The 57,671-nt window shown below is 60.0% G+C and carries 47 protein-coding genes, 1 pseudogene and 1 riboswitch (2 of these 49 only partly in view); of the genes and pseudogenes, 20 read left to right on the top strand and 28 right to left on the bottom strand.

From position 1 onward, the window contains the following. Both AKG12_RS12430 and AKG12_RS12435 read left to right on the top strand, forming a co-directional pair. A protein-coding gene (locus tag AKG12_RS12430; RefSeq protein ID WP_046800763.1) for an SDR family NAD(P)-dependent oxidoreductase crosses the window boundary here: on the top strand, window positions 1-629 show its 3' portion. It extends 106 nt beyond the left edge of the window; the window shows 629 of its 735 coding nt (coding positions 107-735); its start codon lies beyond the left edge, outside the window; its stop codon occupies window positions 627-629. A 37-nt stretch (window positions 630-666) separates the two neighbouring features. Continuing rightward, on the top strand, window positions 667-2,019 hold the full coding sequence (locus AKG12_RS12435; RefSeq protein WP_052819023.1) for an aspartate aminotransferase family protein: 1,353 nt from the start codon (window positions 667-669) through the stop codon (window positions 2,017-2,019). Window positions 2,020-2,063: 44 nt separating this feature from the next. Here AKG12_RS12435 and AKG12_RS12440 read toward each other — a convergent pair whose 3' ends face one another. Beyond that, window positions 2,064-2,501: an EamA family transporter gene (locus AKG12_RS12440; RefSeq protein ID WP_052819024.1), complete on the bottom strand. Its 438-nt coding sequence runs from the start codon at window positions 2,499-2,501 to the stop codon at window positions 2,064-2,066. A gap of 183 nt (window positions 2,502-2,684) precedes the next feature. Further along, the gene (locus AKG12_RS12445) at window positions 2,685-4,034 is read right to left on the bottom strand and encodes a dicarboxylate/amino acid:cation symporter (RefSeq protein ID WP_052819025.1); all 1,350 of its coding nucleotides are present in this window, start codon (window positions 4,032-4,034) and stop codon (window positions 2,685-2,687) included. Between the two features lie 236 nt (window positions 4,035-4,270). On the opposite strand from AKG12_RS12445, the gene AKG12_RS12450 reads away from it, so the two are divergent. Then, on the top strand, window positions 4,271-6,112 hold the full coding sequence (locus AKG12_RS12450; protein ID WP_052819026.1) for a sensor histidine kinase: 1,842 nt from the start codon (window positions 4,271-4,273) through the stop codon (window positions 6,110-6,112). A gap of 1 nt (window position 6,113) precedes the next feature. Further along, window positions 6,114-7,469 carry a sigma-54-dependent transcriptional regulator gene (locus AKG12_RS12455; protein WP_046800768.1) on the top strand — a complete coding sequence of 452 codons (1,356 nt, stop codon included), beginning with the start codon at window positions 6,114-6,116 and terminating at the stop codon, window positions 7,467-7,469. Between the two features lie 203 nt (window positions 7,470-7,672). On the opposite strand, the gene AKG12_RS12460 is transcribed toward AKG12_RS12455, so the two are convergent. The 3 genes from AKG12_RS12460 to alr form a co-directional block, all read right to left on the bottom strand. Further along, window positions 7,673-8,176: a BA14K family protein gene (locus tag AKG12_RS12460; protein WP_052819027.1), complete on the bottom strand. Its 504-nt coding sequence runs from the start codon at window positions 8,174-8,176 to the stop codon at window positions 7,673-7,675. Between the two features lie 177 nt (window positions 8,177-8,353). After that, window positions 8,354-9,610, bottom strand: a complete 1,257-nt coding sequence (locus AKG12_RS12465) for a D-amino acid dehydrogenase (protein ID WP_052819028.1) — start codon at window positions 9,608-9,610, stop codon at window positions 8,354-8,356. Window positions 9,611-9,617: 7 nt separating this feature from the next. Continuing rightward, window positions 9,618-10,784 (bottom strand): alanine racemase, encoded by a 1,167-nt coding sequence (alr, locus tag AKG12_RS12470; RefSeq protein ID WP_052819029.1) that lies wholly within the window; start codon window positions 10,782-10,784, stop codon window positions 9,618-9,620. A gap of 127 nt (window positions 10,785-10,911) precedes the next feature. Here alr and AKG12_RS12475 point away from each other — a divergent pair, with 127 nt between their 5' ends. Beyond that, window positions 10,912-11,370, top strand: a complete 459-nt coding sequence (locus AKG12_RS12475) for an Lrp/AsnC family transcriptional regulator (protein WP_046800773.1) — start codon at window positions 10,912-10,914, stop codon at window positions 11,368-11,370. 215 nt (window positions 11,371-11,585) lie between these two features. On the opposite strand, the gene thiD is transcribed toward AKG12_RS12475, so the two are convergent. From thiD to AKG12_RS12530, 11 genes and pseudogenes are all read right to left on the bottom strand, one after another. Beyond that, complete coding sequence (gene thiD, locus AKG12_RS12480) at window positions 11,586-12,380, bottom strand: bifunctional hydroxymethylpyrimidine kinase/phosphomethylpyrimidine kinase (RefSeq protein WP_052819030.1); 795 nt, start codon at window positions 12,378-12,380, stop codon at window positions 11,586-11,588. Beyond that, window positions 12,377-13,039 (bottom strand): thiamine phosphate synthase, encoded by a 663-nt coding sequence (gene thiE / locus AKG12_RS12485; protein ID WP_052819031.1) that lies wholly within the window; start codon window positions 13,037-13,039, stop codon window positions 12,377-12,379. The genes thiD and thiE overlap by 4 nt, the downstream gene beginning before the upstream one ends. Continuing rightward, window positions 13,026-13,766, bottom strand: coding sequence for a hydroxyethylthiazole kinase (locus AKG12_RS12490; RefSeq protein ID WP_052819032.1), 741 nt, complete (start codon window positions 13,764-13,766; stop codon window positions 13,026-13,028). The genes thiE and AKG12_RS12490 overlap by 14 nt, the downstream gene beginning before the upstream one ends. Next, window positions 13,763-14,713 (bottom strand): ABC transporter substrate-binding protein, encoded by a 951-nt coding sequence (locus AKG12_RS12495; protein ID WP_052819033.1) that lies wholly within the window; start codon window positions 14,711-14,713, stop codon window positions 13,763-13,765. Before AKG12_RS12495 ends, AKG12_RS12490 begins: the two co-directional genes overlap by 4 nt. Beyond that, entirely contained in the window at window positions 14,710-15,495 is a 786-nt protein-coding gene (locus AKG12_RS12500) for an ABC transporter permease (RefSeq protein WP_052819034.1), read from the bottom strand. The genes AKG12_RS12495 and AKG12_RS12500 overlap by 4 nt, the downstream gene beginning before the upstream one ends. Window positions 15,496-15,623: 128 nt before the next feature. After that, window positions 15,624-15,726, bottom strand: a riboswitch (TPP riboswitch). 36 nt (window positions 15,727-15,762) lie between these two features. Then, on the bottom strand, window positions 15,763-17,754 hold the full coding sequence (locus AKG12_RS12505; RefSeq protein ID WP_052819035.1) for an alpha-glucosidase: 1,992 nt from the start codon (window positions 17,752-17,754) through the stop codon (window positions 15,763-15,765). A gap of 12 nt (window positions 17,755-17,766) precedes the next feature. Then, a complete protein-coding gene (locus tag AKG12_RS12510; RefSeq protein ID WP_035220846.1) occupies window positions 17,767-18,621 on the bottom strand; it encodes a carbohydrate ABC transporter permease in 855 nt (284 codons plus the stop codon). Between the two features lie 4 nt (window positions 18,622-18,625). After that, window positions 18,626-19,537: a carbohydrate ABC transporter permease gene (locus tag AKG12_RS12515; protein ID WP_003519885.1), complete on the bottom strand. Its 912-nt coding sequence runs from the start codon at window positions 19,535-19,537 to the stop codon at window positions 18,626-18,628. Window positions 19,538-19,711: 174 nt separating this feature from the next. Then, window positions 19,712-20,947 carry an ABC transporter substrate-binding protein gene (locus tag AKG12_RS12520; protein ID WP_052819036.1) on the bottom strand — a complete coding sequence of 412 codons (1,236 nt, stop codon included), beginning with the start codon at window positions 20,945-20,947 and terminating at the stop codon, window positions 19,712-19,714. Window positions 20,948-20,999: 52 nt separating this feature from the next. Next, window positions 21,000-22,076, bottom strand: a pseudogene (locus AKG12_RS12525) (ABC transporter ATP-binding protein). Between the two features lie 335 nt (window positions 22,077-22,411). Next, the gene (locus AKG12_RS12530; protein WP_052819037.1) at window positions 22,412-23,116 is read right to left on the bottom strand and encodes a GntR family transcriptional regulator; all 705 of its coding nucleotides are present in this window, start codon (window positions 23,114-23,116) and stop codon (window positions 22,412-22,414) included. A 100-nt stretch (window positions 23,117-23,216) separates the two neighbouring features. On the opposite strand from AKG12_RS12530, the gene AKG12_RS12535 reads away from it, so the two are divergent. Genes AKG12_RS12535 through smoA form a run of 3 tightly spaced genes read left to right on the top strand, consistent with a single transcriptional unit; the run spans window position 23,217 to window position 25,797 of the window. Next, on the top strand, window positions 23,217-24,374 hold the full coding sequence (locus AKG12_RS12535; RefSeq protein ID WP_046800783.1) for an LLM class flavin-dependent oxidoreductase: 1,158 nt from the start codon (window positions 23,217-23,219) through the stop codon (window positions 24,372-24,374). Next, entirely contained in the window at window positions 24,374-25,267 is an 894-nt protein-coding gene (locus AKG12_RS12540; RefSeq protein WP_052819038.1) for an aldo/keto reductase, read from the top strand. The genes AKG12_RS12535 and AKG12_RS12540 overlap by 1 nt, the downstream gene beginning before the upstream one ends. A 5-nt stretch (window positions 25,268-25,272) precedes the next feature. Further along, window positions 25,273-25,797 carry an NADH-dependent FMN reductase SmoA gene (smoA, locus tag AKG12_RS12545; RefSeq protein WP_046801089.1) on the top strand — a complete coding sequence of 175 codons (525 nt, stop codon included), beginning with the start codon at window positions 25,273-25,275 and terminating at the stop codon, window positions 25,795-25,797. 126 nt (window positions 25,798-25,923) lie between these two features. Here smoA and AKG12_RS12550 read toward each other — a convergent pair whose 3' ends face one another. The 6 genes from AKG12_RS12550 to AKG12_RS12575 form a co-directional block, all read right to left on the bottom strand. Continuing rightward, window positions 25,924-29,064, bottom strand: a complete 3,141-nt coding sequence (locus AKG12_RS12550; RefSeq protein ID WP_052819039.1) for an efflux RND transporter permease subunit — start codon at window positions 29,062-29,064, stop codon at window positions 25,924-25,926. Beyond that, window positions 29,061-30,347, bottom strand: coding sequence for an efflux RND transporter periplasmic adaptor subunit (locus tag AKG12_RS12555; RefSeq protein ID WP_052819082.1), 1,287 nt, complete (start codon window positions 30,345-30,347; stop codon window positions 29,061-29,063). The genes AKG12_RS12550 and AKG12_RS12555 overlap by 4 nt, the downstream gene beginning before the upstream one ends. A gap of 398 nt (window positions 30,348-30,745) precedes the next feature. Then, window positions 30,746-31,942 carry a polysaccharide biosynthesis/export family protein gene (locus tag AKG12_RS12560; protein WP_046800786.1) on the bottom strand — a complete coding sequence of 399 codons (1,197 nt, stop codon included), beginning with the start codon at window positions 31,940-31,942 and terminating at the stop codon, window positions 30,746-30,748. A gap of 562 nt (window positions 31,943-32,504) precedes the next feature. Then, window positions 32,505-33,455: a M10 family metallopeptidase C-terminal domain-containing protein gene (locus AKG12_RS12565; RefSeq protein ID WP_052819040.1), complete on the bottom strand. Its 951-nt coding sequence runs from the start codon at window positions 33,453-33,455 to the stop codon at window positions 32,505-32,507. 192 nt (window positions 33,456-33,647) lie between these two features. After that, window positions 33,648-34,961 carry an HlyD family type I secretion periplasmic adaptor subunit gene (locus AKG12_RS12570; protein ID WP_052819041.1) on the bottom strand — a complete coding sequence of 438 codons (1,314 nt, stop codon included), beginning with the start codon at window positions 34,959-34,961 and terminating at the stop codon, window positions 33,648-33,650. Next, window positions 34,954-36,690 carry a type I secretion system permease/ATPase gene (locus AKG12_RS12575; RefSeq protein ID WP_052819042.1) on the bottom strand — a complete coding sequence of 579 codons (1,737 nt, stop codon included), beginning with the start codon at window positions 36,688-36,690 and terminating at the stop codon, window positions 34,954-34,956. The genes AKG12_RS12570 and AKG12_RS12575 overlap by 8 nt, the downstream gene beginning before the upstream one ends. A gap of 414 nt (window positions 36,691-37,104) precedes the next feature. Between AKG12_RS12575 and AKG12_RS12580 the strand changes: the two genes are divergently transcribed. From AKG12_RS12580 to AKG12_RS12600, 5 genes are all read left to right on the top strand, one after another. Beyond that, on the top strand, window positions 37,105-38,631 hold the full coding sequence (locus tag AKG12_RS12580) for an ABC transporter substrate-binding protein (RefSeq protein WP_052819043.1): 1,527 nt from the start codon (window positions 37,105-37,107) through the stop codon (window positions 38,629-38,631). Window positions 38,632-38,910: 279 nt separating this feature from the next. Next, entirely contained in the window at window positions 38,911-39,852 is a 942-nt protein-coding gene (locus AKG12_RS12585; protein ID WP_046800791.1) for an ABC transporter permease, read from the top strand. Further along, window positions 39,852-40,727, top strand: a complete 876-nt coding sequence (locus AKG12_RS12590; RefSeq protein ID WP_052819044.1) for an ABC transporter permease — start codon at window positions 39,852-39,854, stop codon at window positions 40,725-40,727. Before AKG12_RS12585 ends, AKG12_RS12590 begins: the two co-directional genes overlap by 1 nt. Window position 40,728: 1 nt before the next feature. Then, entirely contained in the window at window positions 40,729-41,952 is a 1,224-nt protein-coding gene (locus AKG12_RS12595) for an amidohydrolase/deacetylase family metallohydrolase (protein ID WP_052819045.1), read from the top strand. Window positions 41,953-42,034: 82 nt separating this feature from the next. After that, window positions 42,035-42,529: a RidA family protein gene (locus AKG12_RS12600; RefSeq protein WP_020011822.1), complete on the top strand. Its 495-nt coding sequence runs from the start codon at window positions 42,035-42,037 to the stop codon at window positions 42,527-42,529. Between the two features lie 6 nt (window positions 42,530-42,535). Here AKG12_RS12600 and AKG12_RS12605 read toward each other — a convergent pair whose 3' ends face one another. Next, a complete protein-coding gene (locus AKG12_RS12605) occupies window positions 42,536-43,348 on the bottom strand; it encodes an IclR family transcriptional regulator (RefSeq protein WP_225245744.1) in 813 nt (270 codons plus the stop codon). 112 nt (window positions 43,349-43,460) lie between these two features. Between AKG12_RS12605 and AKG12_RS12610 the strand changes: the two genes are divergently transcribed. Both AKG12_RS12610 and AKG12_RS12615 read left to right on the top strand, forming a co-directional pair. Continuing rightward, window positions 43,461-44,657: an aminotransferase class V-fold PLP-dependent enzyme gene (locus tag AKG12_RS12610; protein ID WP_046801092.1), complete on the top strand. Its 1,197-nt coding sequence runs from the start codon at window positions 43,461-43,463 to the stop codon at window positions 44,655-44,657. Between the two features lie 198 nt (window positions 44,658-44,855). Beyond that, window positions 44,856-46,691: an ABC transporter ATP-binding protein gene (locus AKG12_RS12615; RefSeq protein WP_052819083.1), complete on the top strand. Its 1,836-nt coding sequence runs from the start codon at window positions 44,856-44,858 to the stop codon at window positions 46,689-46,691. Here AKG12_RS12615 and AKG12_RS12620 read toward each other — a convergent pair. Both AKG12_RS12620 and AKG12_RS12625 read right to left on the bottom strand, forming a co-directional pair. Further along, window positions 46,688-47,317, bottom strand: coding sequence for a glutathione S-transferase family protein (locus AKG12_RS12620; RefSeq protein WP_052819047.1), 630 nt, complete (start codon window positions 47,315-47,317; stop codon window positions 46,688-46,690). The genes AKG12_RS12615 and AKG12_RS12620 overlap by 4 nt on opposite strands. A 1-nt stretch (window position 47,318) precedes the next feature. Further along, window positions 47,319-47,684 carry an ArsR/SmtB family transcription factor gene (locus AKG12_RS12625; RefSeq protein WP_046800796.1) on the bottom strand — a complete coding sequence of 122 codons (366 nt, stop codon included), beginning with the start codon at window positions 47,682-47,684 and terminating at the stop codon, window positions 47,319-47,321. 211 nt (window positions 47,685-47,895) lie between these two features. Here AKG12_RS12625 and AKG12_RS12630 point away from each other — a divergent pair, with 211 nt between their 5' ends. Genes AKG12_RS12630 through AKG12_RS12645 form a run of 4 tightly spaced genes read left to right on the top strand, consistent with a single transcriptional unit; the run spans window position 47,896 to window position 52,762 of the window. Then, entirely contained in the window at window positions 47,896-48,762 is an 867-nt protein-coding gene (locus AKG12_RS12630) for an ABC transporter substrate-binding protein (RefSeq protein WP_052819048.1), read from the top strand. Continuing rightward, window positions 48,759-49,886 carry an LLM class flavin-dependent oxidoreductase gene (locus tag AKG12_RS12635; protein ID WP_052819049.1) on the top strand — a complete coding sequence of 376 codons (1,128 nt, stop codon included), beginning with the start codon at window positions 48,759-48,761 and terminating at the stop codon, window positions 49,884-49,886. The genes AKG12_RS12630 and AKG12_RS12635 overlap by 4 nt, the downstream gene beginning before the upstream one ends. A 28-nt stretch (window positions 49,887-49,914) precedes the next feature. Beyond that, window positions 49,915-51,747 (top strand): TRAP transporter large permease, encoded by a 1,833-nt coding sequence (locus AKG12_RS12640; RefSeq protein WP_052819050.1) that lies wholly within the window; start codon window positions 49,915-49,917, stop codon window positions 51,745-51,747. Between the two features lie 16 nt (window positions 51,748-51,763). Then, complete coding sequence (locus AKG12_RS12645; protein WP_046800800.1) at window positions 51,764-52,762, top strand: TRAP transporter substrate-binding protein; 999 nt, start codon at window positions 51,764-51,766, stop codon at window positions 52,760-52,762. A gap of 69 nt (window positions 52,763-52,831) precedes the next feature. Here AKG12_RS12645 and aztD read toward each other — a convergent pair whose 3' ends face one another. Then, on the bottom strand, window positions 52,832-54,082 hold the full coding sequence (gene aztD / locus AKG12_RS12650) for a zinc metallochaperone AztD (protein WP_052819051.1): 1,251 nt from the start codon (window positions 54,080-54,082) through the stop codon (window positions 52,832-52,834). 286 nt (window positions 54,083-54,368) lie between these two features. Continuing rightward, complete coding sequence (locus AKG12_RS12655; protein WP_046800802.1) at window positions 54,369-55,880, bottom strand: aldehyde dehydrogenase (NADP(+)); 1,512 nt, start codon at window positions 55,878-55,880, stop codon at window positions 54,369-54,371. 245 nt (window positions 55,881-56,125) lie between these two features. On the opposite strand from AKG12_RS12655, the gene AKG12_RS12660 reads away from it, so the two are divergent. Continuing rightward, window positions 56,126-56,509, top strand: a complete 384-nt coding sequence (locus AKG12_RS12660; RefSeq protein WP_225245729.1) for an antibiotic resistance protein VanZ — start codon at window positions 56,126-56,128, stop codon at window positions 56,507-56,509. Between the two features lie 13 nt (window positions 56,510-56,522). Here AKG12_RS12660 and uxuA read toward each other — a convergent pair whose 3' ends face one another. Continuing rightward, a protein-coding gene (uxuA, locus tag AKG12_RS12665) for a mannonate dehydratase (RefSeq protein ID WP_052819053.1) crosses the window boundary here: on the bottom strand, window positions 56,523-57,671 show its 3' portion. It continues 60 nt past the right edge of the window; the window shows 1,149 of its 1,209 coding nt (coding positions 61-1,209); the start codon falls outside the window, past its right edge — the gene reads right to left on this strand; it ends in the stop codon at window positions 56,523-56,525.

The following is a 57,671-nucleotide window of genomic DNA, read 5'->3' on the forward strand; positions in this document are numbered from 1 at the left end:
AACCATTCTCGGAGGAATGCCGCTGGCCATCGGCGCGGGAGAGCCATATCCAGGCCGATCTTGAGGATTTATCCGGCATTGAAGATCTGGCGGCCGAGGTGCGTTCGCGCCTGCCGGAGGGAAAGCTCGCGGCTCTCGTCAATAATGCCGGGATTTCGCCGAAAGGCGAAGGCGGCAGCCGACTTGGTGTGGCGGATACCACGGCTGACATCTGGACGCGGGTGCTCAACGTCAACCTCGTTTCAACGGCATTGCTCGCCCGCGCGCTTTTGCCGGAACTGGAGGCCGCGAAAGGCTCCATCGTCAATGTCACCTCGATTGTCGGCTCACGCGTGCATCCTTTCGCCGGTGTGGCCTATGCCACCTCGAAGGCAGCGCTTGCGGCGCTGACGCGGGAACTGGCGCATGAATTCGGCCCGCGCGGCGTGCGCGCCAATGCCATTGCGCCGGGCGAGATCAACACCGCCATCCTCTCCCCCGGAACGGCGGAGTTGGTTGAAGCCCAGGTGCCGCTCGGCCGGCTTGGCACCACGGCGGAGGTGGCGCAGACCATCTATTTCCTCTGCTCGGACCAGTCGAGCTACATCAACGGCGCGGAAATTCACATCAATGGCGGCCAGCACGTCTGACGCTTCAAGCCCATCCAACCGAACGGAGCCTTTATCGATGACCATTCTGCCGAATTCCGTCGAGGCACGCGATATCGCCTATCAGATGCACCCGAACGTCAACCTGCGCAAATTCGAAAAGACCGGCGGTCTGGTGATCGAAAGCGGTGATGGCATCTATGTCACCGACAGCAGCGGCAAGCGTTACATCGAGGCGATGGCGGGGCTGTGGTCGGTGGCGCTCGGTTTTGGTGAACAGCGGCTGGTGGATGCCGCAGTGAAGCAGATGCAGAAGCTGCCCTATTACCACACCTTCTCTTACAAGACGCATGGCCCATCCGTTGATCTCGCCGAATTGCTGATCGAGCTTTCGCCGGTGCCGATGTCGAAGGTGCACTTCACGTCGTCCGGTTCCGAGGCGAATGATCTTGCCGCCAAGATGGTGTGGTATCGCTCCAATGCGCTGGGCAAAAAGGACAAGAAAAAGATCATCGGCCGCATCAAGGGTTATCATGGCGTGACCATCGCGTCCGCCTCGATCACCGGCCTGCCGCGCAACCATGAAAGCTTCGACCTGCCGCTGGACCGTATGCTGCATACCGCTTGCCCCTCCTATGTGCATTTCGGCAAGGATGGCGAAAGCGAGGCGGATTTCACCGCGCGTATCCTGAAGGAGCTGGAGGACCTGATCCTTCGCGAAGGCCCCGAAACCGTCGCCGCCTTCTGGGGCGAGCCGGTGATGGGCGCCGGTGGGGTTCTCCTGCCACCGGAAGGATACTGGGAAGGCGTGCAGGCGATCCTGAAGAAATACGACATTCTGCTTGTCGTTGACGAGGTGATCTGCGGTTTTGGCCGCACTGGCAAGATGTTTGCCTGCGAGACCTATGGCATCAAGCCGGACGTGCTGGTCGTTTCCAAGCAGATTTCGTCGTCCTACATGCCGCTTTCGGCAATCATCATGAATGACAGTTTTTACCAGCCGATTGCCGATGAGTCCGACCGGATCGGCTCGTTCGGCCATGGTTACACCGCCTCCGGTCATCCGGTCGCGACGGCGGTGGGGCTGGAAAACCTGAAGATCATTCAGGAGCGTGATCTGGTCGGCAATGTTGCCCGGCTGGAGGGCAAATTTCTCGATCATCTGAAGGCGCTTGCCGATCACCCGCTCATTCATTCCTCGCGTGGTGTCGGTCTCCTTGGGGCGCTGGAGGTGAAGCCATGGGAAGGCCTGAAGGCCGGGGATACGACGCTCGCCATTGCCGCCGCCATCGAAGAGGAGGGTGTCATCACTCGGCCGATCGGTGAATCCATCTGCTTCTGCCCCCCATTGATCATCACGGCGGAGCAGCTGGATGAGCTGTTCGCTGGCGTGAAACGCGGACTCGACAAGGTCGCGGCCGCCCGCGGCTGACGGCTTAATCGATTGCGCTGGCCGAGCGTTCCTGCTCGGCTGGCCTATCCCCTGTAGGCGACGAGCACCGCGCCACAGGCGATCAGGACCACGCCGAGCCAATTGGGCAACGACAGTCTTTCCCCCAGAAACAGCACAGCAAAGACGGCGACGAACACGACGCTCAGCTTATCGATGGGGGCGACGCGGGCGGCATCGCCAATTTTCAGTGCCCGGAAATAACATATCCACGAAGCGCCGGTCGCCAGACCCGAAAGCACGAGGAACAACCAGGTGCGCCCGGAAATGGTGGAGGGCTGCTGCCAGTTGCCGGTGACATAAACCATCAGGCCGGCGGCGGCGAGGATGACGATGGTGCGGATGAAGGTGGCGAAATCGGAATTGACGTTTTCTATGCCGATCTTCGCAAAAATGGCGGTAAGCGCCGCAAAAGCCGCCGAGAGCAGCGCCCAGAATTGCCAGGCCAAAAACAGGTTCTTCATGTGATGCCGACTCCGTTCATCCATTCGGTCCCGTCTGGCTCTACAGCATCTGCCCGGCGATAAGAACTGTTTTCACTGCTGTATCTGAACGTGGAAGGCCGGCGCATCGATCACGATGCGCCGGCCTTCATGTAGGAGCCTGTCCGGACGGGGCCGGGACAGGCCAGACCTTGGGAGGTCGTATTATTCGGCGGGCTGAACCGATGCCGGCAGTGCCGTATCCACGTCCGCGATGCCGGAGATTTCTTCCTGACCGCTGAGCACGCGGGCAAGCTGGTCCTGATCCAGTTCGCCTTCCCAGCGAGCGACGACGATGGTGGCGACGGCGTTGCCAACGAAGTTGGTGAGCGCGCGGCATTCCGACATGAAGCGGTCGATGCCGAGGATCAGCGCCATGCCGGCAACCGGAACGGAAGGCACGACCGAGAGCGTTGCGGCGAGCGTGATGAAGCCCGCGCCGGTGATGCCGGCCGCGCCCTTGGAGGAGAGCATGGCAACGAGCAGCAGCAGGATCTGTTCACCGAAGGACAGGTGGATACCCGTCGCCTGCGCGATGAACAGCGCCGCCAGCGTCATGTAGATGTTGGTGCCGTCAAGGTTGAAGGAGTAACCGGTGGGGATGACGAGACCGACGACGGAGCGCTTGCAGCCGGCCTTTTCCATCTTGCTCATCAGGCCCGGCAGGGCGGCTTCCGAAGACGAGGTGCCGAGAACCAGCAGCAGTTCTTCCTTGATGTAGCGGATGAGCGCGACGATGGAGAAGCCGTTATAGCGGCAGACGGCGCCCAGAACCACGAACACGAACAAGGCCGATGTGATGTAGAAGGTGCCGATCAGCATTGCGAGGTTGGTGACGGACGAGATGCCGTATTTGCCGATGGTAAATGCCATGGCGCCGAAAGCGCCGATGGGGGCGGCCTTCATCAGGATCGCGACCAGCTTGAAGATCGGATACATCATGGCATGCATGAAATCGGTGACGGGCTTGCCCTTTTCGCCGACGATGCCGAGCGCGATGCCGAACAGAACCGAGAAGAACAGCACCTGCAGAATGTCACCGCTGGCAAATGCGCCGACGATGGTGGTCGGGATGATGTTCATCAGGAAGCCGGTGATGGTCTGCTCATGGGCCTTGTCTGCGTAGGTCGCGACGGCCTTGGCATCCAGCGTGGAAGGATCGATGTTCATGCCGGCGCCCGGCTGCACGGTATTGGCGACGATGAGGCCGACAACGAGCGCGAGGGTGGAGAACACCAGGAAGTAGATCATGGCCTTGCCGGCCACGCGTCCAACCTTCTTCATGTCGTTCATGCCGGCAATGCCGGTTGCGACGGTGAGGAAGATGACGGGAGCGATGATCATCTTGACGAGGCGGATGAAGCCATCGCCGAGCGGCTTCAGCTGCTCACCGAAGGTCGGATAGAAATGGCCAAGCGCGATACCGGCGATGATGGCGACCAGAACCTGGAAATACAGGTGCTTGTAAAATGGCTGCTTGGCGTGGCCTGCGGCCACGGCTGTGCTATCGATCATGTTTTTTCCTCCTCGGCCTCACCCTGCCTTTATTGGCCTCCCGGGATCGCCGTGTCGTTGACGGCTTCGCGCCGATTGCGGAGTCATGTGCAATACGCATGCCAGACTTGCTTATTTGTCGTAACTGACTGATTTAAAAAGTACTTTTTATTGACGCTTTACCGGCTCACAGGCATTTGTGTGGAATTCCGGACAAATTCTCTTGCGATCTGTGTGTAAATCCGCACAATTAGCGCATGACCTATCAGGATCAGGCACCTCATTCTCAGGCGAAACGTCGCGCGCAATGGCTGGCGCTGGCTGGCCTGTGGCTGCTCGTCAGTCTCGGTGCCCTGCTGGTGGCCGATGAATTCGCCCGTCACCAGGCAATGCGAACGGCGGGTTTCGAGGCTTCAACCGATGCCGAACTGAAGATTGCGTTGCTGAATGTCGCGCTGGAGCGGCCGCGGGCCATTCCACTGGTTCTGTCAGGCGATCCCGATCTTTCGACCGCGCTGGATGGCGGTGACGCCGTCGCCGTCGACCGGCTGAACCGCAAGCTGGAGGGGCTGATCGAAGGCACGCAGTCGTCGGTCATCTATGTGACCGGGCCGACCGGTCTGACCATCGCCTCCAGCAACTGGCGGGAGGACGACAGCTTCGTCGGTTCCAACTACGCGTTCCGAGAATATTTTCAGGCAGCGATGAAGACCGGCATGTCCGAACATTATGCGCTCGGCAATGTCAGCCGCCGGCCCGGTCTTTATATCTCCCGCCGTATCGATGCGGCGGACGGAAGGCCGCTCGGCGTTGTCATCGCCAAGGTGGAATTCAACCGTCTGGAATCGGACTGGAACATTGGCGGCAAGCCGGTCTATGTGGTCGACAGAAACGGAGTCGTGCTGATGACGAGCGTGCCGGAATGGCGCTTCAAGACCGTTGCGCCGATTGACGAGGCGCGGCGAAAGGTCATTTCCGAAAGCCTGCAATTCGGCAATGAGGCGCTGGCGATCCTGCCGTTCCGGGCAGCCCGCTCATCGGGCGATGATGTTCCGCTTATCCATGTGGATGAACCGGGGCGGGAGCGCGGTGATTATCTGCAGCTGGAAATGCCGGTGCCGACCACCTCCTGGACCCTGCATTACCTGCAACCCGTCGCCCCTGCGTTAAACGCCGCCATCCGCGAGGGCCGGGTGGTGGCGCTGGCGACGCTGATGCCGCTGATGGGTCTTTCGGCCCTGTGGCTGTGGCGCAGACACAAGGCGCTGAAGGAAAAGGAAGAGGAGCAGCGTGCCCGCACCGAGCTGGAAATGAAGGTGCAGGAGCGGACCCGCGACCTGACGAAGACCCGCGACCATCTGCAGGCTGAAATCGCCCTGCATGAAAAGACAACAGGCGAGTTGCGCAATGTGCAGCATGAGCTGGTGCAGGCCAACCGCCTTTCCATTCTGGGGCAGGTTGCGGCGGGTGTGGCGCATGAGATCAACCAGCCCGTGGCGACCATCCGCGCCTTTGCCGACAATGCCCGCACCCTGCTGAAACGCGACCGCATGTCCGAGGCGACCGAGAATCTCGAAAACATCGCCGCCCTGACAGAGCGCATCGGCACGATTACCGGTGACCTGAAAATATTGGCCCGCAAGGGCCGCACCGCCGCCGAGCCGGTCAGCCTCAAACTGGTCATCGAAGGTGCGGTCATGCTGTTGCGCAGTCGTTTTTCCGGGCAGATGGACGCGCTGGATATCGTCGTGCCGGATCAGGATCTGAAAGTGCTCGGCAGCCGCATCCGGCTTGAGCAAATCCTCATCAACCTTCTGCAAAATGCGCTGGAAGCCACGGAAGAGATTGGCGAAGCCCGCGTTGAGGTGCGTGTGCGGGAGGAGGGCGGCATGGTGATACTTTCCGTCAGCGACAATGGCGGGGGTATTCCGCAAGACATCCGCGCCCAGCTTTTTTCACCCTTCAATACCTCCAAGGAAAGCGGCCTCGGCCTCGGCCTCGTCATCTCCAACGACATCGCCTCGGACTATGGCGGACGTATCGAAGTAACGAGCAGCGAAGCGGGCACGTCTTTTTCCGTATATCTGAAGCGAGCATGACATGACGGTGGATGGAACCATATTCCTGGTGGACGACGATTCCCAGCTGCGCAAGGCGATGGTGCAGACGCTGGAACTCGACGGATTGCCGGTCACCTCATTTTCCCGTGCCGAGCAGGCGCTTGCGGCATTGAACGAGGATTTCGACGGGGTCGTCATCACCGATGTGCGTATGCCCGGCATGACCGGGCTCGAATTTTTCGACCATGTCCGCAAGATCGATGCGGATCTGCCGGTTATCCTCATTACCGGCCATGGCGATGTGCCGATGGCGGTCGATGCGCTGCACAACGGCGCCTATGATTTCATCGCCAAGCCCTTTCCGGCCGAACGCATGGTGGAAAGTGCCCGCCGGGCGCTGGAAAAGCGCCGCCTCGTACTGGAAAACCGCGCGCTTCGCCGCGCTGCCGGACAGGCGGAAGACGATCTGCCGCTGATTGGCCAGACGCCGGCCATGGAGCGGCTGCGCACCACGCTCAGGCACATTGCCGATACGGATGTGGATGTGCTGGTGGCGGGTGAGACAGGCAGCGGCAAGGAAGTGGTGGCGACCGCGCTGCACCGCTGGAGCAAGAAGCGCTCGCGGGGAAATTTTGTGGCGCTGAATTGCGGTGCGCTGCCGGAAACGGTGATCGAAAGCGAGCTTTTCGGCCATGAGCCGGGCGCTTTTACCGGCGCGCAGAAGAAGCGCGTTGGTCGCATCGAACATTCCAGCGGCGGCACGCTGTTTCTGGACGAGATCGAAAGCATGCCGCTTGCCGTGCAGGTGAAGATGCTGCGCGTGCTGGAAATGCGCGAGGTCTCGCCACTGGGTTCAAACGAGGAACGGCCGGTCGATATCCGCGTAGTGGCGGCGGCCAAGGTCGATCTCGGTGATCCGACTGAGCGCGGTACTTTTCGCGAGGATCTTTATTATCGGCTGAATGTGGTGACGCTGTCGATCCCGCCGCTGCGGGAGCGCAAGGCGGATATTCCGCTGCTGTTTTCCCACTTCGTCACCAAGGCCGCCAACCGTTTCAACATGGCCGTGCCGCAGATCAGCGCCGGCATTTCCCGCCGGCTTCAGGAGCATGACTGGCCGGGCAATGTACGCGAACTCGGGCATTTCGCCGAAAGAGTGGTTCTGGGGCTGGAAACGGAAGCGGCCGCCGCACCTGTTGCTCAGACTGCCATTCCCGCGTCCGGCACCTTGCCCGAGCGTATGGATGCGATCGAGGCGCGGATCATTCGCGAAACGCTGGTGCAGTCGAATGGGGATGTGGCGGAGACAATCGCGACGCTCGGCATTGCCCGCAAGACGTTTTATGACAAGCTGCAACGCCACGGCATTAACAGGGCGGATTATGTGAAGAACTGAAGGGGGCGTGAAAGAGCCGCAACGCTTTGGGTGGCTTTTCCCACCCTCGGTGTCATCCTCGCCCTTGAGGCGAGGATCCATCGGCGCTCGAAAGTGTGGGTCCTCGCCTCAAGGGCGAGGATGACGGAGGAGACGTTGGCACGCATCGACAGTGTGACGCTCAGCCTCTCTGCTGTCGCTTCTGCTGGAAGTCGCTGTCGCGATTAGCCCGCGACGCAGAAATGACGCTGGCCGTCATAATCCGTGTAGGTGCCGGTGCGTGTGTTGAAGCTCCGGTAGCGCTGCGAGCAATAGTCGTACCAGGCGTTGGTCCACGGCTCGATGGTGCGATAGGTGGCGCGCTGACCATAGACCGGGCGGCTGTCATAAACCGGCTGCGGGCGATAGACCGGTGCCGGACGATAGACGGGCGCGGGGCGGTAGACCGGAGCCGGGCGGTATTCCTGGTAGTCCGGCTCATCATAGACATAGCTCGGCTCATAACGGCGGGGCGGGTCGATGTAGACGCGCTCATCATCCACCGGTGCCGGGCGGGAAAGGGCGGAGCCGACGGCGACACCGGCGGCAAGGCCAAGTACGCCACCCAGAATGGCGGCGTCGCGGCGGTCACGGCGGCCCCAGTCGTCGGCAGACGCGGTGTTGAAAGGAACGATGGTCGCGGCGGCAACGGCGACGGCCAGAACGGTTTTAGCTGCAAAGGACGACATGGTCTTTTTCCATCCAGAACGGCAGGGGCGCTGCCAGTTGCAAATTCGATGGTTAAAGAAATATAGCGCCGCTGCTGAACGGGTGCTGAATGAATTGTGGCGTGTTAACGGCCGAAATTCGAGCGCGTCCCGATTTTCGAAAGCCGCGCCGCCGGGTGGCGGCGCGGCAAGCGTTGATCATGCGGCGTAACGGCTGATTGCCAGATCGTGCGTGTCGATCTGCGGCTTGGCCCCGCTGATGAGATCGGCCAGCACGCGGGCGGAACCACAGGACATGGTCCAGCCAAGCGTGCCATGGCCGGTGTTGAGGTAAAGATTGCTGTAGCGGGTGGCGCCGATGACAGGCGTGCCGTCAGGCGTCATCGGGCGCAGGCCGCACCAGAATTTCGCCTGGGTCTGATCTCCCGCGCCACCGAACAGGTCTTCCACCGAATGGGTCAGCGTTCCCTGCCGTGCGGCCGGCAAATCCTTGCTGAAACCGGCGATCTCCGCCATGCCGCCGACGCGGATACGCGAACCCAGCCGGGTGATCGCCACCTTGTAGGCCTCATCCATCACGGTGGAGACGGGCGCGCGCTCCTCCTTCACGACCGGAACCGTGATGGAATAACCCTTGACCGGGTAGACCGGCAGGTTAAGGCCGAGCTGGCGTACGAATTGCGGAGAATAGCTGCCCAGTGCAGCGACGAAAACATCAGCTTCCACCAGCCCTTTGGTGGTTTCCACGGCCTTGATGCGGCCGGCTTCAACGATGGGACGCATGATGCCGGTATCGTAAATGAAGGTGACGCCGGCCTCTTCCGCCATGCGGGCAAGCTCGGTGGTGAACATGAAGCAGTCACCGGTCTCGTCGCCGGGCAGGCGCAGGCCCCCGACAATCTTCTCCTTGGCGGGCGCCAGACCGGGCTCAATGGCAGCGCAGCCGTCGCGGTCGAGAATTTCGAAGGGCACACCGCCGGCCGTCAGCACGTCGACATCCTTGCCGATGGCGTCGAACTGCTTCTGGGTACGAAAGACCTCCAGCGTGCCCTGCATGCGCTGGTCATATTGAATGCCGGTTTCGTCGCGCAGCGCCATCAGGCAATCGCGGCTATATTCGGCGATGCGCACCATGCGGCTTTTGTTGATGGCATAACGTGCCGAGGTGCAGTTGCGCAGCATCTGGCTCATCCAGCGCCAGGCCGCCGGATCGGCCGTCGGGCGAATGATCAGCGGCGCATGTTTCATGAACAGCCATTTCATCGCCTTCATCGGAATGCCGGGGGCCGCCCATGGCGAGGAATAACCGGGCGAAACTTCACCGGCATTGGCGAAGCTGGTTTCGAGCGCTGCTGCCGGCTGGCGGTCGATCACCGTCACCTTGTGTCCGGCTTTGGCCAGATACCAGGCGGAGGTCACGCCGACGACGCCGGCTCCGAGGATAGTGACGTTCATGATCGTCTCACTTGTGATTGACTGATGTTGAAGCGGTCGCCGGGGTTTCTCCCGGCTGGATATAGCTGCGGCGGTAGCGGCGTCCGAGGCCGGTCAGGATTTCATAGGCAATCGTGCCCGCGTCATTTGCAATGTCTTCCAAAGTCTGGTCAGGCCCGATCATCTGAACGAGGCTGCCCTGGGTTAATGTTCCCTCAGGCAGGGCCGATATGTCGAGAATGATGCTGTCCATCGAAACGCGCCCGGCAATCGGCAGGCGAATGCCATTATACCACGCCGCCCCACGATTGCTGAGTGAGCGGGGCAGACCATCGGCATAACCGGCGGCGATTGTCGCAAGACGTGTAGGGCCTGCGGCTTCGAAAGAACCGCCATAACCGACCAGCGAACCGGCGGGCACGGTGCGGGTCTGGATGACGGCGAGATCGAGACGCACGACCGGTTTCATCGGGTTGGGGCGGGCAACGGACGGCGCGCCGCCATAAAGCGCGATGCCGGGGCGCAGCAGATGATTGTGGTAATCATTGCCCAGAAAGATGCCGCCGGAATTGGAAAAGCACAGGGGCGCATCGGGGAAAGCGGTGGCGGCCTTTCGCATCACCGCAAGCTGCGCGGCATTGGAGAGGTGTTCCGGCTCGTCGGCGCAGGCGAGGTGGCTCATCACGAACGCGATGTCGAGACCTTCGAGCAATTGCGGCTGGGAGGCGAGGACTTCCAGCTCTGCGGGGGAGAGACCGAGACGGCACATGCCGGTATCGATCTGCACCGCTGCCGGCAGCGTCTTGCCGAGATGGCGCGCATGGGCCGACCATTGTGCAATCTGCTCCAGCGAGTTCAGAACCGGGGTGACGGCCATGGCGGCGCAGGAGGTCTCATTGCCGGGCTGAAGACCGTTGAGCACGAAAATCCGCGCCTGCGCCGACAGACGAAGCCGGAGCGCCAGTGCTTCATCGATATGGGCAACGAAGAAATTGCGACATCCCGCCTCGAACAGGGTTTGCGAGACGATATCTGCGCCGAGGCCATAAGCGTCTGCCTTGACGACTGCTGCCGTCTGCGAGGCCGGGGCCATCGCCGCAAGCGTCAGGTAATTGTCGCGCAATGCACCAAGATCGATAGTCAGATGGCCGCTTGCACCACCGGCTGCCTGCTGGCGGCTGATCTGCATGTCCATGGTCGTTCACCCTCATTTTTATCCCATGAGAGTATTGCAACGATTATCGAATTTCTTGGCGATTGTTCGAAGAAAATGCGATAGAATTCAAAATTGCGCAATTTTCTTTGTCTGATTGGAATTTTCTATGTCGTCACTTGATGCGACCGACCGTCACATCATTCGCCTGCTTCGGCTCAACGCCCGCATCAGCAATGCAAAACTGGCAGCGGAAGTCGGGCTTTCGGCCTCGGCCTGCCTGCGCCGGGTCGATATCCTCGAACGGGAAGGCATTATTCGCGGATATACGGCGCTGACCAGCGGCCTTGCGGGTGGTGAGGTCATCTCGGTCATCGTGCAGATCACGCTCGACCGCCAGACGGAAGATTTTCTCAACCGTTTCGAAAATGCGGTGCGGCGGTATCCGGAAATCCGTGAATGTTACCTGATGACGGGCGGTTCGGATTATTTCCTGCGCTGCGAGGCGGAAAGTGCGGGGGATTTCGAGCGGATTCATAAGGAGATTTTGTCGAAACTGCCGGGGGTTTCGCGGATTCATTCGAGTTTTGCGATCCGGAATGTATTGGCGACGCCGAAGGCGAAGTAGCGTCGAGTGTGGGGCTTACCCCCCTCTGTCCTGCCGGACATCTCCCCCTCAAGGGGGGAGATTGGGTGCGGCAGTCGCTCGGTCCCATGCGACCGTCTCACTAATGATCCCGTGGCTTACGGAATGTGGTGAGCAAGCCGCTTGTCGATCTCCCCCCTTGAGGGGGAGATGTCCGGCAGGACAGAGGGGGGTGGCCGCACCCTCTGCGCTATCCATCACCACCACCGATAAAAATGATGCACCGGCCCCCGCCCATTCCCAACGGCAAGTCCCCGCCCAGCCTCAAGCGCCCCGTTCAGATACTCCTTCGCCAGCCCTACCGCCTCTCGCAGCTCACAACCCTTGGCAAGATGAGCCGTAATCGCCGCCGCCAATGTGCAGCCGGTGCCGTGGTCGTTCTTCGTATCCACCCGCGGTGCGGCAAGCGCCAACATGGTGCCATCAGCAAACAGATAATCCGTGCTCTCGGGCCCATCGCCATGCCCACCCTTGATGAGCACGGCTTTTGCGCCGGCCTTGAGGATCGTCTCGGCCTGGCGGTTGATGTCCGTCTGCGCTTCCGCCATCGGCGTGCCGGTCAGCAGCGCCGCTTCGGGCAGGTTTGGCGTGACGATGGCGGCCAGTGGCAAAAGCTCACGCCGCAATGTCTCGATGGCGTCCTCATGCAGCAGCCGGTCGCCCGATGTCGCCACCATGACAGGATCAAGCACCACCGGTTGCGATTGCTGCCGAAGCCGCTCCGCGATGGCGGCGATGGTCTCTATCCGCGAGACCATGCCGATCTTCACCGCATTGACGGCGAGATCGGAAAAGACCGCATCCATCTGCGCAACGATGGTGGTGACCGAAATATCCTCCACCGCCGTCACGCCCTTCGTGTTCTGGGCGGTGATGGCGGTGATGACGCTGGCAGCATAGGCGCCAAGCGCGGAAAAGGTCTTGATGTCGGCCTGAATGCCTGCGCCGCCACCGCTGTCGGAGCCGGCAATGGTCAATGCAATTGGTGTCATGGTTGTCTCGCTTTCAGCGCCGCGTCAATTGCAGAGCGGAAGCCCTTGGTTGCGCTGGCAATATCACCTGCCCGGAAGATGGCGGAAATGACTGCGACACCATCCGCGCCGGCCTCGATGACAGATGGCACGCGGGCAAGGTCGATACCGGCGATGGCGCCAACAGGCATATCCGGCCGCCATTCCTTCAAAAGGGCGCGAAGCGTTGCAAAACCATCGATACCGACCGGCTTGTCGGGGTTCACCTTGGAAACCGTCTCGAAAACGCCGCCGATGCAGGCGTAATCGGCGGGCATGGAGGCCGTCCGTTCGGCATCGGCGCGGTTCTTGACGGTGAGGCCGATGATCGCCTTTTCGCCGAGAATACGCCTTGCGGTCTTTGCATCCATGTCATCGGTGCCGAGATGCACGCCATCCGCGCCGGAGGCGAGCGCCACATCGATGCGGTCATTGATAACAAGCGGCACGCCGGTGCCGGCGATGGCTTCATGAATAGCGCGGGCGTTGTCGATCATTTCGCGCGTCGAGCCGTGCTTGTCGCGATATTGCAGAATGGTCGCGCCGTTGAGTGCGGCGGCCAAAGCAAGCTCGGCCAAGGGCGCGACATCGGCAAGGCTGGCATCGACCAATGCGTTGAGGCGGTAATCAACCTTGTTCATGCTCGATCCTCGCGTGATTGATGATGTCTTCCCCCGAGATTTCGGAAAGCGCATCCAGAAATGCCGGTTCGAAGGTGCCGGGGCCTCTGGCCTGTTTTGCAGCCAATTCGGCGGAAACGCCTGTGACAGCAAGGGCTGCGGCCGCAGCCGTCAGCGCATCCTTCTCCACGGCCATGAAAGCGGCGATGATGCCGCCCGAGAGGCAACCTGTGCCGGTCACCTTCGCCATCCATGGATGACCGTTGACGATCCTGACGCCACGGGTCGTGTCGCGGAGATGATCGACCGGTCCGGTTTCGATCCGCACCGCGTCAGGCACATTGCCGATCAGGCTCATCTCGGCGCGGTTACCGCGCACGATGGTGGGGGAGAGGGCGATGAGTTCGCGGGCAAATTCCAGACGGGACGGCGAGTAGTCGCAATGCACCGGGTCGACGATCCACGGCTTGCCGGATGCATTGGCGATCTCGATTGCCAGCCGGATGACCTTGCGCCGCTCGGCATCCAGCGTGCCGAGATTGACGGTCAGTGCATCGGCCTTGGTGACGAAGCTCTCTATTTCTTCCAGGGAAGTGGTCATCGACGGAATGCCACCGACGACGGTGATGCCGTCGGCGGTGAATTTCTGCACCACGGTGTTCATCAGGCAATGCACGCGCGGGCGCGTCTTGCGCACCCGCTCCAGAATGTCGGCGGCTTTTGCCGCTGTTGGAAAAGTGCCAGTCATGGCTGTTGCAGCTCCACGGCGATATCGTCTGCCTTCGGCGCCTGTTTGATCAGTTGCATATCCCGCATGAACTCACCGAAACGGACATAACGGCTGCGGTCGAGTGCGGCGGGGCGCTTGGCGAAACGCGGCAACGTGTCGAAGAAAGCCTGCTTGTTCAGCGCATCGTCAAGGTTCGGATAGGCCCTGATGAAAAGCTGCCAGGATTCCTGCGGGTGGTTGGTGATGAAGATCGCGGCCTGCTCCACGGCGGAGAGGAAACGCGGCAGGCGGCTGTCTTTTGCGAGATCGCGATGGGTGACGAAGATCAGCTCGTCATAGGCCGGCACGCCATGCTCCTCCGGGAAGAACGAGCGGCCTTCATGGCCTTCGAGCTTCATCTGCGTCAGTTCGAAATTACGGAAACCACCGAGCGTTGCATCCACTTTGCCGGCGATAAGCGATGGTGAGAGCGAGAAATTGACGTTGATGAGTTCGACATCATCCTTCGTCAGCCCGTCCTTTTCCAGCATGCGCTTCAGCATCGCATCTTCAAAACCGGAAACGGAAAAACCGACCTTCTTGCCCTTCAGGTCTTTCAGGCTTTTGATCGGCCCGTCGGCCAGAACCGTGACGGTGTTGAGCGGGGTTTCGACCAGCGTGCCGAAACGCACCAGCGGCAGACCGGCATCGTGATCGAGATAGAGGTTCGGCTGGTAATGCACGCCGATATCGGCCTGTTTCGCCGAGACGAGGCGCGGCACGGCGGAAGGATCGGCCGGCGGCACCAGCTCGACTTCCAGCCCAGCCTCGGTAAACAGGCCGCGCTCTTTCGCGATCACCATCGGCGCATGATCAGGGTTTACGAACCATTCGAGCAACACGGTAAGCTTGTCGGCTGCCTGCGATTGCATGGGGGCAAGCGCGGTTGTTGCCGCGACAACGAGGGAAAGAAGCGTTCGTTTCATGGTGCCGAAAGTCTCCGTAAATATCTGAGAGGAATGAAATGTTCTGTTTCCTTGGCCCAGGGGGCCAGATTGGCGGTCGCCCGGTCGACGATGAGCCGCAGCAGCACCGCCATGACGGCGAGAATGGCCATGGCGGCAAACATCGTGTCGGTCTGCATGCGGGCATTGGACTGGATCATGACGAAACCGAGCCCGGCTGATGCGCCCACCCACTCGCCAATGACGGCGCCAAGCGGGGCGAGCGGGGCGGCCACCCTCAGCCCGGAAATGAGCGATGGCAACGCCAGCGGCACGCGCAGCCGCGTGAGGATCTGCCAGTGGCTCGCCTCCGTCAGCGAGGCGGCATCGAGAATGGCGCGATCCGTGCGGTTCAGGCCATCGGTGAAGGAGGAGGCGACCGGAAAGAAGATGATGATCGCGGTCATCACCACTTTCGAGGCCATGCCGAAACCGAACCAGAGCACGAGGATGGGGGCGAGCACGAAAACCGGAAACGCCTGCAGCACGAGAACCATGGGCCAGACGAGGCGGCCAAGACGCGGGATGGCGGCGACTGTAAAGGCAACGAGGATGCCGGCGGCGATGCCTGTCGCAAGCCCGAACGCCATTTCGCCTGATGTCACCATGGCCTGCCCGAACAGGAAGCCGGGCTGGCGCCAGAAGGCGGCGGCGACATCGGCTGGCGACGGCAGGATATAGCGCGGCGGCGCAAACAGCCACGTGCCTGCCTGCCAGAGAAGCAGCAGAAGGCCGATACCGTTCAATGCATGGGTGGCACGCATGAGCCGGACCTCAGACGCAAACGCACCATGTGCGAAGGACAGAAGGTTTCAGCATCATCATTCGGTCTCCAGATGTGACAATCACGGAGATCATGGCCAAGCGGAGAAGAGAAAGGGCAGCGCCTGAAGGGTGCGACAGTTTCCGTTCCTACGCCGGCATGACCCGGATCAGGTTCAAGGGTCCGGCTCATCGCCATCTCAGCACCGTCAGGTGCTCCCCTCGGAATGGGTCGGAAACTGTCGCTTTTTTAGCTGGCTGTCAACGGCTCAGATGCTGCGAAGCTGTTCAAACAAGGAGACGTGACCGCTCTCGGCACGATAGAACACAGCCGGCTGGCCGAGTGGCGCTTCGATGGTGATATCACGCCCGCCGGAATGACGTGCGCCGCTCCACAGGTGCACCCATTCTCCGTTGCCGGGAAGATAGAGTGTGCGTTGCGTTTCGCCGGCTTTCCAGACCGGTGCGACCAGCATGTCGGCTCCATAGAGATAGCAGTCCTGAATGGCGTAGGTCTGCCGGTCATCCTCGTAATGCAGGAAAAGCGGCCGCTGCACCGGCAGGCCGGTCCCGGCCGCCTCGGCGGAGAGCGATTTCAGATAGGGGGCGAGCGCGACATAGATCGCCGTCATGCGGGCGAAATGGCCAAGCACCGTTTCGTCCTGGTCGATCTGGAGATTGTCGCGCGGGCGGTTGCCCTCATGCGTGCGCATGACGGGCGTGAAGGCGGCCATCTCCGTCCAGCGCATGATGAGTTCCGCCGTCCTGACATTGCCGAACAGGCTGGTGTATCCGCCAATATCCGAATGGTGATAGGCGTTGCCCATGAGGCCGGAGGAGAGCGCGCCGCAGATGACGGTGACAAGCCCGTCGTGGCGGGAGAAATCCACCGACTGATCGCCGCCCCATATGAGCGGGCAATGGGCCTGCACACCGGTGAAGCCTGCGCGCATGAAAAACAGCGCCTCACCCGTCTTGCCCCGGCTTTCGACGGCCTTCGCGTTAACCTCGGCCCAGAGGGTGGGCCAGGCATTGTGCATCAGCTTGGCATCGACGCCGTTGGAGAGGTTGATGTCGATCGGCAGATATTCGCCGAAATCGGCCATCCAGCCGGAGAGGCCGAAATCCAGCATGTTCCTGCCGATGATCTCTTCGGCAAACCAGTCGGCGGCGGCGGGATTGGTGAAATCGACCACGCCGCAGTCGAATTCGCCGAAATCCACCAGCGCCGTCTTGCCGTCCGCACCGGTGGCGAAATAACCGGCCTCTTCCGCGACAGGGAAAAGCGGCCCGTCGACGCAGAGGTAAGGGTTCACATAACCGAGAAAGCGAATGTCGTGATCGGCAAGCTCGGCGATCTTCTGGCGCAGATGCGGGTAGCGGGTCTCATTGGCCTGCCAGTCCCAGAAGAGGCGCGCGCCGAAGGATGTCTGGCGAAGTCCAACCCAGTCCTCGCACCAGAGGCCGGAAACCCTCGTTCCGGCTGCGCGAATTTTCTCCAATCGGGCAAAGGAGTTGACGCCGTCCTTTAATCCGATGATCGCGCCATTATAGACCCATTCCGGCAATTCCGGCTGGCGTCCGAACCGCAGCGAAAGGGCGGAAACGATCTCGGCGAAACTCTCGCCGGTGAAGAACTCGATCTTTTCGGGGATCGCCCAGATCTCGATTTCATGGAAATCGCCATTGCGGAAATCGAAGACCGAATAGGCGCTGGTTTCCACATGCAGCGCATATCTGCGCGATGACAGATAGGTGGGCTGCGGATAGTTGGTGTTGTAATAATCGCCGCCGGCCTTGCCGCTGACGTCGGATTTGAAGGTGATTTCGCTGGTCTTGTCGCGGCCGACCCCCGGCTCGGAGGTCCAGAGCGGGAAACGGCGTCCGCGCATGTCGAAATAGGACATCTGCTCGCCGCCGCCCCAGACATGCTCATCCGTTTCCGCGACAACGCGCAGCCAGAGGCGGTTTACGCTTTCATCCAGCGCCGTCAGCCGGATAGCGTTGCCGTCCAGCGTCAGGCGAAGGCGCGGTGCCTGTCCGGGTGCGGAGGAGAGCGTGACGCCGTCGCCGCTGAACTCGGCGTGGCGCAGGGCGGTTCGCTCGATGACATAGTCCTCGATATCGAAATTGCCGCGATACATATCCATCCGCTCCTTGCCAAAACCGGCGAAGGCGGCCGGGTTTTCGGGCGAATGGGACAGGATGGTGCGGCCGTCGATTGCGAGCGTGAAGCCGTCTTTGGTCTTTTCGAAATGCATGACTGTACCTGTTTAGCCCTTGAGACCGCCGGCGGTGAGGCCGGAGACAACCCGTTCCTGAAAGATGACGATCAGGATCGCGACCGGCACGATGCCGACCACCAGCGCCGCCGAAATGACCGGCCAGGGGAAGGCGAATTCACCCTGGTAAAGCTGGATGCCGACGGGCAGGGTGCGGAGCGCCGGATTGGAATTGAAGGACAGCGCCAGCAGGAATTCATCCCAGGCATTAACGAAGGCGAGAATGCCGGCGGTGAAAACGCCCGGTGCGCAGAGCGGTACCACCACCTTGAACAACGCGCCGATGCGGGTGCAGCCATCGATCATGGCGGCGTTTTCGAGATCGCGCGGGATGCTTTCGAAAAAGGAGACCAGCATCAGGGTGCAGACCGGCAGCGACAGCACGGTGTAGGGCAGGATCAACGCCGTCCAGCTGTTGAGCAGGTTGAGCGCCCGCATGATCTCGAACAGCGGCACCAGCAGCGTCACCAGCGGAAAGGTGGAAACGGCGATGATGAGCGAGAGGATCAGCGCCCGGTATTTGAGGTTAAGCCGCGCCAGCGCGTAAGCCGCCAGCACCGAAATCAGAATGGTGAGCGCGGTCGAAAGCAGCGCCACCATGAAGCTGTTGAACAGGAAGAGATGCAGCGGCTGGTCGGAAAAGGCCTGCATGTAGTTGGCAAGCGTCGGCGCATGCGGAAACCAGGTGATTGGCTTCGCCGTCAGTTCCGCTTCCGTCTTCAGCGAGGTGAAGAGGATCCAGATTGCCGGAAACAGTCCGTTGACCAGAAGGATGGAGGCCGCGATGAAGCGCAGCGGCTTGCCGGAAAAGAAGGAGGACAGGCCGGAATTTGCAACGGTGCTCATGGCTTTAGTCCTTCGTCCTGATGATGCGGAGGTAAACGGCGGTGACGCACATGGAAAGCGCAAACATCATGACCGCCAAGGCCGAACCGTAACCGAGGTCGAGGAAGGAAACGGTGTTCTGGTGGATATACATGGCAAGGGTCGTGGTGGATGTGCCCGGCCCGCCGCCGGTCATCATGTAAGGAATATCAAAGGTCTGCAGCGCCGTGATCGTGCGGAAGATGAGCGCGACGACGATAGAGGGTTTCAGAAGCGGCAGGGTGATTTCGAAGAATTGCCGGATTTTACCGGCGCCGTCCACATCCGCCGCCTCATAAAGCGAGCGCGGAATGGTCTGCAGGCCGGCAAGGATCATCAGCGCCATGAAGGAGGATGTCTTCCAGATGATCGTCAGGCAGATGGCCGCAAAGGCCCAGTTGGGGGAGTTGAACCAGATGACGCCTTCAAAGCCCAGCCGGTTCAGCACATCATTGACCACGCCATATTCGTAGTGGAAAAACCACGCAAAGATCAGGCCGGCAAAGGAGAGCGGCAGCGCCCACGGGATGAGCAGCGACAGGCGCATCGGCCATTGCATGGAAAAGGGCAAGTTGGCGAGCAGCGCGAGGCCGAGGCCCATGAACAGCGCGCCAGGCACGGTAATCAGCGTTATCAGAACCGTGTTCCAGGTCGTTTCCCAGAAGATCGGATCGTCGAACATCGCCGTGTAGTTTTCAAAGCCGATGAATTCGGCCGGCAGGCCCGATGTCAGCGACAGGCTGAAAAACGAGGTATAGACGAGCCGCGCCACCGGATAGACAATGATCAGCGACAGAAGAATGGCGGCAGGCGCCAGCAGAAGCACGGCAAGCGACCGGTCGCCGAGATCGAGCCACCGCGTCCAGCGCGGCAGCTGCTTTTCGTCCACCCGGACCATGGTTCTTTCCGGCATTGTCACACCTGCCACTCCCGCAACTGGATTCACGTCATCGTCTCCCGATCGGACCGGTTCATATCCGGCCCGTTTATCGCGCCGCCCGGGCGCGTTTATTCCTGTCCGTCGAAGCAGCCGGAAAGGGCATGAAACCATGCCGCTTTCCGGCCTTAAAGCTTAGCGCAGAACGCGCCGCAGACGGCTTTCCATCTGCTTTGCGCCGTCTTCCGGCGTCATGACGCCTGCAAGTACGCCGTTGACGGTGGTGCGGATCGTCTCGCTGACCTCGTTGTAACGCGGCGTCACGGGGCGGGCCTTGGCGGTTTCAACCACGGGCAGCGCATCGGCGAACCACGGGATTGCCTTCGTCACGTCGGCATCCTTGTAAAGCGCAGCATAGGTCGGCAGCAGCGTGGCGTTGATGGCCATGAACTTCGACACATCCTGACCGGAGAGATATTCCACCAGCTTCTTGGCTTCTTCCTGCTGCTTGGAATAGGCGGAAACGCCGAATTCCCAGCCGCCGAGGCAGGTCGTCTGCTCACCGCCCTTGACGGCCGGCAGGCGGGCGACGCCGACCTTGTCGTTCACCTGCGATTCCTTGCCCTGGAAATGGGTCCAGGCATAGGACCAGTTGACGGCGAAAAGAACCTTGCCGGCCTGAAATTCCTTGCGGGTGTCGTCGGTCGCCACTTCGGAGATGTTCTTCTTGGAAATGCCTTCATCGACGAAGCTCTTCCAGAGCTTCAGCGAATCCACTGCCGCCTTGTTGTCGAAATTCAGCTTGCCGTTTTCAACCAGTGACTTGCCTTCGCTCCAATAGGGCAGCAGGAAGGTGCAGACCGCGCCTTCGATCGCCTTGCCCTGGAAGGACAGGCCCTGAAGTTCGGGGTTCTTTTCACCCTCCATCACCTTCCTGGAGGCTTCTTTCAGCTCATCCCAGGTGGTCGGCGGCTGGATGCCGTATTTGTCGAGCAGGTCCTTGCGGTAGTAGAGGAACATGGAGTCGGCAAAGGCCGGCAGCGCGACGATCTTGCCGTCCACGGTGTTGGCTTCGGCATAGGTCGGCAGATAGGCGGACATGTCCTTGCCGGAGAAATCGCTGGTCCAGCCGGCGGTGGCGAATTGCGCGGGGCGGATGACGTCGAGCATCAGCACGTCGAGGCTGGAATCCTTGGCCGACATCACCGTATTGAGATATTGCGCCTGCATTTCCGAGGTGTTGCCGCCGGTCTCGATGACGACTTTCACGCCCGGCGTCTTCGCCTCATATTGGTCGAGCGCCTTGCGCCAGACATCCGGCTGGTGCTGGCTGGAAACGAAGATCTTCAGTTCGGCATCGGCAAACGCCTGTCCCGAAAAAGTGAGCATGGTCGCGCAGAGCGCTGCCCCGGTTATGGCTTTGAATTTCATGTGTTCCTCCCGTTATTAAACCCGTTGGCCGCAGCGTTTCCACGCCCGGCAATCAGTGGATAGAGCGTTCGGTCGCGGCGTCGAAAAGATGAACCTTGGACGGATCGAGCCCGATCCTAAGCTCCTCGTTCGGCGCCGGGCGAAGCTGCGGCGGCATTCTTGCGGTCAACGCCGCATCGCCGAGGCTGAAATGGACGAGTGTGTCTGAACCCAGCGGCTCCACCACCTGCACCTTGACCGCAAGCTGCGTATCGAAGCCCTCGGCGGGGCCGAAATGTTCGGGGCGAATGCCGACGATGACTTCGCGGCCTTAGAGGCCCGTTTCGCGCGCTGGCCGGATGGCCTCCATCGGCAGGGAATTGCCGTCGGAAAATGTCAGCCGGTCGCCGTTCACCCTGGCGCGGGCGAAATTCATGGCGGGTGCACCGACAAAACCGCCGACGAAGACGCTTTCCGGGCGGTTATAGACCTCGTCCGGCGTGCCGACCTGCTCGATATCGCCGCCGCGCAGGATGACGATGCGGTCGGCCAGCGTCATGGCCTCAACCTGATCATGGGTGACATAGATGATTGTCGTGCCGAGCTGTTGGTGCAGGCGCTTGATTTCCGTGCGCACCTGTCCGCGCAGCTTGGCGTCGAGGTTGGAAAGCGGCTCGTCGAACAAAAAGACCTGAGGACGGCGCACGATGGCACGGCCCATGGCCACACGCTGGCGCTGGCCGCCGGAAAGCTGGCCGGGGCGGCGGTCAAGCAGATGCTCGATGCCGAGCATCTTCGCCGCCTCATCGATGCTGGCATTGGCCTGCGAGGCGCTCACACCGCGCACTTTCAGGCTGAACCCCATGTTTTCGCGCACGGTCTTGTGCGGATAAAGCGCATAGTCCTGAAACACCATGGCGATGTCACGTTCACGCGGCGGCAGCCGGTTGACGACGCGATCGCCGATCATGACCTCACCGCCGCTGATGCTCTCAAGCCCCGCGACCATGCGCAGCGTCGTGGATTTGCCGCAGCCGGAAGGCCCGACGAAAACCACGAATTCGCCATCGTTGATTTCAAGGTCTATGCCCTTGACGATGCGCAGGGCACCGTAACTCTTGTCCAGCTTGCGCAGGCTGACTGAAGCCATATTTTCCTCCTCACAACCGGCGCGCCCAAAATCCGGATGGACGCAAAAGCCGGTATCAACCTTCAAGTTCCACGCATCGCTCTGTCGAAAATCTGTCCCGATTATCCGGCGATAGCGTGGGATGGCGAAACGCCTGTCTCCCTAATTCCGTGATATTACCTTTCACAAAAAGGAAATCAATAGTGTATCAATTTTATTTCTGACAGAAATCAAAAACTATTAAGTTGTTGATTTAAAGAAATATAGTGGCGAAACTCGCCGCAAGGCAGGTTGTCGCTTCCTTGCCTCCCGTCAAATTCTTGCCTCCATGTGGATCACGCGAATATGCGGCGATCTCAACGTATGCGAGAAACGTAGCGGGCAACCGTATGGTCAAACCAAGTCCATGAGACTTCAGCCACCGCGCCATCCTGCGCCTGGCTGAGACGCAGCACGCGCGGCACCGGCGCGCCCGGCTTCTGACCGAAGGCCTCGGGTGCCCATTCGGGTACATCGCCCAGATCGATGCGGTCTTCCGCCTTCGATATCCAGAGATTGAGACGGGTGCGGTAATAGAGATAGAGGGATTCCGACATGTGCTCGATGGCGATCGTGTCGACATAGGAGCCATCAAGCCAGATTTCCTCGATTGCCGCCGGCTTTCCGGCAATGCGCCGGAGGCGGCGGATGCGATGTCCTTCCGCTGAGGTGCCGAAAGCGGGCAGGGCGGCGGGCTTGGCAAGCCGCGCCACATCCAGAACCTCCGCCGTCGGCAGGCCGCCGCCCTCGATCATCTCAAGACGGAAGAAGGCGTAAACGCTTTGCGGATCGCTGACGGCACGGATGTAATTGCCCGAACCCTGCACGCGTTCCAGCAACCCGCGCTCCTGCAGTTCTGCGAGCGACTTGCGAAGCGTGCCGACGGCGATGCCGAGATCGGCAGCCATATCCCGTTCCGGCGCCAGCTTTTCGCCGTCGATCAGCCGGCCCGCGGCCACCTCGCGCACCAGCATTTCAGCGATCTGCAGATACATGGGCAGGCTGCCGCCAGTGTGTTTCATGATGCCGTTTCCTCCCCGAAACAAAAATTGATACATCATTGATTTACATATTTCTTGATGTTATGCAAGAAAAACAAGAGCGGCCCTGAGGAGGAATTGCATGACCGTCGTACCCGTTACATCCGCTGATCTCGATGCTGCCGAGGTCTCCTGGTTTTCCGCTTTGTGCTCCGATGATTACGCCTATCTGGGCGTGCCTGACGGTAGCCTGCGCTCCAGTTTTGAGCATTGTTCCGATATCGTCAAAAAGGCCGAGGAACTCGGTTTCCGCAACATCCTCTGCCCCTCATCCTATCAGGTCGGGCAGGATACGCTGAGCTTCGTCGCCGGCTGCGCGCCGATCAGCGACCGTATCAATTTCCTCGCGGCGATACGCTGCGGCGAGATGCAGCCGATCATGCTCGCACGCACGGTGGCCACGCTCGATCACATGCTGAAAGGCCGCCTGACGCTCAACGTCATCAGTTCCGACTTTCCCGGTGAAGTGGCCGACAGCGCGTTTCGTTACAAGCGCAGCCATGAGGTCGTTGAGATACTGCGTCAGGCATGGACACGTGACACCATCGACCATGACGGCGAGATCTACCAGTTCAAGGGCGTCTCCACCGAGCCGGCACGACCCTACCAGCAGAATGGCGGACCGCTGCTTTATTTCGGCGGATATTCGCCGGATGCGCTCGAACTCTGCGGCGCGCAATGCGACGTCTATCTGATGTGGCCGGAGACGAAGGACCAGCTGGCGGACCGCATGCGCGCCGCCAACGAACGCGCTGCTGCCCATGGCCGCACGCTGGATTACGGCCTGCGTGTCCATATGGTGGTGCGCGATACCGAACAGGAAGCCCGCGAATATGCAGAGCATCTCGTCTCGAAGCTGGATGACGAATATGGCCAGCTGATCCGCAACCGCGCCCATGACAGCGGCTCGCTCGGCGTGTCGCACCAGGCGCGTGCCCGCGAACTGGCTGACAAGTTCGGTTATGTCGAACCCAATCTCTGGACCGGCATCGGCCGGGCGCGCTCCGGCTGCGGCGCGGCTCTCGTCGGTTCGACGGATCAGGTTCTGTCGACGCTGGAAGAATACCAGAAGATGGGCATTCGCGCCTTCATTCTTTCCGGCTATCCGCATATTGACGAGGCGGAACACTTCGGCAGCAAGGTTCTGCCGCAGATGAAAACCTGCTCCCTGCCGCATGCTTATGGCCGGGTGCCTTCTGAAACGCCTGCCACGCCGCTCGGCAACGGGGAACGCCACTGATGGAACGCATCGCTCTTTCTGAAACATTGGAACTCAGCCGCATCGTTTACGGCATGTGGCGCATCGGTGACGATAAGGACACGTCGCCCGCCCATGTGCAGGCCAAGATCGAGGCCTGCCTGGCGCAGGGCATCACCACCATGGATCAGGCCGATATTTACGGCGGATACACGGCGGAAGCCATTCTGGGTAGAGGCCTGAAGGTTGCTCCGGGACTGCGTGACAAGATCGAAATCGTCACCAAATGCGGCATCGTCGCGCCGGCCGGACGGCACTCCGCCGCCCGCGTCAAGCACTACGATACGACGGCTGGCCATATCAATGCGTCGGTCGAGGCATCCCTGCGCGACATGGGAACCGACTATGTCGATCTCCTGCTCATTCATCGCCCTGATCCGCTGATCGATGCGGAGGAAACCGGCAAGGCGCTCGACGCACTGGTGGCGTCGGGCAAGGTGAAGGCCGTTGGCGTCTCCAACTTCCGCCCATGGGACTTCTCGCTGCTGCAATCTGCCATGAAAAACCGGCTGGTGACGAACCAGATCGAAATGAGCCTGCTTGCCACGGATAGTTTCACCAATGGCGATCTCGCCTTCCTGCAGGAAAAGCGGGTTTCGCCGATGGCCTGGTCGCCGCTTGGCGGCGGCTCGCTGTTTTCCGGCGCCCATGGTGGAACAATGGCGGCGCTGCAGCGCATCGGCAAGGAGCAGGGCGTGGATGCCACCGCTGTCGCCATCGCCTGGCTTTTGCGCCATCCGTCGAAGATCGTGCCGGTGCTCGGCACCAACAATATCGAACGCATCAAAACGGCGGCTGACGCCCTGCGCGTCACGATCGACCGCCAGACATGGTTTGAGCTTTATACACTCGCAATCGGAAACGAGGTGCCGTGATGACAGTGGCAATGGCAGAGGCGATCAAAATGCCCAATGAGCATGTATTCGTTCCCGGCGGCGAAAACAGCCGCAGTTTTCGCAACGCGCTTGGCGCCTTCACGACGGGGGTTACGGTGGTGACGGCCACAACACCGGAAGGCCCGATCGGCATGACGGTCAACAGCTTTGCGTCCGTGTCGCTCGATCCGCCGCTGGTGCTGTGGTCGCCTGCCAAAAATTCGTCGCGTTATCCGGCCTTCAGCGGCGCCACCCATTTCGCCATTCATGTGCTGAGCGCCGATCAGGATGTGCTGAGTGCCCGCTTCACCCGCAACGGCCGTGCCTTTGACGATCTGGACTGGGAAATGAACGATGAGGGTGTGCCGGTCATTCCCGGAACACTCGCCCGGTTTGAATGCCGGCAGGCCGCCGCCCATGATGCGGGAGATCACACGATCATCGTCGGCGAAGTGCTGCGCGCAGCCCACCGCGATGGTGATCCCCTGTGCTTTTCAGGCGGCGCCTTCGGCCGGTTCTCCAGACAGTAGGAAAAACTTGGCGATGCTGCTGTCGCCCGGTTAATTTTTACGGGGTGCGCCCGCTGCACTCCGTATTTATCCACGACTGCAGACGGCAGGTTTTTCCGAGGCGCTGAAGCGTCTCGGAAAAAGAGGTTAGGCAGCAACGGAATCGGGTTGACCTTTGCTTTCCGGTTTTTGCGGCTCGGCATGTTTTCCGGCTGGTTTTTTCCGGGAAAACAGGCCGGTGAGAAAATGGCCGAACCGGTCCATCTCCACGAAGATGACAGGCGTGATGAACAGCGTCAGCAATTGCGAGACGATGAGGCCGCCAACCACGGCGACGCCGAGCGGCTGGCGCAGCTCCGAACTTGCACCTGAGCCGAGTGCGATGGGAAGCGCCCCAAGCAGCGCGCAGAAGGTCGTCATCATGATAGGCCGGAACCGGCGAACGCAGGCTTCGTGGATGGCGGTGACGGGCGGTTCCGCCTTTTCGCGCATCAGCTCCACCGCAACGTCGATCATCATGATCGCGTTTTTCTTGACGATACCGATCAGCATCAAAAGGCCGATCAGCGCGATGATCGAAAAATCCATGCCCATCACCTTCAATGCCACCAGAGCGCCGAAGGCGGCCGCCGGCAGGCCGGACAAGATGGTCAGCGGGTGGATGAAGCTTTCGTAGAGAACGCCGAGAACCACATAAATGGTCAGTACCGCCGCCAGAATGAGGATGCCGGTATTGCCCTGGCTCTGCTGGAAGATCGCCGCCGTGCCGCCATAGCTGGTGAAAACGTCCTGTGGCAGACCGATCGTGCTCTTGAGCTGATCGATCTGGCTGGTGGCATCGGAAAGCGCCACCCCATCCGGCAAGTTGAAGGAAATCGTGGTGGAGACGAGCTGGCCGGTCTGGTTGATGGTGACCGGTGCTTGGGTGCGGGTGAGGCTGGCGAAGTTGGACAGCGGAACAAGAACGCCAGACTTGGCCGAGAGAATATTGATATCGCTGAGGAAATCGTCATTCCACTGTTTGGAGCTGTCGAATTCCACGATCACATCATAGCTGTCGCCGGTCGACTGGATTTGCGCCGCCGTATAACCGCCGAAGGACATTTCCAGCGTCTTGCGCAGTTGGTCGTTGGTGATGCCGAAGGCGGCCGCCTTTTCCGGGTCGACGGAAATCGTTGCGGCGATCGCGCCGTTCTGGGCATCTGAGGTGACTGACGTGAAGGTGTGGTCGCGGCGCATCGCTTCCATCAGCTTGTTAGACCAGTCATTGGTGGTGTCGGCGTTCAGGCCCTGAACGACGAGCTGGTACTGGCTGGCGGAGCTGCGCCCGCCAAAACGCAGGCTCTGCTGCGGATTGATATAGGTGCGGATGCCGGCGACTTTCGATGTGGCCTGCCCCAGTTCCGTCAGTACCTGGCTGAGCGGCGCGCGTTGTTCCTTGGGCTTCAGTTCCACGAACATCGAACCGTTGTTCAGCGGATTGCGGGAATTGCCACCGACGATGGAGGTGACATGCACAACGGCCGGATTTTTGCGGATCTGGTCCGCGACCTGAGCCTGAAGGTCACGCATCGCAGTATAGGAAATGTCTTCGCGTGCCTGCGTCGACACGGAAAGGCGGCCAATATCCTCCTGCGGGAAGAAGCTGGAGGGCAGGGTCTCGAACAGATAGAGCGAGGCGGCAATCGAGGCCAGAAACGAAGCCAGAACCACACGGCGGTGGGCAAGGCACCAGCCGACGGCACGGCCATAACCACGCAGCGTGCGCTCGAAACCGGCATCGAACCATCGGACAATGGCTGGCGGTCTCGACGAATTGCCGGAAAGGCGCGAGGCGAGCATCGGCGTTACCGTGAGCGATACCAGCGCCGATGCCATGATCGCGAGCGTGACGACCATGCCGAATTCGTTGAATAACCTGCCGATCACCCCACCCATCAACAGGATGGGAATGAACACGGCAACCAGCGAGATGGACATGGACAGGATGGTGTTGCTGACTTCCGCGGCCCCCTGAAGAGCCGCTTCCCGCATGGTCAGCCCCTTTTCATGCAGGCGCAAGATGTTTTCCAGCATGACGATGGCGTCGTCGACCACAAGCCCCACGGACAATGTCAGGCCAAGCAGTGAGATATTGTCGATGCTGTAACCCAGCACATACATCGCACCGAAGGCGGTGATCAGCGACAGCGGCACGGCAAGGCCTGGAATGATGGTCGCCGTCAGGTGGCCGGTGAAAAGATAGATGACTGCGACGACCAGCCCGATGGTAAGGAAAAGCGTGAATTGCACATCGGAGATCGCGTCCGTGATGGCTGTCGAGGCATCGTTCATGACATTGATATTCACCGAGGGCGGTAATTGCTGGCGAAGTGCCGGCAGCTTGGCCTTTATGGCATCCACAACATCAACGGTATTGGCGTCCGGCTGGCGCTGCACGGCAAGCACGATGGCCTGTTCGCCATCAAACCAGCTGCCCGCATTGGTATTGTCGATGCTATCGGTGACATTTGCGATATCGCCGAGATGGATGGGAGCGCCGTTGTTCGTCGCGACAACCAGCGAGCGGAAGGCAGCAGCATCGGTGCGCTGGGTATCCGCCTCGATCGTCAGGCGCTGATTGTCGTTTTGCAACGCGCCGACAGGCACCTGATTATTCGCCTGCGCAATGGCCGTTGTCACGGTATCGACGCCGAGCCCTCTTGCCTGAAGTTGCGCCGGATCGAGGCCGATCCGCACGGCATAGGTCTGCGCGCCGTAGATGCTCACCTGCGCGACGCCGGAAATGGTCGACAGAAGCGGCGAGATAATATCTTCGGCGATTTCATCTACCTTGCTGGTCGGCATTTCCTTGCTGTTGACGGCAAGCAGCAGCACCGGCGCATCGGCCGGGTTGGTCTTGCGGTAGCTCGGCGTTGTCGTCATGTTGCTCGGCAATTGCCGCTGCGCCCGCGAAATTGCGGCCTGAACGTCGGCAGCCGCCGCATCGATATCGCGGTTGAGGTCGAATTGCAGCACGATCGAGCTGTTGCCCAACGTATTGGTGGCGCTGATCTCGCTGACGCCCGGAATGGTCTCGAACTGCTTGACCAGCGGGGTGGTGACCGATGTGGCCATGGTCTGCGGCGAAGCGCCTGATAGCGACGACGAGACGCTGATTGTCGGAAAGTCGACCTTCGGCAGTGCGGCGACGGGCAGCAGACGGAAACCTGCCAGCCCGGCCAGCACGAGGCCGATGGCGAGAAGAGTGGTTGCGACGGGCCGGTTGATGCAGAAATTGGAGATCATGGTTTGCCAGCCCCTTCCTGCGGAACATTGGCGGCCAGATTGCCGTCTGCGCCACCCTTGTCGGAAAACTGCTCGACAACCTGCTGGCCGTCGGTGAGTTCCGACTGGCCTTCGACGATCACATGCTCTCCACCGGACAGGCCGCTGGCGATGGCGGTGAGATCGCCGTTCGATCGGGCGACTTCCACCGTCGTCATGTGGACCCGGTGGTTCTCATCGACAGTATAGACAAAACTTCCCTTCGGCCCCGGCCGAACCGCGACCGTCGGCACGACGATCATCTCCTCATCCGAGACGAAGTGGGCGGTGACGTTGACGGACTGGCCGGGCCATAAAAGGCCGCGGTCGTTCTTGAATTCCGCTTTCGCCAGCACGGTACCGGAGGTCTGATCCACCGTATTATCGTAAAAGCGCAACACGCCCTGCATGGCCTCGCCGCCGGTCGCCGCCGGGTCGACATTTACAGCTGTGCCTTTCTCCAGGCCCTCGCGCAATTGCGGCAGGTAACGTTGGGACAGGCGGAAACTGACGTCGATGGGGTCGTATTTCGTGATCGTCACGATATTGACGCCGGCGCTGAGATAAGCGCCGGGGCTGACGCTGATATCGCCCAGCCGCCCATCGAAAGGCGCACGAATCTCCATATTCTCGAGCGTCACCTGGTCGGAGGCCAGTGCCGCGCGGTCAGCGTTGATCTTGGCGCTGGCCGAATCCCGCGCCGCCTTGGCCAGATCCAGCACCTGCTGTGCTTCGGCATTCTGCTTGACCAGATTGGCGGCGCGCTGGAAGGCCGCCTCTGCCTGATCAAGCGTCGCCTGATCGGCGGCAATATTGGCCTTGTCCTTGTCGACGGCCGCGCGGGCAATGCGGTCATCCATTTTCAGGATCAGATCGCCGGCCTTGATATGCTGGCCGTCCTTTGCCGTGATTTCGGTGACGAGACCGGCCTGAAGCGGGGCGATATTGGTAATATCGGCCGCAACCGCCCAACCCGTTGCCATGGCATCCATCGGCAGCGTCGCCTTGTCGACGGCGATGGTGCTGACGGTGGGCGGTCCGCCATTGCGCCGTCCGCCCCCTTGTCTTTGGCCCTGTTGTGGGGCGGTCTGGCCGTTTTGTGCGTGCTGCGCCCTGGTATCCGTTGCGGCGGGGTCCGTATTTTGCGAGACGCTGGCGAATTGCTTGAGATAGGGAATTTGATCGAGCGGCAGGCGATCCCTAAAATACCACGCGCCGATGGCTGCGATGGCAAGAACGCTGAGGGCGGTCCAGAAACGTTTCATCTGAAGGTTCCGCATAATGAGAGCGATACATGCTTTCCCGAACATGTGCGGCAAGCTTTGGGAGCAGCTTTCTCCCAGAAGATACCCATTGCGCTGCGAAATCACCTTAAACTTTTGTAATGGCGGCGACAATGTCCACGGCGCTACGCCTTGCGGAGCAGGGTGTGTGGCGGCTTTCAGCCTATGCCGGTCACCGGGCTTACCGCATGACAGCCGCTGCCCACTTCGGACTGTGCCTCAAAGATCAGCATCTGTGTTCACTAGTGCCATCAGTTGATGGAGCGAAATGTCGTCGATATGCATGCTGACCGGCAGACAATTCCCCCTGTCGGTTTCAGCCAAAAAAAAGCCGCCTCGTTTCCGGGGCGGCTTTGGTGTCAGCGGGGCGGTGCCATGGGTCAGAAGGCCCGGATGGCGTTGCGCGTCGCAAGGACATCCTCGGCCACATTGCCCGTCGTTGCCGGAACGGAGCCGACGAGATCGAGGAACTTGTAAAGTTCGGTTGCCTGCGAATTCGTGACGTAGATGATGTCGCGATCCTGCATCGGGAACTTCGTGCTGGCGAAGAAGGTCGACGGATCGCGCAGATTGGCGCGGAAGATGACCGGAACGTCTTGTCCGGGGAACTTCGACGTATTGATGCCGAGTTTGACCAGCAGGTCGCGCTTGACGGTGCGATAAACATAGACCTGGGCCGGGTCCGCGCGGGAATCGAGCAAACCGCCCGCCTTGCCAAGCGCATCCGAAAGCTTGAGATCGGCGTCCTCGAATTCGAAACGGCCGTTGAGGCCGGAAGCGCCGAAGGCCAGATAGGTGCGGCGCTCACGTTCCACCATGATCGTGTCGCCCGGAACCACATAGATGTTTTCGGTCGGCGTGCTGACGAGGTGATTATAGTTGACGCGCGCAGTCTTGCCGCGGCGGATCAGCGTCACATAGGATTCGATATTGGGGGCGCTGAGGCCCTTGGCATAGGAAATCACGTCAAGAACGCGATCGCCCGCTTCCGAAAGCTGGACCTTTGTCGGTTCCTTGACGTCGCCAAGCACGGAGGCCTGCGCCGAACGGCTGGAAATCTTGGTGATGAGAACCTGCGGTTCGATGGCGCGGTTGGCAAGTCGCTCCTCGATTTCGCTCTGTACATCCTCGACATTGCGGCCGGTCGCGCGGATCTTGCCGGCATAGGGCACGCTGATATTGCCTTCCCGATCCACCGTCTGGTTCGGCAGGCTGATGAAGTTGCCGGGGCGGCTGCCCGCATCGTTCGGAATAAACAGACCACCTGCCTGGCTTTCGAAAATCGCCACCTGCACCACATCGCCGACACCCATTGGCAGCGCAGGCACACCGCCCTTGCCACCGCCGAAGCTGCCGAGCAGGGTCGTCGTCGTGGTGTCGCCGACATAATTCAGGACGGAACTGTTTATGTCGATCAGCGCGTAGTCGACGCCTGCGGTTTTCTGTTTGTCCTTGGAACCGAATTTGACCGAAGCGTTGGATTCGATTGACGCCGCATCGGGCCCGGACGCCGCTGTGACCGTGCAGCCTGCCAGTGCTGCGGAGGCAAGCAGAATCGAAACATTCAATAAACGCATTTGGTCCTCAAAATGAATTTCGTCCAAAAAGTAAAAACAGTCCGGACATCGTATAATTTTAAAAAAATAGACACGTCATAAACAGCGCCGGTAAAGGAACCTCAACCGGTATTATATCCCTTAAGCAGAATCGTATTTAGAAACTGCTTCCACCTGCATTGGGCATATGCCGAATTCCAGGTGATGCTTCAAGCTCTTCATCAACCATCTTTGCCAGAAAGCTGCAATCATCTGCAATTCATGGTTCAGAGGAGCGTTGATGTTGTTGTTTTAATATTCAGTCGGAGGTCATAATCTCTTCGATTGCTGCATTGCGCTAGTGCAGTTTTGTCACGCTCGCGCAGTTTCTTCGTTTTTTGATATCGGTTCAGATTAATCAATTGCTTTTGAAAAGTTATTTTTGTTCAAGCCGCTGAATTAAGCGCAGTGTGTTCACATCAGTTACGAGTTGTTTCTTGATTGCTTCTTTGTGTCCTACAAAAAAATCGTGGTCCAGAAATCTAGTCCGGACCACGATCATTTTGGGCGATGAGGCTGCTAGCGCAAATTCTCTTTGAGAGAATTATGCAGTGAACCAGTCGCTGCCAGTAAGGTGAACGCCCGAAACGACGATCTTCTCACCCTTGTGCGCGCCATCCACATTGTAGCTGAGGATGGTGTCGTCATCAAAGTTCGACAGCGTCCAGTTCGAGATAGTCGTGCCGACCAGCTTGAGCTTGTCCATGCTGGCGTTGAAACCAGTGATGGTGTCGGTGGCAAGGCTCTTGGCCATGTCGCCGAGATTGAATACGAAAGTATCGGCGCCGCTGCTGGCGATGATGTGATCGATGCCCTTGCCGCCGGTTACCAGCGAGGAGGCAAGTTTGACGCCGCTCAGATCGATCGTGTCGTTGCCGTCGCCGGCATCGATCTTGACGGAGGTGAAGCTGCCGTCGGTGACGCCAGCGCCGCCATTCACAGCCTGGGTGCCGACAATGCCTGAACCGGAAGCGTCGTTAAATGCAGTACCGGCCTTGACGATGATCGTGTCGTTGCCTGCGCCAGTATCGATATTGAAGGCGTTTACCCAGCCCTTGTCGTTCGAAACGACAGAAAGCACGACCGTGTCGTTGCCCGCACCGGTGGAGATGTTGCCGCGCTTGGCATTGAGGACTTCAACACTGGAAGAACCCGTGCCGCCGAGATGAACGTCAACCTGAACGAAATCCTTGAACGAGAGGTTTTCAGAAGTGTCGGACTTGGCGAGAGCATTCTTGACCGAATTCCATGCCGACGACACGTCGAAGGTGAAGCCGTTCGTGCCGGCGTTGTATCCGACATCGACCTTGCCGCCCGTACCGCTGCCAGGAACGGTAACCGCACCGACATTGACCACGCCGGTGTCGAGGGAGGAGCCGATTTTGGTCTGCGTCGTCGATTCCGTGAGGAGCTCGTAAGCTTCCTGATCGACAAGATTTGTGAGCGACGAAACTGTTGAAGCGCCGCCATTACCGAAAGTGACAGTTAGAGCCATGTTACTCTCCCATAAATTTTTTGAGACTGAAATGAATTGAAATTTACTTTAAACTTAGCAATGCATGCGACATTTAATCCATAAAAAATAATAAAACAAGAGACTAAATTACGCTATTTTTAAAAGTATATTGAGCATCTATCTGGATATTTACAAATGTTTTCATTTGGATAGCATTCGGTGTAAAGAAGCTCATTCCTGTATGAAGGTTTTATTAATCCGGTCCTGAAACGGTTTCACGAAATAGGATAGAACGCTTCTCTCACTCGTCTGTATGAAGACTTCCGCCGGCATTCCGGGGTATAGTTTCCCGCCCGGAAGATGCTGCATGCCGATTTTATCCGGTTTGATTCGCAAGGTGTAAAAGGATGCGCCGGTTCGGGAATCCATCTGCAGATCGGGAGCGACGACGGCGACTTCGGCAACGACATCAGGCGTCGTGCTTTGGTTGAAGGCCGTGAACCGGATGGTGACCGGCTGGCCGACGTAAATCTGGTCGATGTCTCGCGGAAGTATGTCCGCTTCGATTGCAAGGTCGTCTTTCTCCGGCACCACCAGCATCAGCACTTCGCCCGGCTGAATGACGCCATTTATATTGTGCACGGAAAGCTGATAGACACGCCCGGTGATCGGTGAACGAATATCAAGGCGATCCAGCTGATCGCGGGTTGCGGCAAGCCGTTCTTCATATTCGGCGACCGTTGCCTCGACCGATGTCAGGTCTTTGGTAACTTCGGACTTGCGGTCTTCGTCAAGCTGAAGCAGCTGCAGGTCCATTTCACTCATCTTGCCCACCGTCTGGGCGCGGGCCGCCATATATTGGCCCTGCTGGCCTTCGAGGTTGGAAAGCTGCCGCTTTAAAAGATTGAGCCGCTGAAGCGTTACGAGCCCCTTGCTGTAAAGTTCCTGCGTCTTGGAAACATCTTCCTTGACGATGGCAAGCTCGTTTTCGGTTGCCTCAACCTGAACGCCCATGCCTCGCGCCTCATCAAGAAGTTGCTCCTTGCGCGTTGCCAGCTGTTTTTTCATGCCGGTCAGCGCGCTGAGGCGGCTGTTGAAAAGCCCCTGTTCGCTGTCGATGAATGTCCTGGCGGCTTTCGGATTGGTCAATCCCACCAGATCTTCCGGCACGGTGAAAGATGAGGCTTCGGTAATTTCGGCGCGCAGGCGCGCACGGCGTGAATAAAGTTGCGCAAGCGTGTTCTCAACGATGGATAAATTGGCCTGAACGATCGTGTCGCTCAGCCGCAGCAAAATCTGCCCTGCATCGACCCTGTCGCCTTCGGCGACCTTGATCTCGCTGACAATCCCGCCGGAAAGGTGCTGGATTTTCTTGGAGTTTCCTTCGACGACGACCCGTCCCGTGGCGACGACTGCGCCGGCAAGCTTTGCCATGGCCGCCCAGCCACCCAATCCGACGAGAAGGCCGATGGCGAGAACCATCACTGCCAAGGAGTGCTTTACGAGAGACGCATTCGTGACGCCGGCTTTTTCCTGCTCAACCATTTTCGCCCACCCGGTTTTCGATCTTGCGCGTTTCTTCCTCCGCTACTGGCACCTGATGCAGGTTTTGCCGCAGGATTTGCGCCAGCACCTCTTCCTTCGTGCCGAAGCGAAGCATCCGGCCGCCGCTCATGACCATGACGAGATTGACGCTTTCGATGGCGCTGGGGCGATGGGCGATGACGACAACGATGCCGCCCCGCGCCCTGATATCGCCGATTGCATTGCGCAGCGCCATCTCGCCTTCGCTGTCCAGATTGGAGTTGGGCTCATCGAGAAGCACAAAAAACGGCTCGCCGAAAAGCGCGCGCGCAAGGCCGATGCGTTGCTTCTGCCCGCCTGATAAGGCCTCGCCACGATCGCCGATATAGGTGTCGTAGCCGTTGGGCAGGCTCAGGATCAGGTCATGAACCTGGGCGGCCTTGGCCGCCGCAACGATTGCTTCCGCTGTCGCATCACGGTCAAAACGCGCGATATTCTGCGCGACGGTTCCCGCCATCAATTCCACCTGCTGGGGCATGTAGCCGATGGATTTGCCGAGAACTTCGAAATCCCATTGGTTCAACGCGGCACCATCGAAGCGCACGGAACCGCGGTCATAGGGCCAGATTCCCGTCATCAGGCGCGCCAGCGTTGATTTTCCAGAGGCGCTTGGGCCAATGATCCCAAGCCCGTCGCCAGCATTCAGCGTAAAGGAAATATCGGCAACCGTGTCGCGCGCGGCACTCGGCGGCCCACCCGTCACGCGATCGACGGCAACGGTATATTGCGGCCGCGGCAGGGAAAGTGGCGGCGGCGGCTCCGGCACAAGTTCAAGAAATTCGTTGATGCGTTTCCAGCCCTGTCGCGCCGTCATGAAACTGCGCCAGTTGGCTATCGCATGTTCGACGGGGCCAAGCGCCTTTGCCGAAAGGATCGAGCCTGCGATGATGCTGCCCGCTGAAGCATTGCCCTCGATGACCAGCACGGCGCCGATTGCCATGACGCCGGATTGCAGCAGCAGGCGGAATGTGCGCGATATCGCGCCAAGCATGCCCGCCGTATCGGATGTCGACAGTGTGACGGCGCGATATCGCGAATGCAGTTCGCTCCACATCGACGTCACCGCACCCATCATCGCCATGGTTCTGATGGATTCAATATTGCGCTGACTATTGCCAACGAGCGCGTTTCTCTGTCCACGCGCGGCATAAGCCTGTTTGGTCGCTTTTTCGGTGAGCCAATTGGTCAAAAGTGTCAGGACAACAAGAATGACGGCGCCGCCAAGCACCGCAAAGCCGATCCATGGATGCAGGGCAAAACAGATCAGCAGATAGATGGGTAGCCACGGAATGTCGAAAAATGCTCCGGGCCCCGGGCCGGACAGAAACTGACGTATCTGATCGAGATCGCCGACGATCTGCAATCCGTCGATCTTGGCGGAGGCAAGAAGAGGAGCGCCGATCGATGCCCTGAAAAGCTTCTGATTGAGCGCGTCGTCGATATTATCGGCGATACGCGCTAATATCCGGCTGCGCAAAACATCAAAGCCCATCAGAAAGGCGTAGAGGATGATGAGGAGAACGACCAGCGCGACAAGCGAAGGGATGCTCTTGCTGGGCAAAATGCGGTCGTAAACCTCCAGCATGAAGAGCGAGCCGGAGAGATTAAGTATGTTCATCAGCGCACTGGCGAGGCCGACAGCGAAAAAAGCGCGCCTATTTTTTGTTAAAAAAGAATTAAATAAAAACATATCAACACCTAAAACTGCGCGAAAATCGCACGATCAGTGAAATTAGGCAATGCTGTTTAAAGATGATCTGGAAAAACTGATTAATGCGCCGAATGCATAATGTCGTCCAGATGTATAAACCTGCATAAATCAATCAGCGCAACCCATTTGTACTGGTCGCCGACGTGATTGAAATGTCTACACTTTCAAAAGTCGTTCATGCTGCATTGAGCTGGTGGTGGCGTGGATTTGTGCGCTCAAGCCACCAGGCGGATATCTGCTGCTGCCTTGCTGAAGCTCCTCTCCCCAACCTTGAATCTTCTCATGTCGTCGCAAGGTCATTGACAAGGCGTCTTATCGAGATATTCTGTTATAAAGATGCATATAACATAATAATGGAACATCGAGTTGAAAAAAAGAGCTGGGAGCTTGACCATGAGACGTAAAATTGCATTTCTTGCCACCGCCGCGCTGTTGCTGGCGCCGGGTGTGATGATGGCTGCGGAGAAGGGTGGCGTCATCAATGTCGCGACGATCGGCGAGCCGCCGACACTCGACCCCATGGCCTCGACCGCCGATCTCGTCGGCATCGTCACGCAGCATATTTTCGAAACGCTTTATACCTTCGACAAGGGCTGGAAGGTGACGCCGCTTCTGGCCGAAAGCCTGCCCGAAATCAGTGCGGATGGCAAAACTTACACCATCAAGCTCAGGCAGGACATCAAGTTCCATGATGGCAGCGACATGACTTCGGAAGATGTCGTCGCCTCGCTCGGCCGCTGGATGAAGATCGCCTCGCGCGGCAAGCAGGCCGCCGGGTTCATCGACAATATTTCCGCGCCAGATGCCGGAACGGTGACGATCACCCTCAAGCAGCCCTATGCGCCGCTGACCTCGCTTCTGGCTTTCAACAATTCCGCCGCCATCATTCTGCCGGCTGAAAAACAGGCTGAGCCGATGGCCGAATTTGTCGGCACCGGTCCTTATATGCTGAAGGAACGCAAGGCGGACCAATATATCCAGCTCGTGCGTTTTGATGGTTACAAATCCCGTGATGGCGAAAGCGACGGTTATGGTGGTGCCCGTCATCAATATCTCGATGAAATTCGTTTCGTTCCGGTGCCTGATCCGAATACCCGCGTCGAAGCTGCCGTTTCCGGCCAATATGACTATGTCGATTCCATTCCGGTGGAATCCTTCGACAAGGTGAAGTCTTCTTCCGCCTCGCAGCCGCTGATGCTGAAGCCCTTCGGTTATCCGGTCTTCGTGTTCAATACCAAGGAGGGGCTGTCCTCCAAGCTTGCGGTCCGCAAGGCGGTGACCGAAGCGCTGAACATGGAAGACATGCTGGCAGCCGCCTTCGGCAGCACGGATTTTTACGCGCTTGATGGTGCCTATTACCCCGACAATTTTTCCTGGCACACGGAAGAGGGCGTCGAGGGCAATTATAATGTCGGCAACCCGGAAGCCGCCGCCGAAAAGCTGAAGGCTGCCGGTTATAATGGCGAGCCGCTGCGCATCCTCACCAGCCGCCAATACGAGTTCCATTACAAGATGGCGCAGGTTGCCGCCGAATATCTGAAACTCGCCGGTTTCAAGGTGGATATGCAGGTGGTGGACTGGGCGACGTTGACGCAGCGCCGCGCCGATCCGAAGCTCTGGGATATCTATATCACCCACAGCCCCTTCCTGCCGGAACCGGCACTGATCGGTGCGCTCTCCACCGGCTCGCCCGGCTGGTGGGATACGCCGGCGCGCAAGGCGGCGGTTGATGCCTTCACGTCTGAGGCGGATCCGGACAAGCGCGTCGCACTCTGGGCCAATGTACAGAAAACGATGTATGCCGAGCTTCCGCTCATCAAGATCGGCGACTTCAACGCGGTGGCGGCCAAGTCCAACAAGCTGGAAGGCGTCGATCCGGCTCCCTGGCCATACTTCTGGAACGCTTCGGTCACGAAGTAAGACCAGCCTCGCCGTGGATGTCGGGCATGACATCCGCCCGCCGTCAACCCTGCCTCGAGCCGGGGTCCAGCGCGATCAAGTCCTTGATCGCAAGGGAGCCTTTCACCACGCAGACGCGTGGTGGCTGGATGCCGGATCATCCTCGGGCCTGACCCGAGGACCGGCATGACGGAAGCAAGTGTTTTCCGACCGTGAGTGCCGGAATTACCGGCACTCATCGACAACTCTGTTCAACCGTCGCCTGATGGCGGCCCATCACGCGCTTCGGAGCCTTCATACGTGATACGGTATATTTTCCAGAGACTTGCCGGAATGATCGTGGTGATGTTCCTCGTCGTCACCATCGTTTTCGTCATCCTGCGCGTCACGCCAGGAGATCCGGCCGCCGTGATGCTGGGGCCGGATGCCTCGGCGCAGGATATTGCGGAGCTGCGCACAAGGCTCGGTCTCGATCAGTCGCTTGGCGTGCAATATCTCTATTATATCGGTCAATTGCTGAAGGGCGATCTCGGCCAGTCGATCTTCCTCAACATGCCTGTTGGATCCGCGCTGTTGGACCGGGCGGAGCCGACTTTCTTCCTGACGATCTTTTCGCTGCTGATTGCCAGCGTCATCGCGCTGCCCATCGGCATCTACGCCGCTTACCGGCGCGGTTCCTTCGTGGATCAGGCCGCGACCACCATTGCGATGCTTGCGGCGAGCATTCCGAGCTTCTGGCTCGGCCTCATTCTCATGCAGGTCTTTGCCGTGCGGCTCGATATGTTCCCGGTGTCGGGTTATGGCGGGCCGGGTGCCAGCTTCATGGAGCGCATGTATCACCTGACCTTGCCGGCAATCGCGCTCGGTCTCGTCTCTTCGGCCCTCATTCTGCGCTTCACCCGCGCCTCGATGCTGGATGTTCTCGGCGACGATTATGTCCGTACTGCAAGAGCCAAGGGCGTCAAGGAGCGCCGGGTGGTGATGAAACATGCGCTGAAGAATGCGCTCATTCCCATCCTAACCGTGCTTGGCCTCACCGCCGCCGTGTTGATTTCCGGTGCAGTGGTGACGGAAACCGTCTTCGGCCTGCCGGGCGTCGGCAATCTTGTCGTGTCGGCCGTGCTCCGGCGTGATTATCCGGTCATCCAGGGTGCGCTTCTCATCATCGCCGGGCTTTACGTGCTCATCAATTTTGCAATCGACATGCTTTACCTGCTGGTCGATCCGAGGGTTCGTTACTGATGGCCGATATTGTTTCCACCACCCCGCCGGCGCGCAACCCGACCATCCTGTTTATTCGGCGCCTGTTGAAGCGCAAGACGGTCGCTGCCGGTCTTGTCGTTCTGGTCGTCTTCGTGCTGCTAGCCGTTTTCGCGCCGATGATTGCGCCTTATTCGCCGTCGAAACTGTCGATCGTCAATCGCCTGAAGCCGCCGAGTGAAATTTACTGGTTCGGCACCGACGAGTTCGGCCGCGACGTGTTTTCCCGCACCATCTATGCCGGAAGACTGTCGCTTCTGGTCGGTGCCGCCGTTGTGGCGCTTTCGGCGCTGATCGGCATCACGCTCGGCCTGCTCGCTGGCTTCTTCCAGAAGCTGGATACACCGATCGCGCGGCTGATCGATGCCATGATGGCCTTTCCGGATATTCTGCTTGCCATCGCGCTGGTAGCGGCACTCGGCCCGTCGCTCACGACTGTCATCATCGCGCTTGCCGTCGTTTATTCGCCGCGTCTTGCCCGCATCGTGCGCGCCTCGACGCTGGTGATCCGCGAGTTACCTTATGTGGAGGCGGCCAAGGCGCTCGGCATCTCCACCTTCCATATCATGACGCGGCATGTGCTGCGCAATCTGGTCTCGCCGATCCTCGTGCAATGCACCTTTCTTTTCGCCAGCGCCATGCTGGCCGAGGCCGGGCTTTCCTTTCTGGGGCTTGGTGTCAGCCCCGAAATTCCAACCTGGGGAACCATGATCTCCGCCGGCCGCCAATATATCGGCCAGGCCGACTGGATGACCTATTTCCCTGGCTTTGCCATCATTCTTTCCGTGCTGTCGCTGCAAATGGTCGGTGACGGGCTGCGGGACATGCTCGACCCAAGACTGCGAAGGGATTTGTAATATGACATCCGGTGAACAGGCGAAAACGCCTCTTCAAGCTCCCATTCTTCTCACCAATGTCAAACCCGTCGGTTTCGGAAAGGGGGCGCCCCAGGCCTCGACCGATATTCTGATCGGCGGCGACGGCAAGATCGCCGCGGTGGGCTCTGCCCTGCAGGCGCCTGCGGATGCGCAGCGCATTGATGCCAAAGGTGCCTTCATCTCGCCCGGCTGGGTGGATCTACACGTGCATATCTGGCACGGCGGCACCGATATCTCCATCCGCCCCTCCGAATGCGGGGCGGAACGCGGCGTGACGACACTGGTGGATGCCGGTTCGGCGGGTGAGGCGAATTTCCACGGTTTCCGGGAATACATCATCGAGCCTTCGAGAGAGCGCATCAAGGCCTTCCTCAATCTCGGCTCCATCGGCCTTGTCGCCTGCAACCGCGTACCGGAACTGCGCGACATCAAGGATATCGACCTTGATCGCATCCTCGAATGTTACGCTGAGAACAGCGAACATATCGTCGGCCTCAAGGTGCGCGCTAGCCATGTCATCACCGGCTCCTGGGGTGTGACGCCGGTCAAGCTCGGCAAGAAGATCGCCAAGATCCTGAAAGTGCCGATGATGGTGCATGTGGGCGAACCGCCCGCACTTTATGACGAGGTGCTGGAAATCCTCGGCCCCGGCGATGTCGTGACCCATTGCTTCAACGGCAAGTCCGGTTCCAGCATTATGGAAGACGAGGACCTGTTCAACCTTGCCGAACGCTGCGCCGGTGAAGGCATCCGGCTGGATATCGGCCATGGCGGCGCATCCTTCTCCTTCAAGGTGGCGGAAGCGGCGATTGCGCGCGGCCTGTTGCCGTTCTCGATCTCGACGGATTTGCATGGGCATTCGATGAATTTTCCGGTTTGGGATCTGGCGACGACCATGTCGAAACTGCTGTCGGTTGATATGCCCTTCGAAAATGTCATCGAGGCCGTCACCCGCAATCCGGCCTCCGTCATTCGGCTCGATATGGAAAACCGCCTTGATGTCGGCCAGCGCGCCGACTTCACCATTTTCGATCTAGTGGATTCCGATCTGGAAGCGACCGATTCCAATGGCGACGTGGCGCGCCTGACGCGCCTGTTCGAGCCGCGTTACGCGGTGATCGGTGCCGAGGCGATTGCCGCCAGCCGTTATATTCCAAGGGCGCGCAAGCTGGTGCGCCACAGCCATGGTTATTCCTGGCGCTGAACCCGAATGGAAAGGTGGGGGTATGCCCTCCGCCTTCCGCAGACATTACGGGATACAAGTCCCGGCATTATGAGGAATTCGCGTGAAACAGTCTTCGCTTGATGCAGAAGGGCACCTTTCGCCCTATGACCGACTCGCTGCGCTCGGCATCTCCCTGCCGCCGCCGCCGCCGCCAATTGCCAATTTTGTCACCCATGTGGTGGAAGGCAACATGCTTTATCTTTCGGGCCAAGGGCCTCGGGAAGAAAACGGCCATCTCTATGCCGGCAAGGTGGGCGCGGAAATCGGGCTTGAAGAGGCCTATAACCATGCGCGTCTCACCGGCATTAATCTGCTTGCCGTCATGCATGAGGCGCTGGGTGATCTGTCGCGGGTGAAAAAGGTGGTCAAGCTGCTCGGCATGGTCAATGCTGTCAGCGATTTCCGCGATCACCCGAGCGTCATCAATGGCTGTTCCGATCTTTTCATCGATGTGTTCGGCGATGCGGGACAACACGCCCGCTCCGCTGTGGGTTTCGGCTCATTGCCGGGCAACATCACCGTTGAGATCGAAGCCATCGTCGCGCTCAAGGGGTGAGGCCGATTAATGGTTGCGCCAGCCCATCAGCTTTTCGATCCGTTCCGCCGAGACCCTGACCTGTTCGGTATAATGGTTTTCGTCCGCCAGCACCTTCTGCTCCGGCAGCACGATGGAAATCGTCGCGACGCATTCTCCGTGGCTGTCGCAGATCGGCGAGGCAATGCAGGCGACGGCATAATCGGATTCGGCGACCTGTATCGACAGCCGGTCATGGAAGGCGGCCGCCGCCGATTGCGACAGGGTTTCGGGGTTGATTTCCGCGCGGCCGGTCGGCGACGTGCGGGCGCAGCGCCGGAAAAGCTCGACGCGTTCGGCCTCGGGCAGATGGCCGACGAGCAGGCGGCCGGAGGCCGTCCAGTTCAGGGGAACACGGGTGCCGACGCGCGACGCGACCTGAAAATGGCTTGGACCATCGGCCATGGCCAGAACAAGCATATGGTCGCCATCGCGGCCGCAAAGCTGCACGGTCTCGCCCGCATGGCGGCACAGATCGTGCATTTCGTGGGTGGCGACACCCATGAAATCCAGCGAACGCGCGTAAGCCAGGCCATAATGGTAAAGCCGCGCGCCGAGCCAGATGTTGCCATCGGCATTGCGCGCCAGCATGTTCTTTTCGACGAGATCGTCGATGATCACATAGACGGTGGAAAGCGGCGCCTTGATCGCCTTGGCAATCGCGTAAGCACCGGCCGGCGATCCGGTTTCGTAAAGGTAATCAATCACCTGAAGCGCACGGTCGATGCCGCTGACGCGCGAGCGCTTGGCCGCCTTCGCGTCCGGATTTTCCTCCGTGGGAGACACGGCGGTTGAAGCTATTTCGTCCAGTCTATGGGCGTCCAATTTTGGCTCCTCATGGGTTTTGAGAAGCTATTACATTATTATGGCATATATGTCGATGCCCATCGCATCGCAAAGACAGGAGAAAGACATGACCGAGGATATCAGAAGCAGGATCGGCCTTCGCCCGGTCATCAACGTCTCGGGCACCATGACCTCGCTCGGCGCGTCGATTGTCGTTCCCGAGGCCGTTCAGGCCATGGCGGCCATCCTGCCGCAATTCGTCGAGATCAATGATCTGCAACGCAAGGCGAGCGCGATCATTGCAAGGCTGACGGGCGGCGAGGCCGGTTTCGTCACGGCGTCCTGCTCTTCCGGCATCAGCCTCGCTGTGGCGGGTGCGATCACCGGCAACAATCTGCTGGCCATCGAAAAGCTGCCCGATGTCGCGCCAGAGAAGAACGAAGTGCTGGTGCAGATGGGACATGTGGTGAGCTACGGCGCGCCGGTGGATCAGGCGATCCGCCTCGGCGGTGGCAAGGTGGTGCTGATCGGTCAGGCAACATCGACCCATCGTTTCCACATGGAAAATGCCATCACCGAAAAGACGGCTGCGGCGGTCTATGTCGTCTCGCATCATGTGGTCGATTATGGCCTGCTGCATCTTTCCGAATTCGTCGAAATCGCTCATGCCAAGGGCGTGCCTGTCATTGTGGATGCGGCTTCCGAATATGATCTCAAACGGTTTCTGGCGACGGGCGCGGATGTGGTGCTCTATTCCGGCCACAAGTTCCTCGGCGGCCCCACTTCCGGCATCGTCGCTGGCAAGAAGGAACTGGTGCGCCATGCCTTCCTGCAGAATATGGGTGTCGGTCGCGGCATGAAGGTCGGCAAGGAAAGCATCTATGGCGTCATGGCGGCGCTGGAAGCTTGGGAAAAGCGCGACCATGACGGCATCCGTGAGCGTGAGACCGGCTATCTCAACCTCTGGAAAAAAACGCTGGACGGGCGCCCCGGCGTGACGGCGCTAATCGAGCCCGACCCGACCGACAACCCGCTCGACCGGCTGCGCGTCATCATCGATGCCGAAGAAGCCCATATCACGGCATGGGACCTGACAACGGCGCTGGCCAAAGGCAATCCGCCCATCATTGCCCGCGATCACGAGGTGGAACACCGCTATTTCTATCTCGACCCCTGCAACCTGCATCCGGGTCAGGAGACCATCGTTGCCTCCCGTCTGGCCGAGGAACTGGACAAGGCGCGCGCCTCCAACGAGGTGATTGCCACGCCGTTCGAAGACCGCAGCCGCCACCGTTTCGACGGCATGCTGCGCTGGCCGGACTAAATGGAACGAGCGGGTGCCGCGTATTTCTTCTCCCCGAGGGGGAGAAGTCCGCGGCAGCGGGATGAGGGGGCAAGGCTGCGGTCTATCTCTGGCGTTGCCCCCTCATCCGACCCTTCGGGCCACCTTCTCCCCCCTCGGGGAGAAGAAATTTGCCGCAACGCCGTGCTTGAGTTGAAACATAAAAAGAAGGGAACGATCATGACCATGCCGCAGGCAGCACCGCTTGGTGCAGAAGATGCCGTGCTTTCCGTCCGCAATCTCACCACGTCCTTTCACGTGGATGGCGGCTGGAAACCCGTGGTGCGTGATATTTCCTTCGACGTCGGGCCGGGCGAGACGGTTGCGATCGTCGGCGAAAGCGGCTCGGGCAAAAGCGTCACCTCGCTCTCCATCATGCGGCTGCTGGATCGGGAAAGCAGCAGGGTTCAGGGTGAGATCCTGCTGGGCGGGCGCAACCTGCTCTCCCTTTCCGAAGACGCCATGCGGCGGGTGCGGGGCAACGAGGTCGCCATGATCTTTCAGGAGCCGATGACCAGCCTCAATCCGCTGTTCACCATCGGCGACCAGATTTCCGAGGCTCTGTTGTGCCACCAGCCGATGTCGAAAGCAGATGCGCGGGCCGAGACGATCCGCCTGCTGGAAAAGGTCCGCATTCCCTCGGCCGCCTCACGTTTCGATGAATATCCGCACCGCTTTTCCGGCGGCATGCGCCAGCGCGTCATGATCGCCATGGCGCTCGCTTCCCGGCCGAAGCTCTTGATCGCCGACGAGCCGACGACGGCGCTCGATGTGACCATTCAGGGCCAGATTCTCGATCTCATCAAGACGCTTCAGGAAGAGGAGGGCACCTCCGTCCTGTTCATCACCCATGACATGGGCGTTGTGGCTGAGATCGCTGACCGTACTGTCGTCATGTATCGCGGTGAGCAGGTGGAAGTCGGTGCGACGGCGGATATTTTCCATCGTGGCAAACATCCCTATACCCGTGCACTTTTGTCCGCCGTTCCGGTTCTCGGCTCGATGAAGGGCGAGGAAAGACCGCTCCGTTTTCCCATCGTCAACACCACCACGGGCGAAACGCAGGAACCGGCGCGTCCGGCCGATACGGTTGACGCAAGCGCCCAGCCGGTGCTGAAGGTGGAGGGGCTGACCAAGCGCTTCGATATCCACTCCGGCCTTTTGGGTCGGCTCAGTGGCCGCGTACACGCGGTGGAGAATGTGTCCTTCGATCTGAGGGCCGGCGAAACATTGTCGCTGGTGGGCGAAAGCGGTTGCGGCAAATCCACCACCGGTCGTGCCATCATGCGGCTGATCGAGCCGGATGCCGGTTCGGTCGTGGTCAATGGCGAGAATATTCTCACCCTCGACAAATCCGGCATGCGCGAAATGCGCAAGACGGTGCAGATGATCTTTCAGGACCCTTTCGCCTCGCTCAACCCGCGCATGACGGTGGGTGCGGCGATTGCCGAACCGTTTCTGGAGCATCGCATGGGCAGCGCCCGCGAGGCGAAGAACGTGGTGGCCGACATGCTCGACAAGGTCGGCCTCTCGCCGGATATGGCGGCGCGTTACCCGCATGAGTTTTCCGGCGGCCAGCGCCAGCGCATCTGCATCGCCCGCGCGCTTGCACTCCAGCCGAAGGTGATTGTCGCCGATGAGAGCGTTTCGGCGCTGGATGTCTCGATCAAGGCGCAGGTCATCAACCTGATGCTGGATTTGCAGCAGAGCCTCGACCTCGCTTTCCTGTTCATCAGCCATGATATGGCGGTGGTGGAACGCGTCAGCCATCGCGTGGCGGTGATGTATCTCGGCGAGATCGTCGAAATCGGTCCGCGTGCTGATGTCTTCGAAAATCCGCAGCATGATTATACCCGCAAGCTGATGGCGGCCGTGCCGGTGCCGGACCCGGACCGCCGCAACACAAGGCGCGGTGCGGCGAATGACGAGCTGAAAAGCCCGATCCGTGCTGTCGATTATGCCGTCAAGCCGCGTGAATATCGCGAGGTTTCGCCCGGTCACCTCGTCGCCTGTTAAAGCCCCGGTACGTCCGACGTTGCGAAGGGTACCCGATAACCGCGCTTAAAACTTTCCCGCTGTCCAAGCTGGCGATACCACCGCTGTATCGCCGGAAAATCATCGAGATTGATTTTGTGGCGTGCGAAACGCGAGACCCATGGCCAGATGGCGATATCGGCTATGGAAAAATTGCCGGCCACATACTCCAGCCCCGTTAAACGGTCGTTCAATGTCCGATAGAGGCGCTCCACATCCGTCGCAAAACGCGTCTCGGCAAAGGGGGCCTCTCCGGCATGATAAGTCAGGAAATAATGGGCATAACCGAGTGTCGGGCCGAAATTGGCGGCCTGCCACATCAGCCATTCGGTGACGATCAGCCGCTCGATGGCGGAGGCGGGCAGAAGCCGGCCGGCCTTTTCGGCGAGATAGATGAGGATCGCGTTCGATTCCGTCAGGATGGTGCCGTTGTCATTGTCGACGATTGCCGGAATTTTCGAGCCAGGATTGATGCGGATGTAATCGGCTGCGAATTGCTCGCCCTTTTCGATGTCGATGGCGTGGCTGCGATAGGGCAGGCCGAGTTCTTCCAGCGCAACCGAGATTTTGAGGCCGTTCGGCGTGATCCAGGTGTAAAGATCGATCATATTAGTCGAACATCGCCTCATCCAGCGGCAAGGCGCGCCGGCCTTTCTTGCCCGTCACATCGGAAAGGTCCTTGTAAAGACCACGCAGGGTCAGAACCAGCTGGATAATGCGGGGGTCGGTGACACGATAGATCACTGCCTTGCCTTCCCGCGTGCCTTCGATGACACCCGCGTCGCGTAATTCGGCAAGCTGTTGCGAAAGTGTGGGCTGCTGGATGCCGAGTTCATATTCCAACGCGGAAACGGACGCTTCCGTTTCCATGAGGTAACAGACGATGGCCAGACGGTTGGCGTTGGCAACAAGCTTCAAAAGCTCGCTCGCTTCGACCACGCTGCGGCAGATGAGATTGGAAACCGGTTTCGTCACGACTAAAGGTCCATTTTTCAAACTATAAAAAAGTAAATTGTATAGCGATAAATTTCAATGGCTTGATCTGGGTGGTTTTCAGTCGGTTGCAAAATTTTTAAAATCTACAGGATTAGTAGATTTCTCTTTCGCTTTCCGGCTGAGGATCGCCAAAACGTTCCTCGAAAACACTCTATAAAAAAGTAGATTGATTGCGAAATGAGGTGTCGACATGAAAATCGGGGTCCATCCCAACAATCTGCATTTACGGCTCGCCCGGCTCTGGCCCGGCGCTTTCAAGCAATTTGATCCGGAATTTGTGACCTATCGCGAAGGGCGCGATACGGCGGCGCTTCTGGAAAAGGGCGACATCCATTTCGGCGGCACCGGTTCTACGCCTCCCATTGAAGCGGATGCGCGCGGGCTTTCGGCAATCTATATCGCCGCTTCCGCACCGAGGCCCGCCAATGGCGCAATCCTTGTGCGGCGCGACAGCCCGATCCGTGCCGCCGCCGATCTCTCGGGAAAGCGCATATCGCTGATCGACGGATCGTTTCACACCTATCTTCTGGCGCGTAGCCTGGAAGGGGCGGGTCTTGGCCTTGTCGATGTGACGCGCGTTGAAAGCGGTGATAGCGACAGCCTGCTTGACCTCGTGGAAGGTCGCGTTGATGCTTGGGTGACGATGTCGCCACGGCTGGAAATGGCCCTGACCCATGAGGAGATCAGCCTTCTTGTGCGTTGTGGTTCAACCATTCCCAACCGATCGCTATTCTGGACGCTGGCGCGTCACAACATGGCGCAGGAGACACGGCAGGCGATTGCGGCCGAACTGGACCGCGTCGGCCGCGCCGTCATGGCGGATATCGACAAGGCTGCTGCCCTGCTCGCCGCCGAACCGGGCAGCGAGGGTGATGCGGCATCCTGGGCGAAGGTGCTGCGCTCGCGCGATCTTTCCGTGGTGCCTGCCGCCGAAAATATCCTTGCCGAACAGCAGGAGGAGGCCGATACGCTTTACAGGCACGGTCATTTCTCTTTACCGGTTCTGACTGGACAAAGCCCAATCCCTCAATCAGCCAGCGCGGGAGGCGACCGATGAATATTTTCTGGTACATGTGCGCGCCCGACGGCGCCTATCCCTGGCAGCCGGAAGGCTCCCGCAAGGTCGATCTCGGTTATTACAAGCAGCTGGCGCTCGCTTACGATCAGCTTGGTTACACCGGCGCTCTGTTTGCCACCGGGGCGCACGACGTCTGGGTTCTGGCGGGCGCGCTTCTCTCCTATACCGAGCGGCTGAAACTGCTGGTCGCCATCCATCCGGGCCTGATCGCGCCGACGCTGCTTGCCAAGATGGCGGCGACGCTTCAGGAGTTTTCGCGCGGCCGCCTGCTGATCAATGTCGTCTCTGGCGATGCGAAGATGCTCGGCGCTTACGGCATGACCATGCCGCATGATGAGCGTTACGATATGGCGGATGAATATCTGCAGATCTGGCACCGGCTTTTCGCCGGCGAGACGGTGGATTTCAAAGGGCGGCATTTCCAGACCGAGGGCGCAAAACTCGCGCTGCCGGTGGGGCAGGGCATAGAGCCGCCGCCGCTATGGTTCGGCGGTTCTTCCGACAAGGCCATCGACGTTGCGGCCAAACATGTCGAGACCTACCTCTCCTGGGGTGAAACGCCGGACCAGATCGGCGCGAAGGTCGATCTCGTCAAGGCGCGGGCGGAAAAGCTTGGCCGCGAACTGGAATATGGCATTCGCCTTTATGTCATCGTGCGCGATACCGATGAAGAAGCCTGGGCTGCTGCCGCCGATCTTTACGGGCGCATGGATGCGGCAGCGATTGCCGCCAACCAGCGTTTCGTCGGCACGACCGATTCCGTCGGCCAGCAGCGCATGACGGCGATGCATGGCGGGCAGAAACCGGAAAACCTGCGCGATCTCGAAATCGCGCCCAACCTCTGGGCCGGCATCGGGCTTGTCCGGCCGGGACCGGGAACCGCGATTGTCGGTTCGCCGGATACTGTCATCCGCACGCTGGAAGCCTATAAGAAGGCGGGCGTGAATACCTTTATCCTTTCCGGCATGCCATTGCTGGAAGAAGCCTTCCGCTTCGGGGAAAAGGTTCTGCCGCGTCTTGATGTGTCGCGGGAAGTCTCGGCAGCCAAACAATTCACCTGGTCGACCCTGTTTGACCGCGACCTCTCGGCCAAGGCCTCCTGAGCATGGTGCGGGAGTGGAGAGACAAGACATGACGGCAAGTCCGGCAACAACAATTTCGCAACGGCGCTTCGGTCCACAACGTGTGGCCGAGCGGGCGCTTGCCGTTCTGGACAAGGCGCTCGGTGCGGTCGCCGCCGCGATCCTTGCGACGCTTCTTGTGGTGGTGCTGGTCAATGTCACCCTGCGATACCTGTTCCATACCGGTTTCATCGGCGCGGAAGATCTTGGCATCTGGCTCAATGTGGCAATGATTGCGGTCGGCGCGCCGCTCAGCCTCAAGAGTGCTTTGGCCATGCGGCTGGATGTATTCGTGCGCTTCCTGCCGGAACGCTTTCATGCCGCAACCGAAGTTCTGGCCGATGCCTTTTCCTTCGTCGCAGCCCTCATCCTCGCCTTCGGCGGGGTGGAGATTGCGGCCATGCTGGGCGGCACGTCGCCAACACTTGGCTTGCCGGAATGGGTGCGCTTCGGTTTTCTCGGTGCAGGCGGCGCGCTGATCTTTGTCTATCTGGCGCTTCAGCGGGTCGGTGAAGGCAAGGCGCTTGCCGTTCTGCTCTCTGTCGCCATCGCGGTCGTTTCCTATGTCGGCCTGCCGGAACTGTTTGTCGATACGAGCCTGCCGCCGAGCCTGTTTCTGGCGCTGACGGCGGCGTTGGGGCTGGTTCTGGCGGCACCGCTCGCCCATGCCTTCCTTGCCGCTGCCTATGTGGCGATTGCCTTCGGCAGCACCTTGCCGGAGCCGGCCATCGTTTCCTCGACGGTGACAGGCATGTCGAAATTCCTGCTGCTTGCCATTCCCTTTTTCCTGCTGGCCGGAAGCCTGCTGACGGAATCGGGCGTCGCCAACCAGCTGGTTCGTTTTGCCGCCTCCATGGTCGGGCATCGGCGGGCGGGGCTGGCGCAAACGACACTGTTGACCAGCGTGTTGTTTTCCGGCGCATCCGGCTCTTCGGTCGCCAACGCCGCCTTCGGCGCGTCCACCTTCCAGCCGGAACTCGTCAAGCATGGTTATCCGCCGGCGCAGGCCGGTGCGATCATTGCCGCCACCTCGGTGCTGGACAATGTCATCCCGCCTTCCATCGCTTTCCTGATCCTCGCAACGGCCACCAACCTGTCTGTCGGCTCGTTGCTGGTCGGCGGCTTCTTCGCGGGCGGGCTGATGGCGATCTGCCTTGCGGTGGCGATCCATCTCAGCGTGCGCAGCGTCAATACCTTGCCGCGCGCGACAGGCAGCGAACGCTGGCGCTCGGCCATCGCCGCGATCCCCGCCTTCGGGCTTGGCGTCATCGTGGTGGTCGGCATCCGCATCGGTGTCGTTACCACGACGGAAGCTGCTGCCCTTGCCGCCCTCTACACGCTGTTTCTCGGTTTCGGTTACCGGCTGGGCGCGGGCCGCATTTTCGCGACTTTCCGCCAATCAGCAGGTGAGGCGGCGGCCATCGGCCTTCTGATCGGCACGGCGGGGCCTTTCGCCTTCCTGCTGGCGGTGGACAATGTTTCCGGCCTCGTCACCGACTTTGTCACGCTTCTGGGCGGCAGCAAGATTGCGGTGCTGCTGCTCTCCAACCTCATCCTGCTCGTGGTTGGTCTGGTGCTGGATATCGGTGCTGCCATCCTGCTGTTCGGGCCGATCCTGTTGCCCGCCGCCGTGGCGGCCGGCATCGATCCGATCCATTTCGGCGTCATCCTGGTGGTCAACCTGATGATCCATGGCCTGACGCCGCCGCTCGGCATGCTGATCTTCGTCGTTAGCGGCGTCACCCGCATTCCGGCGACAGCACTTTTCCGGGCCGTCGTTCCCTATCTCGTTTCCCTTCTCGTTTCCCTCGCCATTTTGTGCGCCTGGGCCATTTTCTTCTAAGTCAGGGGTTTCATTCATGACTATTATCGATCGCCGCAATCTCCTCAAACTCTCCGCCATCGGCGCCGCAACGCTCGCCGCGCCCGCCTTCGTACGCACGGCAAATGCCAGAACCCGCAGCATCACCGTTGCCTCGCTGTTTGCCGATGACAAGCCGGAGACGAAAATCTGGGTGAAGATCAGCGAACTGGTGGAGGCGAAGCTGCCCGGCCGCTTCCGCTTCAACATCGTCAAGAGCGGTGCGCTGGGCGGTGAAAAGGAAGTGGCGGAAAATATCCGCCTGGGATCGGTTCAGGCGAGCCTTTCCACCGTTTCCTCGCTTTCCGGCTGGGTGCCGGAACTGCAGATCCTCGATCTGCCCTTCCTGTTCCGCGATGCCGACCATGTGCGCAAGGTGGTGACGGGCGAGACTGGAACCGATCTGAAGACGAAGCTCGCCGCCCAGCAATTCATCGCCGCCGATTTCATCAATTACGGCGCACGTCATCTTCTGACCAAGGAACCCGTCACCCGGCCGGAGCAGCTGGAAGGCAAGAAAATCCGCGTCATCCAGAGCCCGCTGCACACCAAGCTGTGGAGCGCTTTCGGCACCACGCCGGTGGGTATTCCCATCACCGAGACCTACAATGCGCTGGCAACAGGCGTGGCTGATGCCATGGATCTCACCAAGTCCGCCTATGCCGGCTTCAAGCTTTACGAGGTCGTGCCCTATCTGACGGAAACCGGCCACATCTGGGCTTCAGGCGTGGTTTATTACGGTGCGACCTTCTGGAACCAGCTGGATGACGAAGAGAAGAAGGTTCTCCTGGAAGCATCGAGCGAAGGCGCGCAATATTTCAACCAGTTGATCGTCGAGGACGAAGTGAAGTCCGTCGAGCTTGCGCTTTCGAAGGGCGGCAAGGTGCTGCAGCCGGAAGCTCTGGACGAATGGCGCAAGGGCGCTCAGGGTGTGTGGCAGGATTTCGCCGGTATTGTCGGCGGCATCGAGAAGATACAGGCTGTGCAGTCGGCCTGATAATACGGCCCTTCAAAATCAGGAAACCCCGTGCGTCTTTCGGGCGCACGGGGTTTCTTTTGTTCGGTATCAGTGCGAAGCGCCGGAGCCGCCAATGGCGACGATGGAATAGGGCTGGCCTTCCACCGCAAGCGTGCGGGTTTCTTTCAGGCTTTCCGCGTCCACCACGCGCACCAGCGAATGGCGCGGATCGGAAATCACAACCTGCCCGTCGGCAACGGCGAGACGCGGGCGCGGATCGCGCCAATGGCCATCCTTGCTGTAGGGTTCGGTCACCTTCGCCTTGCGGGTGATGGCGCCTTCCAGCACGTCAAGCACATGCAGGTCGCCGTCTTCCGTCAGGATATAGGCGTTGCGCGGATTGGCGGGATCGAGAATGAAATCGACGCGCCGGGTCGGCAACTCCACCAGACGGAAGGCGTCCTTGCTGTCAGGATCGATCAGGACAACCTTGTCCTCACCGTAGTTTCCGAGGAAGAACTGCATGGATTTGCCGCCGAGCAGCGTGCCGGTATAGGCTTTCGGGAATTCTTCCGGATAGGCCAGCATTTCGAGCTTCGGACCATCCGTGCCGCCCGGCCGGGCAACCAGAATGCCTTCCTTGCAACCGAAAGCCGCAAGCCGTGCGGATGTCGCCTCGCCGTGCAGATCGGTGCATGTCGCCTGTTCGCCGACCTGCTTGCCCTCCCTGTCGAGAATACGCAGCCCGATGCGGGGCGGCAGCGTGTCGGGTTTGGTTTCGCTCTGCATATTCGGTACGGACACCAGAACGTAGCGGCCCATCGTCACCGCCACGCCATGATGCGGCGCGGTCGTGTCGACGGTGCGGACTTTGGCCTTGCCGTCCAGCAGGGCAGCCTCATCGATGATGTCAGCCTTGCCGCCGCGGTCGTAGAAGAGGATGGCATGGTCGTCATGTGGCACGACATGGAACGGGCGTTTGCCTTCGAAGGTGACGGGCAGCAGCGCCGCATCTTCCACATCCAGATCGCGATGTTCACCGTGGTCGGAAAAGACGATGCCGGTCTTGATCACATGCACGATATCCGAATCTGACTGAGTGGCGAAAACAGTCTTGCCGGACGCGCTGGCGGTCAGCGCGGCATAGCCCTTGAGGTCGTAGCGTCCGAGTTCCTTGCCGGTTTCGAAGTTGATCGCCCGCACCACCGGCTGGGTGTGATCGGCGATGAAGAGCCGCCATTCCTTGACGCTGTCGCCGCTTTCTTCCGCCTGCGCCACGCCAGAGGCCTGCGGCAGGGTAAGGGCAAGGCACGTGGCAAGCGCGCTCATGCCAAGGTGCTGTTGAAGGGAAAATCTCATGGTGTTCCTTCCAGACGTTATCATCCTTGTGTGGATACGAACCGGTTTCGGTTCTGAAGGATGATTGTAATGTTATTACGTTACGAGATTGCGTATTAGCATTACGTGCGGGGGCGATGTCAACCGATGCGGACATCCTGGCACGGAAAAATCTGGATGGGGCTGTGAGGCGGAGGAGGGAGGAAAGAGGAGGCGGGTGACGCTTCAGCGTCAGGCCGTATTTCCCGAAGGGCTATAAAGCCGGGTAAAACAGGCAGGCGCATCGCTGCGCCTGCCTCCATCAGTTTTAGCGGATATCGTCAGGCAGAACGTCCGAAGGGATGTTCTGGTAGGAAACCGGGCGCATGAAGCGGCGGATCGACATGGTGCCAACAGAGGTTGCGCCGAAGTTCGTCGAAGCCGGATAAGGGCCGCCATGAACCATGGCTTCGGATACTTCCACGCCGGTCGGGAAACCGTTGGCGAGAACGCGGCCGGCCTTGCGCTCCAGGATCGGCAGCAGCTTGCGGCCAAGCTCGGCGTCGCCGGCATCCAGATGCAGGGTTGCGGTCAGCTGGCCTTCGAAGCTCTTTGCGACTTCCAGCATTTCTTCCGGGCTGTCGACCGTGACGATCAGGCCAAGCGGTCCGAAGACTTCTTCGGCAAGCGCGTGGTTGGCAACCCAGTCCTTGCCCGAAACGCGGAACAGGTAAGGTGTTGCGTTGCGAAGATCACAGGTGGTGGTCAGCACGTCGCGCACACCGTTGCCGGCGGCGATACGGTCACGGCCGTCGCGATAGGCGGCGGCGATGCCGTCGGTCAGCATGACCTGCGGGCCGACTTCGGAAAGCGCTGCGCGCGCGGTTTCAGCAACCGCATCCGCCTGCTCTGAGAGAATGACGGCGATGCCGGGATTGGTGCAGAACTGGCCCGCACCCATGGTGAGCGAACCCGCCCAGCCCTTGGCGATGGCCTCGCCACGGGCGGAAACGGCTTCCGGCAGCAGGAACATCGGGTTGACGGAGCCGAGTTCGCCGAAGAAGGGGATCGGCTCGGGGCGCTGTGCGCAGAGATCGAAGAGCGCGCGGCCGCCGGCGAGCGAACCGGTGAAACCGACCGCCTTGATGCGCGGATGCTGCACGAGCGCGGAACCGACATCGCGGCGGCCGCCCTGGATCAGCGAAAACACGCCGGGATGCAGATTGTGCTTCTTGACGGCGGCGAGAACGGCTTCGGCAACGATTTCACCGGTGCCGGGATGGGCGGAATGGCCCTTGACGACCACCGGGCAGCCGGCTGCGAGAGCCGCTGCGGTGTCGCCGCCGGCCGTCGAGAAGGCGAGCGGGAAGTTGGAGGCGCCGAAGACCGCAACGGGGCCGATCGGGCGTTGCATCAGGCGGATATCCGGGCGCGGCAGCGGCTGGCGATCCGGCAGGGCTTCGTCGTGGCGGCGGTCGAGATAGTCGCCCTTGCGGATATGCGAGGCGAAAAGGCGAAGCTGACCAACGGTGCGGCCACGTTCGCCCTGCAGGCGTCCTGCAGGCAGGCCGGTCTCGGATGATCCGATTTCGGTGATGGCGTCGGCGCGTGCTTCGATCTCATCGGCGATGGTGTCGAGGAATGCGGCGCGCTCTTCGCGGGTGGTGTAGCCGTAGCTCCAGAAGGCGTCTTCGGCAGCTTCCGCAGCCTTGTTCACCAGATCAACGGTGCCGACCGAAAAATCGAAAGCCTCGCCATGTGCAGGCTCGCTGCGGAATTTTGCATCCGTTGCGACCCATTCTCCTGCAACCAGATGTTTGCCATGCGGCTTGAAACTCATTGTGCTCTTCCCTGAAAATCTGATCCTGCGTGGAAAATCCACCCGACACCGTGACATGGACCGAAAGGCGACGGCACAAACGCCATCAGCCGCGATCCTCGCCCGGTTGCCTTCTGCCTTAGCCCGTGCGGGGCCTGAGCGAAAGGCGGTTTCTCAACTATTTGATCAAAAAGTGTGATTAATTAGGCGAGACATGAAAAAGACCCGCTTCCGTTTACGCGCACGGCGTTTTATATGACGTCATGATGACAAATAGACTTCCGAAATACATCGCCTGGTCGGTTCTTCTGGTGATCGTGATCGTTACAATCTGCCCGATCGGCTTTCGGCCTCACACGCTGACCACGGTGGGGATAGACCGTGCTGCCGCCTTCGCTTTCTGCTCGGCGGCTTTTGTGTTTGCCTATCCGCGCCACTGGCTCGCCGTCATCGTCGCGGGTGTTACTGCGGCTTTTGGTATCGAGGCGCTGCAGTTTCTGTCGCCCACACGTCATCCGCATCTGATGGACGCCGCGGTGAAAGCCGCCGGCGCCATAGCCGGTGGGCTGGCTGCTCTTTCCTATCTCCAGTTCAGGGCACGATTGACCGCAGCTTCGGTCATCCGTCATTCCGGCCTTGAGCCGGAATGACGGACTAAGGAACTCATTCAGCGCTCGTTCCCAGCCCGAAACGAGCATGTGACAGGGTGCGCTCGATGCCGCGCAGCTCCGCCAACCCCTTAAGGCGGCCGATGGCGGGATAACCGGGTTGCGCCCCGCGCGTCAGGTCGTCGAGGATTTCCTGCCCGTGATCGGGACGCATCGGAATAGTGTGGTCTTCACGGCCTTCGGTGCGACGGCGGGTTTCCTCAGACAGAAGTGCGGCGATGACGGCGACCATGTCGGTCCCGCCTTCCAGATGCTCGTCCTCGAAGAAGGAGCAGGGCACGGTATCGGTGTCGCGCGTCACATTGCGCAGATGCACGAAATGGATGCGATCGGCAAAACGGCTGGCGATGAAGGGCAGGTCGTTATCCGCCCGTGCGCCAAGGGAGCCAGTGCACAGCGTCACGCCATTGGCGCGGCTGTCGACCTTTGAGAGCATGTGGGCATAGTCCGCCTCCGTTGAGAGAATACGCGGCAGGCCGAGCAGTGGCCATGGCGGATCATCACCATGGGCGCAGATGTTGATGCCCACTTCTTCGGCGACCGGTGTCACCTCGGAGAGAAAATCGATCAGGTTCTGCTGCAGCCTTTCACGGTTGACGCCGTGATAGGAGCGCAGTTTTTCGAGCAGTTGGGCGAGCGTATAGCCATCCGCCGAGCCAGGCAGGCCAGCACCGATATTGCGCCCGAGGGCGGCGATTTTTGTATCCGGCATTTCGGCGAAGCGTTTTGCCGCTTCCTCCAGCAGCCATTCCGGATAATCCGCCTTGGCGTCGGGGCGTTTCAGAATATGAAGGTCGAAGGCGGCGAAATCGGGAAGATCGAAGCGCATCGCCTTTGCGCCGTGTCTGGTTTCCCAGCGCAGATCGGTGCGGGTCCAGTCCAGCACGGGCATGAAATTGTAACAGACAGTGCGAATGCCGGAGGCGGAGAGGCGACGCAGCGTTTCCTGCCAGTTGGCGATGTGATTTTTCCAATCGCCCGTCTGGGTCTTGATATCTTCGGAGACGGGCACGCTTTCCACGACGTCCCAATAAAGACCGCCGGCCTTGATGGCCTCATGCCGTTTGGTGATTTCGTCCATCGGCCAGACATCGCCCGTGGCGATGTGGTGCAGTGCGCTGACGATGCCCTCCGCGCCCGCCTG

It is taken from the genome of Agrobacterium sp. SUL3 (assembly GCF_001263295.1).
Classification (GTDB): Bacteria; Pseudomonadota; Alphaproteobacteria; order Rhizobiales; family Rhizobiaceae; genus Agrobacterium; species Agrobacterium tomkonis.

Coding starts and splice junctions, on each gene's coding strand:
- AKG12_RS12515 (WP_003519885.1), bottom strand. CDS start 19,537: ATGGTCCGGGTGGACGAAAAGCAGCTGCCGCGCTGGACGCGGTGGCTC.
- AKG12_RS12465 (WP_052819028.1), bottom strand. CDS start 9,610: ATGAACGTCACTATCCTCGGAGCCGGCGTCGTCGGCGTGACCTCCGCC.
- AKG12_RS12435 (WP_052819023.1), top strand. CDS start 667: ATGACCATTCTGCCGAATTCCGTCGAGGCACGCGATATCGCCTATCAG.
- AKG12_RS12560 (WP_046800786.1), bottom strand. CDS start 31,942: ATGCGTTTATTGAATGTTTCGATTCTGCTTGCCTCCGCAGCACTGGCA.
- AKG12_RS12610 (WP_046801092.1), top strand. CDS start 43,461: ATGACCGAGGATATCAGAAGCAGGATCGGCCTTCGCCCGGTCATCAAC.
- AKG12_RS12455 (WP_046800768.1), top strand. CDS start 6,114: ATGACGGTGGATGGAACCATATTCCTGGTGGACGACGATTCCCAGCTG.
- AKG12_RS12460 (WP_052819027.1), bottom strand. CDS start 8,176: ATGTCGTCCTTTGCAGCTAAAACCGTTCTGGCCGTCGCCGTTGCCGCC.
- AKG12_RS12655 (WP_046800802.1), bottom strand. CDS start 55,880: ATGAGTTTCAAGCCGCATGGCAAACATCTGGTTGCAGGAGAATGGGTC.
- AKG12_RS12540 (WP_052819038.1), top strand. CDS start 24,374: ATGGAACGCATCGCTCTTTCTGAAACATTGGAACTCAGCCGCATCGTT.
- AKG12_RS12535 (WP_046800783.1), top strand. CDS start 23,217: ATGACCGTCGTACCCGTTACATCCGCTGATCTCGATGCTGCCGAGGTC.
- AKG12_RS12635 (WP_052819049.1), top strand. CDS start 48,759: ATGAATATTTTCTGGTACATGTGCGCGCCCGACGGCGCCTATCCCTGG.
- thiE (WP_052819031.1), bottom strand. CDS start 13,039: ATGAACAAGGTTGATTACCGCCTCAACGCATTGGTCGATGCCAGCCTT.
- AKG12_RS12445 (WP_052819025.1), bottom strand. CDS start 4,034: ATGATCGATAGCACAGCCGTGGCCGCAGGCCACGCCAAGCAGCCATTT.
- AKG12_RS12505 (WP_052819035.1), bottom strand. CDS start 17,754: ATGCATTTCGAAAAGACCAAAGACGGCTTCACGCTCGCAATCGACGGC.
- AKG12_RS12580 (WP_052819043.1), top strand. CDS start 37,105: ATGAGACGTAAAATTGCATTTCTTGCCACCGCCGCGCTGTTGCTGGCG.
- aztD (WP_052819051.1), bottom strand. CDS start 54,082: ATGAGATTTTCCCTTCAACAGCACCTTGGCATGAGCGCGCTTGCCACG.
- AKG12_RS12565 (WP_052819040.1), bottom strand. CDS start 33,455: ATGGCTCTAACTGTCACTTTCGGTAATGGCGGCGCTTCAACAGTTTCG.
- AKG12_RS12495 (WP_052819033.1), bottom strand. CDS start 14,713: ATGAAACGAACGCTTCTTTCCCTCGTTGTCGCGGCAACAACCGCGCTT.
- AKG12_RS12440 (WP_052819024.1), bottom strand. CDS start 2,501: ATGAAGAACCTGTTTTTGGCCTGGCAATTCTGGGCGCTGCTCTCGGCG.
- AKG12_RS12500 (WP_052819034.1), bottom strand. CDS start 15,495: ATGCGTGCCACCCATGCATTGAACGGTATCGGCCTTCTGCTGCTTCTC.
- AKG12_RS12510 (WP_035220846.1), bottom strand. CDS start 18,621: ATGAGCACCGTTGCAAATTCCGGCCTGTCCTCCTTCTTTTCCGGCAAG.
- AKG12_RS12620 (WP_052819047.1), bottom strand. CDS start 47,317: ATGATCGATCTTTACACCTGGATCACGCCGAACGGCCTCAAAATCTCG.
- alr (WP_052819029.1), bottom strand. CDS start 10,784: ATGGACATGCAGATCAGCCGCCAGCAGGCAGCCGGTGGTGCAAGCGGC.
- AKG12_RS12475 (WP_046800773.1), top strand. CDS start 10,912: ATGTCGTCACTTGATGCGACCGACCGTCACATCATTCGCCTGCTTCGG.
- AKG12_RS12520 (WP_052819036.1), bottom strand. CDS start 20,947: ATGAAATTCAAAGCCATAACCGGGGCAGCGCTCTGCGCGACCATGCTC.
- AKG12_RS12630 (WP_052819048.1), top strand. CDS start 47,896: ATGAAAATCGGGGTCCATCCCAACAATCTGCATTTACGGCTCGCCCGG.
- AKG12_RS12530 (WP_052819037.1), bottom strand. CDS start 23,116: ATGAAACACACTGGCGGCAGCCTGCCCATGTATCTGCAGATCGCTGAA.
- AKG12_RS12555 (WP_052819082.1), bottom strand. CDS start 30,347: ATGAAACGTTTCTGGACCGCCCTCAGCGTTCTTGCCATCGCAGCCATC.
- thiD (WP_052819030.1), bottom strand. CDS start 12,380: ATGACACCAATTGCATTGACCATTGCCGGCTCCGACAGCGGTGGCGGC.
- AKG12_RS12550 (WP_052819039.1), bottom strand. CDS start 29,064: ATGATCTCCAATTTCTGCATCAACCGGCCCGTCGCAACCACTCTTCTC.
- AKG12_RS12615 (WP_052819083.1), top strand. CDS start 44,856: ATGACCATGCCGCAGGCAGCACCGCTTGGTGCAGAAGATGCCGTGCTT.
- AKG12_RS12660 (WP_225245729.1), top strand. CDS start 56,126: ATGACAAATAGACTTCCGAAATACATCGCCTGGTCGGTTCTTCTGGTG.
- AKG12_RS12490 (WP_052819032.1), bottom strand. CDS start 13,766: ATGACTGGCACTTTTCCAACAGCGGCAAAAGCCGCCGACATTCTGGAG.
- AKG12_RS12640 (WP_052819050.1), top strand. CDS start 49,915: ATGACGGCAAGTCCGGCAACAACAATTTCGCAACGGCGCTTCGGTCCA.
- AKG12_RS12595 (WP_052819045.1), top strand. CDS start 40,729: ATGACATCCGGTGAACAGGCGAAAACGCCTCTTCAAGCTCCCATTCTT.
- AKG12_RS12450 (WP_052819026.1), top strand. CDS start 4,271: ATGACCTATCAGGATCAGGCACCTCATTCTCAGGCGAAACGTCGCGCG.
- AKG12_RS12590 (WP_052819044.1), top strand. CDS start 39,852: ATGGCCGATATTGTTTCCACCACCCCGCCGGCGCGCAACCCGACCATC.
- AKG12_RS12645 (WP_046800800.1), top strand. CDS start 51,764: ATGACTATTATCGATCGCCGCAATCTCCTCAAACTCTCCGCCATCGGC.
- AKG12_RS12570 (WP_052819041.1), bottom strand. CDS start 34,961: ATGGTTGAGCAGGAAAAAGCCGGCGTCACGAATGCGTCTCTCGTAAAG.
- AKG12_RS12575 (WP_052819042.1), bottom strand. CDS start 36,690: ATGTTTTTATTTAATTCTTTTTTAACAAAAAATAGGCGCGCTTTTTTC.